51 protein-coding genes, 1 tRNA gene and 1 pseudogene are annotated in these 57270 nt (G+C 59.9%); 25 read left to right on the top strand and 28 right to left on the bottom strand.

Annotated features, from left to right (window positions below):
* Nucleotides 1-410: 410 nt before the first annotated feature.
* The 4 genes from ABSG47_RS10820 (at nucleotide 411) to ABSG47_RS10805 (ending at nucleotide 4067) form a co-directional block, all read left to right on the top strand.
* Entirely contained in the window at nucleotides 411-1202 is a 792-nt protein-coding gene (locus tag ABSG47_RS10820) for a prolipoprotein diacylglyceryl transferase family protein (protein WP_424169695.1), read from the top strand.
* Nucleotides 1195-2265 (top strand): RluA family pseudouridine synthase, encoded by a 1071-nt coding sequence (locus ABSG47_RS10815; protein ID WP_424169694.1) that lies wholly within the window; start codon nucleotides 1195-1197, stop codon nucleotides 2263-2265. The genes ABSG47_RS10820 and ABSG47_RS10815 overlap by 8 nt, the downstream gene beginning before the upstream one ends.
* Nucleotides 2266-2281: 16 nt before the next feature.
* Nucleotides 2282-3307, top strand: a complete 1026-nt coding sequence (locus ABSG47_RS10810) for a VWA domain-containing protein (RefSeq protein ID WP_424169693.1) — start codon at nucleotides 2282-2284, stop codon at nucleotides 3305-3307.
* 211 nt (nucleotides 3308-3518) lie between these two features.
* A complete protein-coding gene (locus ABSG47_RS10805) occupies nucleotides 3519-4067 on the top strand; it encodes a hypothetical protein (protein WP_424169692.1) in 549 nt (182 codons plus the stop codon).
* On the opposite strand, the gene ligA is transcribed toward ABSG47_RS10805, so the two are convergent.
* Complete coding sequence (ligA, locus tag ABSG47_RS10800; protein ID WP_424169691.1) at nucleotides 4068-6116, bottom strand: NAD-dependent DNA ligase LigA; 2049 nt, start codon at nucleotides 6114-6116, stop codon at nucleotides 4068-4070.
* Nucleotides 6117-6168: 52 nt separating this feature from the next.
* On the opposite strand from ligA, the gene ABSG47_RS10795 reads away from it, so the two are divergent.
* The 3 genes from ABSG47_RS10795 to ABSG47_RS10785 all read left to right on the top strand — a co-directional run bounded on the left by ABSG47_RS10795 (nucleotide 6169) and on the right by ABSG47_RS10785 (nucleotide 8452).
* On the top strand, nucleotides 6169-7242 hold the full coding sequence (locus tag ABSG47_RS10795; RefSeq protein WP_424169690.1) for a metal-dependent hydrolase: 1074 nt from the start codon (nucleotides 6169-6171) through the stop codon (nucleotides 7240-7242).
* A 104-nt stretch (nucleotides 7243-7346) separates the two neighbouring features.
* Nucleotides 7347-7883, top strand: coding sequence for a DUF6580 family putative transport protein (locus tag ABSG47_RS10790; protein ID WP_424169689.1), 537 nt, complete (start codon nucleotides 7347-7349; stop codon nucleotides 7881-7883).
* A gap of 44 nt (nucleotides 7884-7927) precedes the next feature.
* A complete protein-coding gene (locus ABSG47_RS10785; RefSeq protein ID WP_424169688.1) occupies nucleotides 7928-8452 on the top strand; it encodes a Uma2 family endonuclease in 525 nt (174 codons plus the stop codon).
* On the opposite strand, the gene ABSG47_RS10780 is transcribed toward ABSG47_RS10785, so the two are convergent.
* The gene (locus tag ABSG47_RS10780) at nucleotides 8433-9065 is read right to left on the bottom strand and encodes a YqaA family protein (protein ID WP_424169687.1); all 633 of its coding nucleotides are present in this window, start codon (nucleotides 9063-9065) and stop codon (nucleotides 8433-8435) included. The genes ABSG47_RS10785 and ABSG47_RS10780 overlap by 20 nt on opposite strands.
* 184 nt (nucleotides 9066-9249) lie before the next feature.
* On the opposite strand from ABSG47_RS10780, the gene ABSG47_RS10775 reads away from it, so the two are divergent.
* Nucleotides 9250-10347 (top strand): energy transducer TonB, encoded by a 1098-nt coding sequence (locus ABSG47_RS10775; RefSeq protein ID WP_424169686.1) that lies wholly within the window; start codon nucleotides 9250-9252, stop codon nucleotides 10345-10347.
* Between the two features lie 117 nt (nucleotides 10348-10464).
* On the opposite strand, the gene ABSG47_RS10770 is transcribed toward ABSG47_RS10775, so the two are convergent.
* The 3 genes from ABSG47_RS10770 to ABSG47_RS10760 form a co-directional block, all read right to left on the bottom strand.
* Entirely contained in the window at nucleotides 10465-10725 is a 261-nt protein-coding gene (locus ABSG47_RS10770) for a hypothetical protein (RefSeq protein ID WP_424169685.1), read from the bottom strand.
* 79 nt (nucleotides 10726-10804) lie between these two features.
* On the bottom strand, nucleotides 10805-12223 hold the full coding sequence (locus tag ABSG47_RS10765) for a chloride channel protein (protein WP_424169683.1): 1419 nt from the start codon (nucleotides 12221-12223) through the stop codon (nucleotides 10805-10807).
* Between the two features lie 36 nt (nucleotides 12224-12259).
* Nucleotides 12260-13357, bottom strand: a complete 1098-nt coding sequence (locus ABSG47_RS10760; protein WP_424169681.1) for an alpha/beta fold hydrolase — start codon at nucleotides 13355-13357, stop codon at nucleotides 12260-12262.
* 50 nt (nucleotides 13358-13407) lie between these two features.
* Between ABSG47_RS10760 and ABSG47_RS10755 the strand changes: the two genes are divergently transcribed.
* Nucleotides 13408-14409 (top strand): hypothetical protein, encoded by a 1002-nt coding sequence (locus tag ABSG47_RS10755; RefSeq protein WP_424169679.1) that lies wholly within the window; start codon nucleotides 13408-13410, stop codon nucleotides 14407-14409.
* 23 nt (nucleotides 14410-14432) lie between these two features.
* On the opposite strand, the gene ABSG47_RS10750 is transcribed toward ABSG47_RS10755, so the two are convergent.
* Nucleotides 14433-14624 carry a hypothetical protein gene (locus ABSG47_RS10750; protein ID WP_424169677.1) on the bottom strand — a complete coding sequence of 64 codons (192 nt, stop codon included), beginning with the start codon at nucleotides 14622-14624 and terminating at the stop codon, nucleotides 14433-14435.
* 44 nt (nucleotides 14625-14668) lie between these two features.
* Between ABSG47_RS10750 and acnA the strand changes: the two genes are divergently transcribed.
* Nucleotides 14669-17479 carry an aconitate hydratase AcnA gene (gene acnA / locus ABSG47_RS10745; protein WP_424169675.1) on the top strand — a complete coding sequence of 937 codons (2811 nt, stop codon included), beginning with the start codon at nucleotides 14669-14671 and terminating at the stop codon, nucleotides 17477-17479.
* 118 nt (nucleotides 17480-17597) lie between these two features.
* The gene (locus ABSG47_RS10740) at nucleotides 17598-18146 is read left to right on the top strand and encodes a hypothetical protein (RefSeq protein ID WP_424169673.1); all 549 of its coding nucleotides are present in this window, start codon (nucleotides 17598-17600) and stop codon (nucleotides 18144-18146) included.
* A 66-nt stretch (nucleotides 18147-18212) separates the two neighbouring features.
* On the opposite strand, the gene ABSG47_RS10735 is transcribed toward ABSG47_RS10740, so the two are convergent.
* The 8 genes and pseudogenes from ABSG47_RS10735 to ABSG47_RS10705 all read right to left on the bottom strand — a co-directional run bounded on the left by ABSG47_RS10735 (nucleotide 18213) and on the right by ABSG47_RS10705 (nucleotide 22324).
* Nucleotides 18213-18431, bottom strand: a complete 219-nt coding sequence (locus ABSG47_RS10735; RefSeq protein ID WP_424169671.1) for a DUF4926 domain-containing protein — start codon at nucleotides 18429-18431, stop codon at nucleotides 18213-18215.
* A gap of 13 nt (nucleotides 18432-18444) precedes the next feature.
* Entirely contained in the window at nucleotides 18445-18777 is a 333-nt protein-coding gene (locus ABSG47_RS10730; RefSeq protein WP_424169669.1) for a DUF5615 family PIN-like protein, read from the bottom strand.
* On the bottom strand, nucleotides 18761-18994 hold the full coding sequence (locus ABSG47_RS10725) for a DUF433 domain-containing protein (protein WP_424169667.1): 234 nt from the start codon (nucleotides 18992-18994) through the stop codon (nucleotides 18761-18763). Before ABSG47_RS10725 ends, ABSG47_RS10730 begins: the two co-directional genes overlap by 17 nt.
* Before the next feature lie 65 nt (nucleotides 18995-19059).
* A complete protein-coding gene (locus ABSG47_RS20955; protein ID WP_481133033.1) occupies nucleotides 19060-19359 on the bottom strand; it encodes a pyruvate kinase alpha/beta domain-containing protein in 300 nt (99 codons plus the stop codon).
* A complete protein-coding gene (gene pyk, locus ABSG47_RS10720; protein ID WP_481133032.1) occupies nucleotides 19347-20498 on the bottom strand; it encodes a pyruvate kinase in 1152 nt (383 codons plus the stop codon). The genes ABSG47_RS20955 and pyk overlap by 13 nt, the downstream gene beginning before the upstream one ends.
* Nucleotides 20499-20636: 138 nt before the next feature.
* Nucleotides 20637-21521: a YihY/virulence factor BrkB family protein gene (locus tag ABSG47_RS10715; RefSeq protein ID WP_424169665.1), complete on the bottom strand. Its 885-nt coding sequence runs from the start codon at nucleotides 21519-21521 to the stop codon at nucleotides 20637-20639.
* 132 nt (nucleotides 21522-21653) lie between these two features.
* Nucleotides 21654-21884 (bottom strand): annotated as a pseudogene (locus ABSG47_RS10710) (type II toxin-antitoxin system VapC family toxin); the annotation flags it as partial.
* 176 nt (nucleotides 21885-22060) lie between these two features.
* Entirely contained in the window at nucleotides 22061-22324 is a 264-nt protein-coding gene (locus ABSG47_RS10705; RefSeq protein ID WP_424169663.1) for a type II toxin-antitoxin system VapB family antitoxin, read from the bottom strand.
* A 183-nt stretch (nucleotides 22325-22507) separates the two neighbouring features.
* On the opposite strand from ABSG47_RS10705, the gene ABSG47_RS10700 reads away from it, so the two are divergent.
* Nucleotides 22508-23269 (top strand): TIGR00266 family protein, encoded by a 762-nt coding sequence (locus ABSG47_RS10700; RefSeq protein WP_424169661.1) that lies wholly within the window; start codon nucleotides 22508-22510, stop codon nucleotides 23267-23269.
* A 48-nt stretch (nucleotides 23270-23317) separates the two neighbouring features.
* Entirely contained in the window at nucleotides 23318-24346 is a 1029-nt protein-coding gene (locus ABSG47_RS10695; protein ID WP_424169659.1) for an AI-2E family transporter, read from the top strand.
* Here the strand turns inward: ABSG47_RS10695 and ABSG47_RS10690 are convergent.
* Nucleotides 24343-25218: a chitobiase/beta-hexosaminidase C-terminal domain-containing protein gene (locus tag ABSG47_RS10690; RefSeq protein WP_424169657.1), complete on the bottom strand. Its 876-nt coding sequence runs from the start codon at nucleotides 25216-25218 to the stop codon at nucleotides 24343-24345. The genes ABSG47_RS10695 and ABSG47_RS10690 overlap by 4 nt on opposite strands.
* 68 nt (nucleotides 25219-25286) lie before the next feature.
* Nucleotides 25287-26996 carry an ImmA/IrrE family metallo-endopeptidase gene (locus ABSG47_RS10685; protein WP_424169655.1) on the bottom strand — a complete coding sequence of 570 codons (1710 nt, stop codon included), beginning with the start codon at nucleotides 26994-26996 and terminating at the stop codon, nucleotides 25287-25289.
* Between the two features lie 123 nt (nucleotides 26997-27119).
* Between ABSG47_RS10685 and ygfZ the strand changes: the two genes are divergently transcribed.
* From ygfZ to ABSG47_RS10660, 5 genes are all read left to right on the top strand, one after another.
* Complete coding sequence (ygfZ, locus tag ABSG47_RS10680; RefSeq protein WP_424169653.1) at nucleotides 27120-28229, top strand: CAF17-like 4Fe-4S cluster assembly/insertion protein YgfZ; 1110 nt, start codon at nucleotides 27120-27122, stop codon at nucleotides 28227-28229.
* A gap of 26 nt (nucleotides 28230-28255) precedes the next feature.
* Entirely contained in the window at nucleotides 28256-28858 is a 603-nt protein-coding gene (locus ABSG47_RS10675; protein WP_424169651.1) for a DUF1844 domain-containing protein, read from the top strand.
* 6 nt (nucleotides 28859-28864) lie between these two features.
* The gene (locus tag ABSG47_RS10670; protein ID WP_424169649.1) at nucleotides 28865-29677 is read left to right on the top strand and encodes an MBL fold metallo-hydrolase; all 813 of its coding nucleotides are present in this window, start codon (nucleotides 28865-28867) and stop codon (nucleotides 29675-29677) included.
* Between the two features lie 8 nt (nucleotides 29678-29685).
* Nucleotides 29686-30624, top strand: a complete 939-nt coding sequence (locus ABSG47_RS10665; protein ID WP_424169647.1) for a bifunctional riboflavin kinase/FAD synthetase — start codon at nucleotides 29686-29688, stop codon at nucleotides 30622-30624.
* A 129-nt stretch (nucleotides 30625-30753) separates the two neighbouring features.
* Complete coding sequence (locus ABSG47_RS10660) at nucleotides 30754-31395, top strand: VOC family protein (RefSeq protein ID WP_424169645.1); 642 nt, start codon at nucleotides 30754-30756, stop codon at nucleotides 31393-31395.
* 105 nt (nucleotides 31396-31500) lie between these two features.
* Here the strand turns inward: ABSG47_RS10660 and ABSG47_RS10655 are convergent, their stop codons facing one another.
* The 7 genes from ABSG47_RS10655 to ABSG47_RS10625 form a co-directional block, all read right to left on the bottom strand.
* Nucleotides 31501-33873 (bottom strand): penicillin-binding protein 1A, encoded by a 2373-nt coding sequence (locus ABSG47_RS10655; protein WP_424169643.1) that lies wholly within the window; start codon nucleotides 33871-33873, stop codon nucleotides 31501-31503.
* A 379-nt stretch (nucleotides 33874-34252) separates the two neighbouring features.
* Nucleotides 34253-34822: an ATPase gene (locus ABSG47_RS10650; protein ID WP_424169641.1), complete on the bottom strand. Its 570-nt coding sequence runs from the start codon at nucleotides 34820-34822 to the stop codon at nucleotides 34253-34255.
* Complete coding sequence (locus tag ABSG47_RS10645) at nucleotides 34822-35214, bottom strand: TA system antitoxin ParD family protein (protein WP_424169639.1); 393 nt, start codon at nucleotides 35212-35214, stop codon at nucleotides 34822-34824. The genes ABSG47_RS10650 and ABSG47_RS10645 overlap by 1 nt, the downstream gene beginning before the upstream one ends.
* A gap of 62 nt (nucleotides 35215-35276) precedes the next feature.
* Complete coding sequence (locus ABSG47_RS10640; RefSeq protein WP_424169637.1) at nucleotides 35277-36461, bottom strand: S41 family peptidase; 1185 nt, start codon at nucleotides 36459-36461, stop codon at nucleotides 35277-35279.
* A gap of 237 nt (nucleotides 36462-36698) precedes the next feature.
* A complete protein-coding gene (locus tag ABSG47_RS10635) occupies nucleotides 36699-37976 on the bottom strand; it encodes an MFS transporter (protein WP_424169635.1) in 1278 nt (425 codons plus the stop codon).
* Between the two features lie 273 nt (nucleotides 37977-38249).
* Complete coding sequence (locus tag ABSG47_RS10630) at nucleotides 38250-42137, bottom strand: Ig-like domain repeat protein (RefSeq protein WP_424169633.1); 3888 nt, start codon at nucleotides 42135-42137, stop codon at nucleotides 38250-38252.
* A 94-nt stretch (nucleotides 42138-42231) separates the two neighbouring features.
* Nucleotides 42232-44790 carry a choice-of-anchor tandem repeat GloVer-containing protein gene (locus ABSG47_RS10625; protein WP_424169631.1) on the bottom strand — a complete coding sequence of 853 codons (2559 nt, stop codon included), beginning with the start codon at nucleotides 44788-44790 and terminating at the stop codon, nucleotides 42232-42234.
* A 113-nt stretch (nucleotides 44791-44903) separates the two neighbouring features.
* On the opposite strand from ABSG47_RS10625, the gene ABSG47_RS10620 reads away from it, so the two are divergent.
* Entirely contained in the window at nucleotides 44904-47246 is a 2343-nt protein-coding gene (locus tag ABSG47_RS10620; protein WP_424169696.1) for a tetratricopeptide repeat protein, read from the top strand.
* Nucleotides 47247-47551: 305 nt separating this feature from the next.
* Here the strand turns inward: ABSG47_RS10620 and ABSG47_RS10615 are convergent.
* Nucleotides 47552-47628: transfer RNA gene (locus ABSG47_RS10615), tRNA-Met, on the bottom strand.
* A gap of 383 nt (nucleotides 47629-48011) precedes the next feature.
* Between ABSG47_RS10615 and kdsB the strand changes: the two genes are divergently transcribed.
* The 4 genes from kdsB to ABSG47_RS10595 all read left to right on the top strand — a co-directional run bounded on the left by kdsB (nucleotide 48012) and on the right by ABSG47_RS10595 (nucleotide 51535).
* Nucleotides 48012-48755 (top strand): 3-deoxy-manno-octulosonate cytidylyltransferase, encoded by a 744-nt coding sequence (kdsB, locus tag ABSG47_RS10610; RefSeq protein ID WP_424169629.1) that lies wholly within the window; start codon nucleotides 48012-48014, stop codon nucleotides 48753-48755.
* 66 nt (nucleotides 48756-48821) lie between these two features.
* Nucleotides 48822-49424 carry a nucleotidyltransferase domain-containing protein gene (locus ABSG47_RS10605; RefSeq protein ID WP_424169627.1) on the top strand — a complete coding sequence of 201 codons (603 nt, stop codon included), beginning with the start codon at nucleotides 48822-48824 and terminating at the stop codon, nucleotides 49422-49424.
* Nucleotides 49402-49791, top strand: a complete 390-nt coding sequence (locus tag ABSG47_RS10600) for a hypothetical protein (protein ID WP_424169625.1) — start codon at nucleotides 49402-49404, stop codon at nucleotides 49789-49791. The genes ABSG47_RS10605 and ABSG47_RS10600 overlap by 23 nt, the downstream gene beginning before the upstream one ends.
* 649 nt (nucleotides 49792-50440) lie before the next feature.
* A complete protein-coding gene (locus ABSG47_RS10595; RefSeq protein ID WP_424169623.1) occupies nucleotides 50441-51535 on the top strand; it encodes a bifunctional transcriptional activator/DNA repair enzyme AdaA in 1095 nt (364 codons plus the stop codon).
* An 11-nt stretch (nucleotides 51536-51546) separates the two neighbouring features.
* Here ABSG47_RS10595 and ABSG47_RS10590 read toward each other — a convergent pair whose 3' ends face one another.
* From ABSG47_RS10590 to ABSG47_RS10575, 4 genes are all read right to left on the bottom strand, one after another.
* Complete coding sequence (locus ABSG47_RS10590) at nucleotides 51547-51756, bottom strand: hypothetical protein (RefSeq protein WP_424169621.1); 210 nt, start codon at nucleotides 51754-51756, stop codon at nucleotides 51547-51549.
* 42 nt (nucleotides 51757-51798) lie between these two features.
* A complete protein-coding gene (locus ABSG47_RS10585) occupies nucleotides 51799-52548 on the bottom strand; it encodes a glucose 1-dehydrogenase (RefSeq protein WP_424169619.1) in 750 nt (249 codons plus the stop codon).
* A gap of 111 nt (nucleotides 52549-52659) precedes the next feature.
* Nucleotides 52660-53025, bottom strand: a complete 366-nt coding sequence (locus tag ABSG47_RS10580) for an ArsR/SmtB family transcription factor (RefSeq protein WP_424169617.1) — start codon at nucleotides 53023-53025, stop codon at nucleotides 52660-52662.
* Between the two features lie 67 nt (nucleotides 53026-53092).
* Nucleotides 53093-54031 carry an ArsR/SmtB family transcription factor gene (locus tag ABSG47_RS10575; protein WP_424169615.1) on the bottom strand — a complete coding sequence of 313 codons (939 nt, stop codon included), beginning with the start codon at nucleotides 54029-54031 and terminating at the stop codon, nucleotides 53093-53095.
* Between the two features lie 111 nt (nucleotides 54032-54142).
* Between ABSG47_RS10575 and ahcY the strand changes: the two genes are divergently transcribed.
* A complete protein-coding gene (gene ahcY / locus ABSG47_RS10570) occupies nucleotides 54143-55585 on the top strand; it encodes an adenosylhomocysteinase (protein WP_424169613.1) in 1443 nt (480 codons plus the stop codon).
* A 94-nt stretch (nucleotides 55586-55679) separates the two neighbouring features.
* Nucleotides 55680-56543 carry a methylenetetrahydrofolate reductase [NAD(P)H] gene (metF, locus tag ABSG47_RS10565; protein WP_424169611.1) on the top strand — a complete coding sequence of 288 codons (864 nt, stop codon included), beginning with the start codon at nucleotides 55680-55682 and terminating at the stop codon, nucleotides 56541-56543.
* Nucleotides 56544-57270 lie beyond the last annotated feature (727 nt).

Here is a 57270-nt window from a genome sequence, read left to right as displayed (position 1 = left end):
CTCCGATGCAGTGGCACTGAAGCAGCGTTCGGAGAGTAACTAAGCGCAAAATTTGCTTCCGCAGCGAGCCTTTCCGCGCACGGGGACGCATTCCCAAAATTGGCCTAGCACAATGCGTCCTTGCGCACAAGACTTGCAATTCCCAGCCAACCCTCCTACTATCCGCATTAGAAACCGGCCTGCGAAGCAGGTGTTCGGTCAACGCTGGATGAACCAACATTCATGAACAGGGGCTCGACTCGACAATCGGTTTTGTGTGCAGTGTCCGCCAGTCCGGAATGCCTAATGAACCGCGGAGAGCTCCACCGTCTAAGGACGGGTTCACCAGCGCATCGTGCACGGCCCAGTGGGTCGGCTTCTACTCATCTCGAGTCGGGTGCAACCGTGTCGAATAACGTATTCTGACATTTGTGTATCCGGTTCTCTTCCACATCGGCGCTGTTTATATTCCCAGCTATGGCGCGATTGCTGCCCTAGGCGTGCTGCTTGCGCTTCTGCTGGCCCAGCGGCTGGCGGTAATTGTGGGCATCGCTCCTCAGCACGTGTGGAATCTTTCGATTCTCGCGCTTTGCACTACGCTCATTGCCGCGCGGCTGCTGCTTATCGCCTTCAACTGGCGCGACCTGCTTGTGCACCCCATGTGGATGCTGGGCCTGGCCATGATTCATAACCCGCTGCTGGCGGGTGCGGGCGCGCTGGCCGGCCTGCTGGCCGCGTGGATCTATGCGCGCATAATGAAGCTGCCTTTGCTCATCACTGCGGATGTGCTGGCTGCGCCTGTCGTGCTGGCGCTTGCCTTTGAGCAGGTGGGCGCGCTGCTGGCCGGCTCCGGTTATGGCATTCCCGCGTCGGTTCCGTGGGCTGTGACGTACACAAGCCCGCTTGCCGCGCGCTGGAGCGGTGCTCCGCTCGGCATCGCGGTGCATCCGGTGCAGGCCTATGCGGCCTTCGGCATGCTCACGCTGGCGATGGGGCTTGCGGCAGTCGTGTTTATGCGGCGCAGAGCGGGAGATGCCGCGGGCATCGGCCTGCTGGGCGGCGGGGTGGTTCTCTTTGTCACGGAGTTCTGGCGTGACAGGGAAGGCCGCGGCGCAATTTTGCATGGGGCGCTGGATGGCCCGCAGATCGCGGCGGTCATACTGGTTCTAGCAGGTGCGCTGTTGCTGTTTGAGCGCCATAGGAAAGAGGCAAGCCATGCCTGAGATACAAACGATCATTGTCCCCGCAGAGGCCGCCGGCCAGCGGCTGGATGCATTTCTCGCCTCGCAACTCGACGGCGTAAGCCGTTCGCGCGTGCAACTGCTGCTCGACCAGGGCGGCGTGCGTGTGGATGAGGATGCACCGAAGGCCTCGCTCAAACTGCGCGGCGGCGAACGTATTGAGATTTCAGGCGAGCCGCGCCCGGTGCCGCTCAAAGCCACTGCGGAGGACATTCCGCTCAGCGTTGTCTATGAGGACAGCAATCTCGCCGTGATCGATAAGCCTGCCGGCATGATGGTGCATGCCGGCTCCGGCGCAAGCGACGACGAGCGCAACAAAGGCACGTTGGTGAATGCGCTGCTGCATCGCTTCCAGAAGCTCTCAGCTACGGGCGGCGATCTGCGTCCCGGCATTGTGCACAGGCTCGATAAGGAGACCAGCGGGCTGATTGTTGTGGCCAAGAACGACCGCACGCATGCAGCTTTGGCTAAGAAATTTTCCGCGCGCGAGATGAAGAAGACCTACATCGCGCTGGTTCAGGGGAATGTGGAGCGCGCGCGTGGCACCATCAACGCGGCGATTGCGCGCGACCCCGCGCGCCGCACGCGCATGACTACGCGTATTGCGGCCGATGCCGAAGACGGCGTCGCGCGCTCGGCTGTTTCGCATTACACGGTGCTGCGTCGTATCGCTACGCGCTTCGGCAAGTTCACGCTGGTTGAGGTTCGCATCGAGACCGGCCGCACGCACCAGATTCGCGTGCACATGGCGTCCATTGGGCATCCTGTGGTGGGCGATACGCTGTACAGCGCATCCGGCCATCTGACCGACCAGGTGGCCTCGAATGTAGTGACTTCGCGCGCGGCGCGGCGAAACAGGCCTGCCGAACGGCTGAAGCTCGAGCGTAACTTTCTGCATGCTGCTGAGCTGGAGTTTGCTCACCCCGTCACAGGTAAGCAAGTCCATCTAAAAGCGCCCCTGCCGCCGGAGCTTACGGATTTTCTGGCCAGCCTGGAAGCGGCCCAGGGATCGGGCCCGGACACGAACGCGGACAGAGTGGGTTGATAGTATTAAGAACGTCATGATCGTAAAGTTTCCTGATTCAGCGCCGGTACGCCACCGGCTGGTCCGTGCCACAGCTTGCGCTGTGCTTGCCGTCTTTGCTTTTATGCCGCTTGCCGCGCAGCAACCCGCTACGCCAACGCCACCGGCGCAACAGCAGCCTCCGGCCCAGCCGCCCGCGCAGAATCAGAACCCAGCCCCTGGCAGCACTGACCAGGTGCTTCATATCGGCGTGAACGAAGTGAGTCTCATCTTCACCGTTACAGACAGGCACGGGCGCTACATTTCCAACCTGCAGCAGAGCGACTTTGCGCTGCTCGATGACCAGAAGGCGCCGGCGCGCGTCACTTCCTTCCGCCAGCAGACCAACCTGCCCATGCGCGTAGGCATTGTGATTGACGCCAGCACTTCCATCCGCACGCGTTTCGAGTTCGAGCAGCAGTCGGCTATCGAGTTTCTCATGTCCACCATCAAGCCGCAGAACGACAAAGCCTTTGTGATGGGCTTTGATGTGACGCCGACTATTATGCAGGACTGGACCAACAACCTGGATGGCCTGGAAACCGGCATTAACCGGCTGCGTCCCGGCGGCGGCACGGCAATGTTCGACGCTGTTTACACCGCCTGCCGCGACAAGCTCCTTTCGCAGCGCGGCGTGGAACCGGTTCGCAAGGCCATGATCCTGATTACCGACGGCGACGACAACCAGAGCCGCGTGCGTGAGGATGAAGCCATCAAGATGTGCCAGCGCGCCGAGACGATTATCTACGCGATCAGCACCAACTGGACGCCCAGCCGCGGCAAGGGCGACAAGGTGCTGGCGGATATGGCTACCGCCACCGGCGGCCAGGTCTTCTTTCCGCCATCGGTAGAGGAAATGTCCGCAAGCTTCAAGGATATTCAGGCCGAGCTGCGCAGCCAGTACCTGCTTACGTATACGCCGGCAGATTTCAAGTTGGACGGATCTTTCCGAACCATCTATCTCTACTGCAATGACCGCCGCTACCAGGTACGCGCGAACAAGGGTTACTTCGCCACGCCGTAGTGTGCCTGCAGGGAATTGCAACGCCCGCCCGGACAAGGTCTACCTTGACAACTCCGCGGCGGGCGTTTTCATTTCGGGAACCCAACGCTGCATTTGCTACCAAATTGGCACCAGAGCTGCTGCTCCTTTGCCGGCACTCGCGTTTCGTTACGCCCGTACGATAAATGAAGAACAACGCGGTTCCGGTCGTGTTGATAAGGAGACGGTTCCGGTGATCCGACTGGCCATTTCATGCGACATCTGCGGGGCAGAGAAGAAGCAGACCAATCACTGGTTTGTGGCTTACGAGCACGCGGGCGAGCTTCGCATCGGCGGCTGGAACTCCCGTTACTGCAAGCGCGCCGGCTCCCGCCATCTCTGCGGCCAGACATGCCTGCACAAACTTGTAGATGAGTTCATGGCACAGGCTATTGCGGAAGACCGCGAGATGGCCGCCGCCGAACAGGCTTCCTTTGAAACGCAGACAGTTCCGCAGGCTATGCCGCAGCAACCGCCCGCTGTTGAGCCTGCCGCGCAGAAACCTCGCGCTGCCGCTCAGAGCTTTGCTCACTCACAAGCCGCCTGTGAGGACGAGTACGGGGACGAATATGGATCTTCGGCGCGGCTGATTCCCACACCCGCTGCTGCGAGCGAGATGCGGCCTGGGCGCACGCCTGAATCTCCCATGCCGCCTGCGGCCGAGACGCCGAAATATGCTTCGCACCAGTGGCGCGCCAGCGCATGGGAGCGCGAACGCAAGCGGGAAACCTTCGGCAGATAATTACTTCTTGAGCATTTCCAACAGCCCGGACTCGTCCAGTACCGGAATCTTCAGCTCATGCGCTTTGTCGAGCTTGGAACCGGCGTCTTCACCGGCTACCACGTAGTTCGTCTTTTTGCTGACCGAGCCGGAAACCTTCCCTCCGGCGGCTTCAATCTGCTGCTTCGCGTCGTCGCGGCTCAATGTGGGAAGCGTGCCGGTTAAGACGAAGGTCAGCCCAAGCAGTTCCGCGGAACGTTGCTTTTTCTCCGCAGTCATATTCACGCCGGCGACCTTGAGGCTTTCGACAAGCTTCACATTCGCAGGCCGCGCAAAAAAGTCGAGAATCGACTCCGAGATGCGCGGCCCAACCTCCTCAACTCGTTCCAGTTCTTCCGCGCTCGCAGCCATCAGCGCGTCGATCGAGCCAAACTCCTCCGCCAACTGCTGCGCCGTACGCTCGCCGACGAAACGGATGCCCAGGCCCATAACGACGCGCGCGAGGCCTGCCTTTTTTGATCGCTCGATCTCAGCGAGCAGTGCGCGCGCGGATTTCTCCGCGAAGCGTTCGAGGCCGACAAGCTGTTCCTCCGTCAACGAGTAGAGATCCGCCACATGATGCACCAGGCCGCGGTCGAGGAGCTGTGCAACAACGGCTTCGCCGAGACCCTCGATGTTCATCACATCGCGCGCGCCGAAGTGCAGCAGCGTCTCGCGCAGCTTTGCCGGGCAGTCGGCATTCACGCAGCGCCAGTCTGCCTCGCCCTCTTCTCGCGCCACGGGGTTATGACACTCAGGACAGTCCGAAGGGAAAGAGAAACGGAGTTTTCCGCGCGGATGTTGCGCGTCTTCGACGACCTCTACGACCTTGGGGATCACATCGCCGCTGCGCTCGATACGCACCCAGTCCCCGATGACCAGGCCCATGCGCTCAATAAAGTCGGCATTGTGCAGCGTGGCGCGGCTCACCGTGACGCCGCCGACGAAGACCCGAGTCAGCATCGCCGTCGGGGTGAGCTTGCCGCTGCGGCCCACTGTGATCATTATGTTTTCAAGCTGTGTGACAGCCTGTTGCGCAGCAAATTTATACGCAATAGCCCAGCGCGGCGCGCGGCCTGTGTAGCCAAGCCGCAGTTGTGTGGCATGCGAGTCCACCTTGATGACCACGCCATCGATCTCATAGCCTAGCGCTGCTCGCTGCTGTTCCGTGGACGCGATAAATCGCAGCATGGCTTCCACATCGCGCATCTTTTCGCGGTGCGGATTCACGCGAAAGCCCAGCGCGGTGAGTGCATCGAGTGTGGCGTTCTGCCCTGCGGCCAGATACTCGCCGTCGATCAGTAGAAAGTATGCAAAGAAGACCAGGCGGCGCGCGGCCACGATATTTGGATCGAGCGTGCGTAGCGTTCCGGCAGCCGCGTTGCGTGGATTGACCGCCGGCGGCAAGCCCTGGGCCTCGCGCTCTTTGTTCAGAAGCTCAAAGCCCTTTTCCGGCATTACTACTTCGCCGCGCACCTCGAAGCGATTCGCTCCATGCAGCGCTTTGAGCGCGGAGGCGGAAATCGTAAGCGGCACGCTGCGAATGGTGCGAATGTTTGTAGTCACATCTTCGCCCACTTGTCCATCGCCGCGCGTCAGGCCGAGCGCAAGACGCGCGCCACCGTCTTCTGCAGCCTCGTAATGCAAAGCCACGCTCAAGCCGTCCAGCTTGAGCTCTGCCGTGTACTCCACGGGAAGGCTTCCGGCCAACTCATGCACGCGCCGATCCCAGTCGCGCAGATCCTCTTCGTTGTAGGCGTTGTCCAGGCTCAGCATGGGCCGCGAGTGCGCCGCCTTCACAAAGCCCTCCGCCGGCTTGCCACCTACGCGCTGCGTCGGCGAGTCCGGCGTGATCAGTTCCGGATGCGCGGCCTCAAGCTTCTTCAGCTCGTTCATGCGCTTGTCGTACTCGGCGTCGCTGATTTCGGGCGCGTCGAGAACGTGGTACAGATGCTCATGATGGCGCAGGTCTGCGCGCAGTTCTTCTATCCGTTTCAGGTCGTCATGATGTGCTCGCTCGTTCGCGCTCATGGGGAGGATTATAAGAGGCCGCACGCACAAGGTAAGATGGTCGCCAGAGAGCATGGAACCCATCACGCACTTCCTCACCGGAGCCTGCATTGGCCGCGCCGGGCTAAACCGCAAAACGGCCTACGCAACGCTGGCCGCTGTGCTGGCCGCCGAGGCCGCGGATCTCGACGTCCTCTGGGGCCTGCGCGGGCCGGTTGAAGGGCTCAAGCATCATCGCGGCATTACGCACACGCTCATCGGCGCGCCGGTGGTTGCCGCGGTCATTGTCGGCGCGGTGGCGTTATTGCATTATGCGCGAAAGCGGCGTCCGGGAGACCAGCCCATTCAGTGGGCGTGGCTCTACGCCACAGCTCTCATTGCCGCGCTCAGCCACATTCTGCTCGATTGGACAAACAACTATGGCGTGCGTCCATTTTTTCCATTCAACCCGCGCTGGTACTCGGGCGACCTTGTTTTCATTGCGGAACCAATCCTGTGGGCGCTCTTTGCGCTGGCGCTCATTCTGCCCCTCATCTTCGGCGCAACGGACAGCGAGATTGGCGCGCGCAGGCAGCGCTTTCGCGGGCGCGGTTGGGCCATCTTTGCGCTCACTGGCATGGTTGCGCTCTGGGGTTGGCGCTGGTTTGAGCAGTCGCAGGCGCGCACGCTGCTCGGTCACACGCAGGTGGCCACTGCGCCGGTGGTTCGCGTCGCGCTTGAGCCTTACCCAATAAACCCGTGGCGCTGGCACGCGATTCTTGAAACGCCGGCTTATTACCGGACCGCTGAAATCAACACCCTTACCGGAGCAATCGAAAGCGACCCGAATGCGGACGTTCTCTACAAGCCTGAAATAACTCCCGCCGTCGAAGCCGCCAAACACACGCCGCTGGGTCAGGTCTATCTCGATTGGTCTTCCTGGCCCGTCGTGCGCGATCTGGGGCAGTCGCCCGTTCCTGGAATAGACCCGCCGAAACTGCCTCCCGATCGCACCTGGACCACAGTCGAATTCAGCGATCTGCGATTCTCCTACGCTTTACTCGCCGGTCAAAGCCGCCGCCCGCCAGCCAGCCTGGGTGGGTGGGTGTACATCGTGGACGGCCGCGAGGAAGCTGCCGAAGGCATGGGATCAAAGGAGCAGAAATAGAGTCATTATGGTTGACCTTGCTGCTTCTGCGCCGCAGAATAGAAGGTAGACCATTCTCCGCCTGCAATGCTGGAAGCGGAGAGTCGGAACGCATGGAGGTACACATGCCCGCTTATCTTCTTCTGCTGATTGCCGTGCTGAGCCGTCTCATCCCACATGCGCCGTGGTTTAACTTCACCGCCGTAGGTGGAAGCCTGCTCTATTTTGGGGCGCGGCGTTCCTGGCGGGAGATGCTGGTGCCCGTGGCAGCGCTGATGGCTACGGACTATGTTCTGACAGTCTTCTTCTATCGCTACACCTTCGAGGCGCCGGCCTATGTCGTCACCTGGCTCTGGTATGCAGCGGCCATGGTGCTGGGCCGTATCCTGCTCCGCGATAAGACCACGCTGGTCCGCCTGGCTTCGGCTATTTTGATTGGTCCCACCTCGTTCTTCCTCGTGAACAATTTTGCGGTCTGGATCGGCGGCGGTTTGTATCCTCACACGCTGGCCGGACTGGGCGACTGCTATGTTGCCGCGCTTGCCTTCCACGGCTACGAGAACGACCTGATCTCCACGGCCATCGTCGCCGGCCTGGCCTTCGGAGTGCCCGCGCTGGTGCATCGCACTTCTACCGTGCAGACGGCTCCGGTTTCGCACTAATTTCTTCGGTTTCGCGCTAAAATCCTCGCAAGGAGGATCGTGTTATGGCTGCTGCTGCCCAGCTTCCCTTTGTGACGCTCGACGAGTATCTCCACTCCTCCTATGAGCCGGATGCGGAATATGTGGATGGCGTGATCGAGGAGAGAACGATGGGCGAATGGAGTCACGCAGATTTGCAGGCGGCAATTCTCGATTACTTCCGCAGCCGCCGCCTCGAATGGAACATCCGGGCTGCGGCAGAGCTTCGCGTGCAGGTGAGGAAGTTCAACTTTCGCGTGCCCGATGTGGCCGTTCTTGATCGCAGCCTTCCCATCGAAGAGGTCATTACGCATCCACCCATCGCAGTCTTCGAGGTTCTCTCACCGGAGGACTCGGTTACGCGCATGATGACCAAGCTTGCCGACTACGAGCAGATGGGCATCCAGACAATTCTCGTGCTGGACCCCGACGGCAAGCACTTCCGCTTCCGTGCCGGAGCGCTTGAGCCGCTTACGGAAACAGCCTTCGATCTCCCAGGAAGCAAGTGCCGCTTCGATCTGGACGAAATCATTAAGCTGCTGGACGAGTAGCCGCCCGCTCGCGCTTCATCCACCACACAATCACGCCCACCACTATCAGCAGCGCAAGAACCGCAGCTACCAGCTTGCCGTGGTGTGCCACTATGTTCACGGCATCCGGCCCGAACTTGATCACCAGCACGGATAGTAGACCCCAGCGCACAATGCGGCCCACGAAGATTGCCAGCATATAGAGCGGCATGCGCATTTCAAAGACGCCGGCTGCAAATGCAAAGACCTTCCACGGCGTGGGCGGCGGCATCATTGAGGGGATTGCCATGGCCCAGAACTCCTGACGCTCAAAGCGATTGCGCATCTGCTCAAATTTCTCGCGGTTAATACGCTTGAGCAGGAAAAGTTCTCCGCCGGCGCGGCCAACCCCATACGGCAGCAACCCGCCGATGGCCGATCCCGCCGCCGCCAGCAACACATAGAGCCACCAGTGGGTTTTGTCATGCGAGACCCACGCTGCAATGGCGAAGTCCATCGGAATCGGAATAGATGAGGAATCCAGAATTGAACTGAGGAGCGCTCCCCAAGGGCCCATCACCTGAAGAGCAGGCCAGATGACGAATTTCCATTTGTTCTGGAGAATGCTCAGCAGGTGGGCAAAAAATTGCTTCAAACTGTTCCCTTTCAGCGCGCAAAACCGTCAATTAGACAAGGTACATTGTACGTGGCGCGTCTTGCCGGGGCGTCCCGTGTGGAGCGTGCTTTCGCTCACGCGGCCTCAATGAGAGAATAGGAAGAAAGGAACCGAGAAAGAGCCGCGCCGCGTACGAGCGAGCGCCGGACTTTCTGCCCCACGAATGCCCACCTCAGTAGTGCCAACCAGCAGCAACGCTCCCGGCCCTAACCCGCCTGGTGAGCCGGAGCCGCCGCCGCCTTCAGATCAGAACGAGCCATCCACGGCTAGTTCCGGTGGGCGCAGCACCTCGCGCTGGCTCGACTACGAGACGCACGAACTGCTGGACGTAATTTCGGAGCTGGAGGACGAGCGCCGCTGGGCGCGCCTCCGCGAAGGCGTTCTGTGGGCTGTTCTCTTTCATATCCTGCTGATCTCGGCGCTTACCTGGATTCCAAGGTACATCCTCAAAGTGCCGCCGGTGATCGACCCGTTCGCTGCCATCAAGGAACGCAAAGACCTGAAATATCTTGATTTACCGCCGGACCTGATGCAGAAGTACCAGCCCAAGGTGGCCATCAAGCCCGTCACGCCCAGGCCGCAGATCGACCGCAAGACGCTGGATACGCTGCAGCGCGAGGAAGCCGCCAAACCCAAGCCTCCGGTTCCGCAGCCTGAGCCGCCGCAGCAGCAGGCAAAAGTCGAGCAGCCTGCTCTGCCGCAGCCCACTCCGCCTCCGCCAACTCCTCAGCCCGCAACGGAGGCTCCGCGACCTTCTTCCGTTCCGGCAAAGGCCTTCCAGCTTGGCTCGCAGAACCCTGCTGACCAGCTGAACCAGGCCATGCGCGGCGCGGCGCAAAAGGGCGGCAGCTACAACGCAGGACAGCTCCCCAATGGCGGCGACGGCATGGCCATGCACCCCGGCGCAAGCGGCGGTGGCGTTCGGGTGCTTTCAAACACGCAGGGTGTGGACTTTAACAACTGGCTCATTCGCTGGCACCGCGAGACGGAGCGCACCTGGGATCCGCTGATTCCCGACGAGGTGAACCCGCCTATCCTCAAGGCTGGCGTCGTGGTGATTCAGTTCAAGGTGCTGCCCAACGGCCAGGTCACAGACATGAGTCTTGTAGGCCGCTCCGGCGATACGGGCCTTGATCGTACGGGCCTTGATCGTGCCGCCTGGGGCGCGATCCGCGGCTCCACCTACCCGCCGCTGCCGCGCGAGTTCCACGGACCATACCTGGAGCTGCAGGCGATGTTTATGTACAACCAGAAGCAGTGAGCGATACTGCGATTTGCAACGACTAGCAACCCCATCTCAAAATCGACTCGGTTAATTCCTTCGGCGGATTCGACTATCCAGCTGCGGCGTTGTACAGGTTTTAGAGCGAGTTTGGCTTCAGTTCCCATTGCTTGAAGAAGACGAAGGAAGGCCAGGCGGCTGCATCAGGTTACGAAGCTCGTCCGGGTCGTAGAAGAACGGATTGGAATCGCGTTCGGAAATTTTTTGTGGATTGACCTCGTCCGCCATCAGCCCGTTTTTCATGATCGCCGCCCTTCGCTGAAGTTCGCCCATGTAATCCATGTCGAGGACAATATTCGCTGGAGTCGCTTCATTCAGCAGCAAATCCCTGGGACCAAGATAGAGATAAGCATCCACTTTTTCGACAATTTAACCTTCGCTTCGACTGTAATATCTACGCTCACTTACATCCGCTGATCCTCATCGAAGCTGATTTCTACACCGTCGCGTCCTCAGTCTGGTTTCCGGGATACACCGGAGGCGCCTCCGGCTGCGCACCACCATGCGGCAGGTGGATGCCGTCCTGTTCCAGTAGCGCCTCGTAAATCTGCAGCGGACGCCAGTGCCGCGCCAGCGCGTAGGCGCTCATATTGGCGATCATCAGCGGAAGCACAAGCCCGTAGCCTCCGGTCATTTCAAAGACAATCAGGATCGAGGTCATGGGCGCGCGAATGATGCCCGCGAAGACCGCTCCCATACCCACCACGGCAAATGCGCCAATCTCATCGGAGGAGTGGTGAAAAACCGCCACATCCAGCCAGCCCACCGAGCCGCCCAGCATGGCGCCCATAAAGAGCGCCGGAGCAAAGATGCCGCCTGAACCTCCGCTGGAGTACGAGCAGACCGTGGCGGCCAGCTTAAGCACGCAGAACGAGGCCATCAGCGCCAGCGGCATGGTGCCGGTCAGCGCCCAGGTCAGCGTTCCATACGGGTCGCCGGCAATACCGTTGTGGTGAAAGAACTGGAAGCCCAGCACGGCAAGCGCACCCGTAGCCAGCCCGCCCATGGCCGGATGCACCCACTTCGGCACGGCTGTCCATTGCTTGAACCTTGCCCGCAGCCAGAGCAGCGACTCCTGAAAAGCCACGGAGACAACGGCTGCCAGCACGCCCACCAGCGCATACCACACCAGGGACGAGGAGTGTACCAGCTCATAGGGCCGCGGGACGTGAAAGATAGGGTTGCCGCCGCGGATTCTGTGCTCCACCACCGCAGCCAGCGCCGCGGCCACAATAATGCCGGAGAGCATCGTCTGGTCAAGATCGCCAATCAGCTCTTCCAGAGTAAAGGTAATGGCCGCAATGGGCGCGTTGAACGCGGCGGCAATACCCGCAGCCATGCCCACGGAGGCCATGCGCCGCTGATAGACCGGACTGAGACGCGCGCCACGGGCCAGCAGGCTGCTCACGCCAGCGCAGATCTGCACGGTAGGGCCTTCCAGGCCGAGCGAAGCGCCGGAGCCAAGCTGCACGGCACAGAGAACGAATTTCCCAACCGTTTCCCGAAGCGAAACCAGCCCGGATCGCAACTCGTACGCAACCTTGACCTGCGGAATTCCGCTGCCCGCCGCTGCCGGAACCCAGTAGGTGAGCCCCAAACCCACCACGAGGCCGCCCAGCCCCGGCGTCAGGATGGTCCAGAATATCCACCAGTGGCCTGGCGCCCAATTGGCGCGCTCGATCATCAGCTTTTCCAGGATTTGGATGGAGCCGTGAAAGGCCACCGCGGCAAGCCCGCACATTCCGCCCGCAACGATCGTGAATACCAGTAACCGTTGCCGCTCGCTTGGCATACGGCGCGTCAGCCACGCTAGAAAGCGCGACCAAAGGCCGGTGAGTCCTTCCAAATCACTCATGGGGGGAAGAAGACCTCGTCCATGTCAGTATAAAAGCTACGGATTTGGCTCCGTCTCACGCATGAACTGGGCCAGATGGTCCTTCCAGACCGCCGCCATGGTGTGCGTTCCATGCCCGCGCGTCTCATCCGTGATGGGTAACAGAATAAAGCGTGCGTGCGGCATACGCTTTACCTGCTTCTGTGCAATGCCCAGCTCTGGCGGATTGATGAAGTCATCCGCTGAGTTGATCCACAAGACCGGGGCAGTGATCGCTTCAAGGCGCGGCGAGGGATCGTAGTTGCGGCTGGCGTTGAAATAGTAGATGAGATTGTTGGCGTCGGGCGTGCCTGTCGCATGATCCAGAAATCGGTCCACGTATTGCTCGGCCAGCTGGCGTGTGGGCGCCTGCTTCTGCATCTGTAACGGGCTGGAGCCCATGATCATGACAATCTCGTTGGCCGTGCGCAGCCCCTGCACCGGCTCGGTTCTGTATTCGCCGCCCATCCATGCAGGGTCGTCCTTGACGGCCCGGATTGCCATATAGCGCATCATGCGGTTGCGCCCGGCAATCTGCACCGGCAGGCAGGCAAATGGGGCGAGAGCGTCGGCAAACGCAGGATAGGTTTCTCCCCAGACAAAGGTCTGCATGCAGCCCATGGAGGTGCCAAGAATCAGGCGCAGGTGATCGATCTTCAGGTCGTCCAGCATCATGCGCTGGCTGCGCACCATGTCGTCGTAGTCGTAGGCAGGGAAGTGCGCGTGCAGGCCGTCGGATGGCTTGGAGCTCTGGCCGTGGCCGATGTCATCCGGCAGAATGAGGAAGTATTTTGTGATGTCGAGGATGCCTCCGGGCACAAAGAGAACATTCGAGAAGGCGGGATTCAGGAGCGAATGCGCGTCGCCTCCGGTGCCGTGCAGCAGAAGGACTGCATTGTCCACGTGGCCCGCGGCGTTGTGGTGCGGTGTGCCAAGCGTCAGGTAATGCAGCTTGAGCACGGGCAGCGTTTCGCCGCTGCCGAACTTGAAGTTGGGCAGAGCCACCCAGGCGCTCTGCGTTGGCCAGGAGGGTGCTCCAGCTCCCGTCTGGGCGGTGCCGGAAATTCCCGCGCCAATGAGAAGGACAAACAAACAACAAGCCGCACGTAAAGACATGGAAAACTCCCTTATGGCAATGTAGATTGAGCCTATAGCAAAAGCCAGAGATGCCGTCTCCCGAAGCCCAAACAGTCGAGTTGAAACAGCCCGCGAGCCGCCCCTGGCTGGCGCTCGCGCTTACTTTTCTGCTGCTGGGAGTGGGATTCAGCCTGCCGTTTCCACTCGTGAAGAGCGTTCCATCCGGTATCTGGAGCGGAGCCATATCGCCGGAGGTGCTGAATCTCTACGCGCTCACCGCCTTCGCTGGTTGGGCGCACTTCCTCTATGCAGGCCGCGGTCAATGGGGTGCGCTGGCGCGGCTGAAATGGCAATGGCAGGCAGGCTATTGGATGCTAGTCGCCGCTGCCCTCGCAATTCTTGTGGTATTGCGCGCTCTCCTCGGTGTTGGCCTCTTCAGCGCGCTGGTCTGGATCTGGTTCATCGCCCACTTCGTCAAGGCAGAGGTAGTTTTCGCCGGGGATTTACTGCCGCGAAGCAGGAATGCCTGGCGCACTGCATGGTCGCCGGTTGTCTCCTTCGCATGGCTCACGGTGGTGCTCTTCGATGCGGGGCACATCCAGCAGCATCGTTCATTGTTGCTGGCATGCACCATAATCCTTGCCTTTCTCGTCTTCGGGTCCGGCGGTTGGCAGCAGCTTTTTCATGGTGGCCAGAAGCTGGCTCTGGTTTCGCTCTTCTTTCTTGGCGAATCGCTGGTGTGGGGGACCTACGGAGCCTACATGACGCCTGCCTTCCGCACAGGCGTCTATGTCTTCCATGTGGCCGGAGCCAGCTTCTTTCACTACATGGGAAGCTACGCCTATGGCCGCGATCGCACTCGCGACCGCCTGCTTGCCATCGGGCCTATTCTGCTTGTAAATCTCTGCGTCATCGCTCTCGGCTGGGCCGTTTCCGCTATCTCGCCGGTTCCCGCAATTCAGTCAGTCCAATCGGCGGTTACGCCCATCCTGGGCATCGGTTGGTTCACGCTCTGGGTAGCGCTGCATCTGGCAGCAAGCGACCTGCTGCCCGTGTGGCGTAAGCGGGCGAAGGCAGCGCATAGTGCCTGATTCCCAACTCTTGTTCCCTCGCGCTAAAATTGTGGGCGAACATGCGCGTCGCTCACGCACATTCCGCCCGTCCGCGGCTCAAGCGCTTCCGCCGCGGTCATCATGATCGGGGATGGACGCAGATTCCCCGCGCTGAGTAATCTATCTCCATAAAAATTCTTCGGATTGTTCCGCATCGCCAGCGTCCCGATGGACCGCGCAGCAAACAATCCCACGTCATCGGCCCGCCTATGTCCAGGCCGAGAAAGGTCATGTAACGATGAATAGCTTTGCCAGCCGGTCCACACTCCAATCCGGCAGCCGTTCCTACACCATCTATCGCCTGCCCGCTCTGGAAGCCAAAGGCTTCGACTTGAGCCGCCTTCCCTTCAGCCTCAAGATCCTGCTTGAAAACCTGCTTCGCCGCGAGGATGGCGTGAACGTCACCGCCTCTGACATCGAGTTCCTTGCCCAGTGGGACGCCAAGGCCGAGCCAAGCCGCGAGATAGCCTACATGCCCGCCCGCGTCCTCATGCAGGACTTCACCGGCGTGCCCGCGGTCGTCGATCTCGGCGCCATGCGCGATGCCGTAAAGGCCCTCGGCGGCGATCCCGAGCGCGTAAATCCGCTCATTCCCGCCGAGCTGGTCATCGACCACTCCGTGCAGGTGGACGAGTTCGGCACGTCGCTCGCGTATGAGGCTAACTCTTTGCTCGAATTCCAGCGCAACCGTGAGCGCTACGCCTTCCTCAAGTGGGGCCAGACGGCCTTCCGCAACTTCTCCGCAGTGCCCCCGGGCATGGGCATCTGCCACCAGGTCAATCTGGAGTACCTGGCCCGCGTCGTCTTCACAGCAGAGATCGTTGGGGAGCAAGTGGCGTACCCCGACACACTCGTCGGCACAGATTCACACACCACCATGATCAACGGCCTTGGCGTTCTCGGCTGGGGTGTCGGTGGAATCGAAGCCGAAGCCGCCATGCTCGGCCAGGCCGTGTCGATGCTCGTCCCGCAGGTCGTTGGATACAAGCTCACAGGCAAGCTGCGCGAAGGCGCAACTGCCACCGACCTCGTTCTCACCGTCACGCAGGCGCTGCGCAAACTCGGCGTAGTCGGCAAATTCGTCGAGTTTTACGGTCCCGGCGTCGCGGAACTGCCGCTGGCCGATCGCGCCACCATCAGCAACATGGCCCCAGAGTACGGCGCAACATGTGGCATCTTCCCGGTGGACGCCGAAACTCTCCGCTACCTGCGTCTCACCGGCCGCAGCGAAGAACAGATCGCGCTCGTCGAGGCGTACTACAAGGAGCAAGGCCTCTTCCATACCTCCGCCACACCGGAGGCCGAATACACGCAGACCCTTGAGCTTGATCTAGCAACCGTCGAGCCAAGCGTTGCCGGACCCAGGCGCCCGCAGGATCGCGTGCTGCTCAAAGACGCCGCAGCCAGCTTCGCGCAACAGCTTCCCTCACTGCTCGCACCCACCGCCAAGCCGCTTGGCACACGCACCGCAGCCGTATGGGAGAGGTCTACAGGCGTGACCGACACCGCCATCGCCGCCGAAGAGAACGAAGGCCCGGCAACATCGTCTGCCATCGCTCCGCTGCACGTCACAACCACGGTCAAAGAGCGATTCCACGTCGATCCCGACAAGTATCTCGACCACGGCTCAGTCGTCATCGCCGCCATTACCAGTTGCACCAACACCTCGAACCCCTCCGTCATGATCGCCGCAGGCATTCTCGCCAAGAAGGCCGTAGAAAAGGGCCTCTGCGTGCCGCCGTGGGTCAAGACCTCGCTCGCGCCCGGCTCACGCGTCGTCACGGATTACTACAAGAAGTCCGGCCTCTTGCCGTATCTCGAAAAGCTGCGCTTCAACGTGGTCGGCTATGGCTGCACCACCTGTATCGGCAACTCCGGGCCACTGCCGACGGACGTTTCAAAGAGCATCGACGATCACGGCCTTGTCGCAGTCAGCGTACTCAGCGGCAACCGCAACTTTGAGGGCCGCGTCAACGTGGACGTGCGCGCCAACTACCTCATGTCGCCGCCGCTGGTCGTCGCTTACGCGCTGGCCGGCCGCATCGGCCACAACTTCGACACCGATTCGCTCGGAGCAGATCAGTCCGGCGCGCCAGTCTACCTCAAAGACATCTGGCCCACGCAGGCTGAAGTTGCAGCCGCCATCGAAAAGGGCATCTCAAGCGAAAGCTTCCGTAGGGAGTATTCAACCGTTTCGGACGGCGATGCGAGCTGGCAAGGTCTCAAGTTTCCCACCGGCGACGTCTACCAATGGGAACCCGACTCAACCTACATCCGCCAGGCGCCATACTTTGACGGCATCACGCTCAAGCCAGCGCCCATCAGCGATATACTCAACGCGCGCGTGCTTGCGGTTCTCGGCGATTCCGTAACAACCGACCACATCTCGCCCGCAGGCTCCATCAAGGCGAACGGTCCGGCAGGGAAGTATCTCACTGAGCACGGCGTGAAAACCGCGGACTTCAACTCGTATGGCTCGCGCCGCGGCAATCACGAAGTCATGGTGCGCGGCACCTTCGCCAACGTGCGCCTGCGCAACAAGCTCGCGCCAGGCACGGAAGGCGGCGTCACACGCCTGCTTCCGGAAGGCGAGCAGATGTCGATCTTTGACGCCAGCGTAAAGTACGCCGAGCGCAAGACGCCGCTGGTGATTCTCGCAGGCAAAGAGTACGGCTCCGGCTCCTCGCGCGACTGGGCCGCAAAGGGTCCCAACCTGCTCGGCGTTCGCGCCGTCATTGCCGAAAGCTTCGAGCGCATCCATCGCTCGAACCTCGTCGGCATGGGTATCCTCCCGCTACAGTTTGCGGAAGGCGAAAACGTCGAATCGCTCGGTCTGACTGGCGAAGAAGTCTACGACTTCGCCGGCCTCACTGACTTGCTCAAGAGCAAGTTTGCCGGTGGGCGCACGCTGACGGTAAAAGCCACATCAGCCGACGGCACCGTGAAGACCCTCACCGCAAAGGTCCGCATCGACACTCCGCAGGAGATCGAGTACTACGAGCACGGCGGCATCCTGCAATACGTGCTGCGGCAGCTTGCAACGAAGTAGTCTATCTCTACTGGTCAGTGACCGGCTGCCTTTTGGCAGCCGGTCTGCTTTTTGCTCTTGAGCATTGGCAAGAAGCCGGATAGTTTTGTTGCATCGACAATTTTGGGGAATATCTGGAGTGAATAGACCATCGGGGCTTTTCACAGTAGTCAGCGCTTTCGCGGCGTTCGGCTTTTATATTCCCTTCTTATATATGAAGAGCTTTGACTTCGAGTCCTTCGGTTATATGCTCCTGCTGCTCCTGCTCACGATTGCTTTCGGTATTGGAATCCTAGTGCGGAGGGTTGTGGTCAAGCGATGGATAAGCTTTGCATCTTTATTCGCAGTGCTGTTCTTCCTGGGCATTTCTGTATGCATGTTCTTATCAACGGAACATCTTCGCCCATGGGCCAGGTGGCTCGTTGCTTCGGGCAAGTACACAAATCTGGTTCTGCGGCAGGAGCCGGATCCTCAAACAGGCCTTCGCTACGTAGAATGGGACGGGTGGGGATGGGCAGGAATGGATACCTCTGTCGATCTCGTTTACGACCCGACCGATACGCTCGCACATGAGATCAAGTACAACCCCCAAGGGCGATTTGCGGAGGTCGCAGATAAGACTCATTTCGTGCAACGACTGGGAAAAGGCTGGTATTCGTTGACCCTGTATACAGACGAGGACCTATAACTTCTTTTCCGGCAAAACATAAACGCCGCCGCACCCGGAGCGGCGTTTATGCTTTGGCAATTTTATTTACGCAACGCGTTGGAGCGGGCTCCGCTGTAGGCGTACAAGATCCTCAGATTTCAAGGAAGTAAGGGCATACGTGTGTCCCTCATCATCGCAGAATTCCACTTCTACGGTGTTCGGAGCGAGCGTCTCAACGACGGTCCCTACCTGGCCGCGCACAAGGCCAAACTCAGGTAAATCCCGCAGCAAAGCCACTTCAGCAAGCAGTTCGAGATTTGGCATATCCCACGCCCTTCTACCTCAAGATCAGCAACCCGCGCTTCGTGTCGCTTTCAAAATCAGAGAATCGAATCGCATTGTTGCGGATCATCTTCACAAGCTCCGCTGTCGAACAGTTTCCTACCAGCAGCAAAATCACCTTAGGCGGAGCGCCGCGGGCGAAGCTCAGATTTGCAAAGTCTTTGTCTTTTGTTAGAAAGGCAAATCCGTGAATCTTCGCATACTCCCAGATGTCGGCATCGGGTGTGCTGCCAAGACCAGTTGTACTCACATGAATTGATTCGGGGAATAGATCGGCGAGATTGTGCGGAAGCCGTGGCGGAAGATTCTCGTCAACGAGCAGCTTCAAGAACCGCTATCCTCTCGGGAATGCTCGCGAAAAACTCATAGACGGCCTGAAAGTCTTCCTTTTCAAGGTACGGAAACTCCTTCAGGATTTCATCTTCCGTCATTCCGGATGCTAGATACGAGGCAAGATCATAAACAGAAAAGCGCAGGCCGCGGATGCAGGGCTTGCCGCCCATCTTTCCGGCTTCGACCGTGATGCGTGGATTAAGGTCAGCCATCGGTGCTCCGCCTTTCCTGCCTGCGCATTTATTGTATGACAAACCTTGTTTTGGAAGCCCAGCGCCTACTTCTTCGCCCCCACCGGCTCCGCCTCTTCATGCACAGTCAGGAAGTTATCCTCATCCATCTCCTGCTCGCCCATCACATGCAGCCGCATAAAGTTCGTCGAGCCCGACCGCGTCCGCGTGCCGGCCACAATCGCAATCACTTCGCTCGGCTTGACGTAGCCTTCGGCCTCCAGCAGCTTCTCGGCGGTGTCTACCATCTGTTCGGCAGAGCGTACCTTGGTACAGCGCACGGGAATAGTTCCCCACAACATGGTCAGGCGGTTGATCGTCACTTCAACCGCGCTCAGCGCAAAGATCGGCGCGCCCGGATGATACTTCGAGAGCTGCCGCGCCGTGGTTCCTGACTCCGTGAAAAGGTGTGCTGCCGCCGGCGATCACCCGTGCTCTGCGCGTCAATGGTCCGCTCGGCCTCGCACACAATGCGCGCCATCATGGAGACCGCCTCCACCGGATACTTGCCCATGGCGCTTTCGCCGGAGAGCATCACCGCGTCAGTGCCGTCATAAACCGCGTTTGCCACGTCAGAGGCTTCCGCGCGCGTCGGGCGCGGGTTTTCAATCATCGACTCCAGCATCTGCGTTGCCGTAATCACCGGCTTGCGATACTCGGCAGCCTTGCGGATCATCAGCTTTTGCAGAGCCGGCACCTGCTCCGGCGGAACTTCCACACCCAGGTCGCCGCGAGCCACCATGATGCCGTCTGCCTCTTCAAGAATGCTGTCCAGATGTTCCAGCGCCTGCGGCTTTTCCAGCTTCGCAATGATCCATGTATCGGAGCCCAGATCCGCCACCCGCTTGCGAACCAGCCGGATGTCATCCGATGTGCGAACGAACGAAACCGCAATCGCGTCCACGCCGCTCTTCAGCGCAAACTCCAGGTCGATCTCATCCTTTTCCGTCAGCGACGGCACCTTGACCGGAATTCCCGGCAGGTTGATGCCCTTGTTTTCACCCAGCATTCCGCCGTTGATAATCTCGCAGACCACGTCCTGACCCTGCACTTCAGCCACGCGCAGCTCAATCAAGCCGTCTGAGAGCAGAATTCGTGAGCCCGCCTCCACGTTTTCCGCCAGCGTTTTGAAGGTGGTGCCCACCAGCTCGGCAGTGCCCATAATCTCACGCGGAGTAATGGTCAGCCGCTCACCGGCCTTGAGCAACACAGGCTTGCGGTCCACCAGCTTGGCAGTGCGAATCTTCGGCCCCTGCAGGTCGCCCAGTATGCACAAGGGCTTCTCTTCCTCGTGGCTCACCTTGCGAATCATCGCAATCAGCGCAAGCTTTTCCTCGTGTGTTCCATGCGAGAAATTCAGGCGAACAACGTCGACCCCGGCGCGCACCAGCTCACGGAAAACGGTTTCAGTGTTGGACGCAGGCCCAAGGGTGGCTACGATCTTTGCGCGGCGATTGGCGGCAGGACTAAAAACGGCAGAAGACATCGAAAAGGCTCCGGTAGAATTGCGGCAAAAGCGAATCGGTTTATAAAACAAAAAGCGGATCGGAGTGGACTGGATGACCGGATTTATTGTACATTGCGGCGCGGGGTGCGTGGTCAGACCAGTTTATCTCCTGCAAATTCAAAAACTTGTGAGCGCCGTGTTTGCTGTCTGTTCGGCCGCGGCAGCTTCTTGCTCCTGCCTGTCGTGGAACAGAACGCCATTGAGCTCCGCGCCAACCAGCGCGCTGAACGAGGTCAGATACAGCCACACCAGCGTGGCAATTCCCGCGGCAAATGAGCCGTAAAATCGCGTGTAGTTCGCAATGCGCGTTACATACCAGCCAAAGGCCAGAGTCACCGGAAACCACACGGCCGTAGAAGCAATGGCACCGGGAAGAACTCGTGACCAGTGCTCTGTTCGGCGCGTGCCAAAGTGGTAGAGCGCCGAGAGCACCGTTACCGTGGTGGTCATCGCGACCCCCCAGCGCACCAGGCGCCAGAAGAAGATCACCAAAAGCCGCAATTCGTGGTCGGCGTTGGCAACCATCCACACTTCAATCTGGTGGCCAAAGACCAGCAGCAGGCTGGCCAGCCACAGCGGAAGCAGCGCAATGGGCACCAGCAGCAGGCCCCGCGCCCTCTTAGCCCAGAAGCCCCAGTTATCGCGCGGCAGCTCATAAGCCCGCCGAAAACCCTCCATGAGAGAAAGCATCACGCCCAGGCCGGCAAACACCGTCAGAATCGTAGCTGAAAAAATAACCTGCGTGGAACGAATGGGCCCCGTAGCGAGCGAGTTCTCCAGCAGTGACAGGGATTCAGGCGGCAGCATCTGGTCAAAGGTTCCGCGCATCACGCCGATGATCGATGGCCCTTCATCCACACTGGCCAGCACCGTGGTAAGCACCAGCACAGCCGGAAAAAAACACAGCATTCCGGAGTAGGCGGTAGCCTTGGCCGTGTTGAACACGTCATGGTCGATCGCCTTTGCCAGAGTCAGCCGTAAATGTGAAAGGACGTTCCGCATTTTGTACTGAAGCAAGAGTAGAGCAATTTAACTTGTTCGTGTGGGTGTCTTTTTGTGGCTATCTATTGCCCACGCCGGACGCAGCTTCCTGTATGGTGTAGACGGTACTCAGGCAGCGCAGGTTGCGGCGCGTTACGTCGTAACGGCCTGAATATCTGTATGGATAAAGTCTTTGCCTTTGAACAAAAGCGGCTCGTCGCCAGTCTTCGCGAGTGCGTAGGAAAAGCAATCGCCAAAATTAAGGCCGGCAGCGTGGCCGCGACCCTTTCCATACCGGCCAAACGCATCCAGAGCCGTTCGAGCCTGTTCTTCAGTGACTGGAACGATGGAGAGATGAAATCGGAGGATCAGTCTCTCGAAGAGTGCATGCTTTGCGGGTGCAGCGCGGCTTCAAAGTACCATGCCTGTTTCCAGAAATCCCGCGGCTGAGATCTTGCGAGACGGAGCGTTTCTGATAGCGCGCACAAATCGCCTCGCCTCTGGTTCGTTCATCAGAATGGCGAGCAGTGCCGAGGAGTCAATGACCATTTGCGGACATGCTACCTTGGCAGGCCATGTTCGTCATATAACTCGTCGACGAGTTCTTTGCTGTTCGGGCCATTCCATGGACCGGTGCTGTGAATCCAGGCGAGCACCTCTTCGACGGTTGGGTCATCCTCTATGGATGCCGCAGGATGCAACTGCTGCTCCCGCTCCAACTCCGCGCGCAATGCCTCGGCCACAACCTCATCGGGCGTCAGTCCGCGCAGGGATGCCAGCGTATGAGCAAGGGCGTCGGTGGTGGCGCTGGTAGCTAGCGGCATAGAATACCTCTCTCCTATGATTCCTCGAATAGAAAAGGATTGCAAGCCTCAAATGCGTTCGATCGCCGGAAGCTTGCAGCGGAACTCCGTGGCGGGAGCGTGCATATTTTGTCGGAGCAAGGCGGGGATCGCGCGTACACTGTTCGCACCCGGGCGTACCCGAAATCGAAGGAGATAAGCGCAATGCAGGCACGGATTCAGGGAACCACCATGCCGGTGCTGGAGATCCAGCTCGACCCGAACGAAAGCGTCTTTTCCGAGAGCGGCGAGCTCTCCTGGATGACGCAAACCATCCAGATGACCACGCATACGCAGATGGGCGGCGGCGGCGGCTTCTTCGGCGCGCTCAAGCGCGTGGCCGCGGGCGGCAGCCTCTTCATGACCGAGTATCGCGCCTACCAGTATCCCGGCGAGGTGGCCTTTGCCACCCACGTTCCCGGCCATATTGTCCCGGTGCAGGTCGGCAACGGGTACGAATACATGGTGCACCGTCACGGCTTTCTCTGCGCCACGCCGCAGGTTACGCTCAACATCGGCTTCCAGCAGTCTCTCGGCGCAGGCATCTTCGGCGGCAGCGGCTTCATCCTGCAACGCGTGGGCGGCGTGGGAACCGCATGGCTGGAACTCTCCGGCGAGCTGATCAAGAAGGAACTGGCTCCGAACGAAACGCTCTTTGTGCATCCCGGCCACGTCGGCGCTTTTATGACCTCTGTCTCCTTCCAGATCACCACCGTGCGCGGCATCAAGAACGTGATCTTCGGCGGTGACGGCATCTTTCTCGCGCAGCTCACCGGCCCCGGCACGATATGGCTGCAGACGCTGCCCCTTTCGCGGCTCGCCCATGCCATTGACCAGTATCTGCCGCACAACTCGCACGACGTTCCGCGGACGGCTGCCGGAGGCGTCATCGGTGGCATTGTCGGTTCCATTTTGAGCGGCGAGTAGCCAGGATGTTTATAGCGGTACACCCTGCACTGCGATAGGATGGGCGGCATGGGTGAGACTGGCGGCACGGGCCGCTCGCCGCAAAGCGGCATACTCTTCGCATTTGGCCTCGCGCTCGCCTGTTATCTGGCGTGGCTGCTGCGGGCAGAGCTGCTTCTGCTCTACGTCAGCGCGCTCTTTGCCATCGTGCTGCGCCCGCTGGTGGAGTTCATCGCGGGCTTCAGCATCCGCGGCTGGCGGCCCTTTCGCACGTCCGCCATTGTTGTCCTGATCTTCGCAGTCATCGCGGGGCTGGTACTTTTCGTGTATCTCGCCTTGCCGCCGGTCCTCCGCGATCTGCGTGCCTTCGCACAGGAAATGCCCTCGCGCCTGCCGGAGATTCAGGCTAAATTGCAGAAGATTCCCTTTGCCGATCAGGTTGACGCAGCCGGCCTTGTCTCCCAGGCGCAGGGCGCGCTGACACAAAGCGCCACCTTCCTGCTGCTTTCCATCAAAAACTGGGCCAACACTCTCTTTACCCTGGCTATGGGCCTTATCCTCACCGTTTACTTCACTCTGGAAGGCGATGTGGCCTATCGCTGGGCGCTTTCCTTCTTACCGCCGCTCAGCCGCATGCGTCTGGATGCCGCCTTACGCCGCGCCCAGATTCGCATGGGCCGCTGGCTGCTCGGCCAGTGTTCGCTGATGCTCATCTTCGGCGTGCTCAGCGTGATCGTGTATCTGCTTCTTGGCGTGCGCTACGCCTACGCGCTCGGCGTGCTCAACGGTCTGCTGAACCTCATCCCGGTCCTGGGAGGAGCTGTTTCAATCGCCCTCGCGCTGCTGGCTGCGGCGGTAGATTCGTGGGGTCGCGTACTCGGCGTGGCCATCTTCTACATCGTCTATCTGCAGATAGAAAATTCCATCCTCACGCCGCGCATCATGCGATCAAGCGTTGGACTGCCGGGGTTGGCAATCCTCGTCGCCCTGTTGATCGGCTCAGCGCTCGCGGGCATCGTCGGCGCGCTCGTCTCTGTGCCCACTGCGGCACTCGTCGCCGTGCTGGTGGATGAGTATCTTGTCTCGAAAGACAATTAGCGCGTACCGGCTCCCGCTGCCGCCGTATCGAGCAGCGGTGTGTCGGTCTGAACAGTTACGCAAAAGGTCATCCCCGGCTTGACCACTGCCTCATCGCCATGCGCCAGCAGAGTGGCCGGGCCAACCACCGGAATCGTCACGCCGTGGGCTGCCAGCGCTTTCACCTCAAACACAGTGTCGCCCGGCAAGCCCGTGCTTCCCGGCTGGTCTGCATGAGTCACCAGCGCATCTACAGTCGTTCCTTTGGCAAGGATCACCTTGTCGCCGGCCGTAATGTCCTGATCGAGCTGCAACGGCAGCTTGTCGCCCGCCTGCACCGCCTTTGAGTCAACCTGTATCGCAGTCACCAGGCGCAGCTTGGTGCCGGCGCGGAGCACGCCGTCTGTGCTGAGCGTTGCAGGGAGTAAAGGACTGCTGCCGGGAACCGTGTACTCCGCGCGCGCGATCGGGCTGTGCGTCATGCTGGGCGCAATCGCCATCGCCTGCAGAACCGTATCCTGGTCGATCTGGATCTGCCCGGTGTACTTCTTCGACTCCGTTGTCGGCGACCAGCCGTCGGTCGTGTAGTAAATCGTTGCGGAGTGCGTGGGACTGGTGATGCGCACCCGCGTGCCTGCCTTGAGCGTGCCGGAATCGGCGGAGAACTTCGGAGCGCGTGTCACGCCATCCGTCGAGGCCTGGTTCTGCCCGGCATTCTGCGCGTTCTGCATCTTCTGCTGGTTGGCCTGCGCGGCCTGCTGATTCGCCTGCTGGGCGGTCTGCATGGTTTGCTGCCCGCCCATTGCGCTGACAGTCTGCGCATGGGCAACGGAGAGAGCTGAGGAAAGAACCAGAGTAGAGAAAACTGGACAGCTCAGCAAAATGGCTTTCATATTTTCTTTCCCCCGCTCCTAAGGACGCTGCTCCGAGAACAAAAGTTGGGATAAACAGAACGAAAGTCCTACTGAGCCATCTGCGCCGCGTTCCTTGCCGCTTGCACGGCTGCCTTCATCGCGCCGCTCTCCGCAAACAAATGCACCAGCCCGCCGGAGAGTGTTGAACCGCCAACAGGCTGGCCCGCCTGCGCGCCATCAGACGCGCCATCCAGCACGCCCGCCGGACGCGCGCCCTGAGCCATGCGCATCTCGCCCGTGCCCTGCATATCCAGAATCATCGCAGTCAGCTTGCGCGCCACGGGCAGCTCAAAGCTCTCGGCCACAAAGACCAGCTTGCCCCGCGTCGTAATCACCACAGGCCCTTCGTTGGTGCTGTAAACCAGCTCTTCGGTGCCCCCAGGCAGATCTGCAGGCGTGGCGGAAACATCCTTCTTCAGCCCGGAGTATTTTCTGCCCAGCGCGTTCGCATACAGTTGCGTAAAGGCCTCCGCCGACTCCTCGTTCTTCCACGCGGAAAGATAAAACAGCGCAATCGATTTCGTGCTCGCCATTTGCTCCGGCGTCTTTGCGCTCTTCAACTGCCCGGCCCAGTAAATGCCGCCATCCCACGCAGGCGTCAGGTTCTTCGCTGCCTCGTCGCCACCAAAAAGCTGCGTAAGAATGTGCAGGTCCAGTTGTCCCACCTGCCCAATGTCGTACGGCGTATACGTCCCGTCCAGCAGCGGATGAATATCCGGCAAGAGCGGCACCGCCGGCACATGCGACTTCTCAAACTCCAGCGGATTGATGATCTCCCAGCTTGAAGAGGGCGGTTTGTCCAGCGCGCCGGCAAACGCCGCCTCGCGGCCGCGGTCCATCCAGATGTCCTGCTCAAAGCTCAACCCTTCGCGATACGGGAACATCAGCGACTCCGACAGGAGCAGCGGCGCGCGCGCCATCACCGGCGAGTTGTCCGGGTCCGCCATCTGCTGCTTCAGAAACTCCACCACCTCCGGGTCCTTCAGCAAGCTCCTGCCGTGCGGCTTCAACTCGTCGTCCACCATCACAGCCGTCGCCTGGCCCTCCGCCACTGCCTCGCGCGCCGTGTCGATCTCATCCTTCGCCAGGTGATCCGTATCCTCGTGCGCGTTCAGTGACACGTCGTTCGGCGTCTGATCGTTCCATTTCTCCAGATTCACGCGCTGGTCCTGCAGCGCATGCGTCAGCTCATGCGCCAGCACCGACTCCTGATCCTCCGGCTTCATCCAGTCCAGCAGATACACCGTCTTGGTCTTCGAGTCGTAATAGGCCTCAATCTGTTCCGTCAACAGCGCCAGCAGAAACGGCTTCATGTCGAAGTCGTGATCCAGCAGCCCGAACTTCTTCAGCACAATCTCGCCGCGCTGCAGCCGCTTTGCGCCATCGTCCTCGTTGAACTTTTCCTTCAGATAACTCTCCACCTCGGCGCGGCTGGTCAGCTTGCGCCCCACGGTCGATTTCACCTGTAGCCCGGTCTCATCCGACGAGAACTTCAGCAACTGATCCACCATGGCAAAGAGCTTCTTCGCCTCTTCCGGCGTTATGCGCGTCTCAGTCTGCCCGGTTTTGGGCTTTTGCGTGCTCTTGCCAGACGGGTTCTGGTCCGAAGAACTCTGACCGGATGGCGCCTGGCTTGAAGGAGTCTGATTCTGCCCCGCCGGCGCCTGCTGGCCCGCGCACAACCCTGCGCTCAACATAAGAACCGCCGCCGCCATCCAGCCGCGGCCCTTGAAACGCGCTCCAAACCCTCTCGTCATCCCGTTCTCCCTGCGTCCTGTTCGCCAACCGCGCATCTGTATCAAAGCTATAATCAACTGTTGCGGTTTCGCAGCGAGGGCCGTGAAAAAAATCCGCTCTTCGCCGCAAAATCCACCCAAAGTATGACGGAAACCACACTTACCGCTACGCTTAACGAAACTCCGCTTACCCGGCAGCTCACATCCGGCAGCGCGTCCGGTCTGCTTGCGCCCTTCCACGGTGTTCTCTCCATTGCCCAATTGGACGCGCCCCAGGCCGAAACCGCTGCAATTGCCTTCGGAGCCGCCGTCCACGACCTCGGCTGGCTGCGCCGCATCGCGGTGCGCGGAGAAGACCGATTTCGCTGGCTCAGCGGCATGGTCACCAACACCGTCAACGATCTGGCCGCCCGCGGCGGAGCATGGAATCTCGTCCTCAACGCACAGGGCCGCATCCAGGGCGACCTGATGATCTGGCGCAATGACGATGAATTAGAGCTCGAAATCGCCGCCGATCAACACAACAAGCTCCTCGCCCATCTCGACCGCTTCATCATCATGGATGACGTCGAGCTTGCGCCCGTCGAAGGCGAAACCGCCATCGGCCTCACCGGACCCAAAGCCGCGGAAATCCTCGCAAAAATCGGCGTTACCTCACTCGCCGAGCCGCTAACCCAGACTCGATTCGAAGCCGGCAGCCTCAACCTCACAATCCGCCGCAACTACGGAGCGCTCGCAGACCACTACACGCTCTGGGTCGCGGAAGACTCCGCCTCGCAGCTCTGGCGCCAACTCATCACCGCTGGAGCGCAACCCACCGGCACCGCCTCGCTTGAAGCCTTTCGCATCGCGGAAGGCATCCCCGTCTACGGCATCGACATCGCCGAGCGCGACCTGCCGCAGGAGGCTGTCTCCCAACAGACGGGCCAGCTCCACGCCCTGCACTTCAGCAAGGGCTGTTATCTTGGCCAGGAGATCGTCGAGCGCATCCGCTCCCGCGGCAACGTCCACCGCCACCTGCGCCAAATCGAGATCGACGGCCCCTTACCCGCTCCCGGCACGGAATTAACGCTGGAGAATACCGCCGCAGGTACAATCACCTCTGCCGCTGAACTGCCATTGCCAATGGGCCCACGCCGCTTCGCTTTAGCCATGATTCGTGCTGAGGCGGAAGCCCGCAACCTGCCCTTGGCCTATACCGCATCACAAGACTCAGGCACAGTCCGCATCCTCACTGCGCCGCCAACCTTATAAATTGTTTGAGAACGGAAATAAAAACCATGAGCGATACCCCCAAGTTTGAAGTCATTGACCGCCGCAAGCGCAAGCTGGAAGAAGAAGCCGGCGAGGCCTCAGCCGCCGCGCCTGCACCAGCCGCCATTGCCGAACCGGAATCCAGGCCCGAAGTGTCCTCCGGCCCGCGCCTCGTCGTGAACGAGCCTGTGCGGGAGCCAATCGAGGCAGATCCGCAGCCCGACGGCGACCCGCTGCCGGAAGCTCCCACCGCCGAGGAGAGCCGTCAGCAACAGTCCGCCTATGAAGCCTCCGCCGAGCGCCTTGAAGACCTCGTTCGCGCGCAAAACCCCGGCGCGGGCCCCCAGCCGCCGATAGCATTTGACAGCCTGGTGCAACAGCTTTATCTCTCCTCCATGATCCAGATGGGTGCAGGCACGCAGGAAGGCCAGCGTCCACGCGTTGACATCCTCGGTGCGCGCCAGACCATCGATCTGCTCGGCATTCTCGCCGAAAAGACGAAGGGCAACCTCACCGCGCAGGAAGACCGCATGCTCCAGACCGTGCTCTTTGAAACCCGCATGGCCTTTCTTGAGCTGACCAACATGATCACCCTGCAGCCGCCGCCTCCGCCGCCGGTTAAGAAGTAAAGGCGGATGCAGGCTCGCCTAACATTCCTGGGCAGCGGCACCTCCATGGGCGTTCCCACGCTCGGGTGCCGCTGTGCGGTTTGCGCCAGCACGGACACGCATGACAAGCGGCTGCGGCCGTCGGTGGTCGTTGACTGGATAGGCGAAGAAGGTCAACCCCGCACCGTCCTCATCGACACCGGCCCAGACTTCCGCCAGCAGGCCCTGCGCCACGGAATCACCCGCGTAGACGCCGTCTTCTACACGCATGACCACGCCGACCACATCCTTGGCATGGACGATCTGCGCCCCTATAGCTTCGCCGCCTTCCGCTCCGGTGGTCCCATCCCTCTCTACGCTGATGCCGGCACCGCAAGCACACTTGAGCGCATCTATCACTACACCCTCGCGCCCGGCGCCACCTACCCCAACCGCGCCCGCGTGGAGCTGCATCCGCTCACGGATCGCATACACATCCATGAGCTGGAAATCATTCGTATCCCCGTCGTGCATGGCCCGCAGCAAATCTCAGGCTTCCGTTTTGGTGACGTGGCCTATCTCACAGACGTCAGCTTCATCCCGGAATCAAGTTTCGAGCTGCTAACCGGTCTCGAACATCTCGTTCTGCCCTCGCTGCGCCACGCGCCTCACCCCAGCCACGCCAATGTGGAGCAGGCCGTTGCCTGGGCAAAACGCATCGGCGCGCGCCACACCTGGCTCACGCATATCGCACACGATCTGGGCCACGAAGAGACCAACAAAATGCTCCCTCCCGGTGTAGCCCTCGCTTACGACGGGCTGCACTTCGCCGTGAACTTCAGCGAAGCGGGCCAGGAATGAGCCAGGGCATGATCCCCATCTACCGCTCCCTCGCGGAAATCCCCGCCACACTCGGCCCCACCGTCGCCTCCATCGGCAACTTCGACGGCATGCACCTCGGCCATCGCCAGCTTCTCGGCGCGGCCGTTGCCGAAGCCCGCCAGCGAGGCTTCCGCGCCGTCGCCGTCACCTTTGAGCCGCATCCCGAGCACTTTCTCCGCCCCGACAAAGCGCCCAAAAGAATCACGCCAAACGACGAACGCCTGCTCCTGCTCGCCGAAACCGGCATCGACGCCATCGTCGTCCTGCCCTTTGACGCTTCATTCGCCCGCCTCACCGCACGCGAGTTCGTCGAGCAGGTTTTAGTCCAAGCTTTGCAGGTACGCGGCCTGCATGAAGGCGGCAGCTTCCGCTTCGGCCATCGCGCCCAGGCCGGAGTGAAGGATCTCGCGGAATTCGGCACAGAATTCGACTTCGGCCTCACCATCCATGATCCGGTTCACGTCCGCGGTCTCGAAGTCTCAAGCTCCGCCATCCGCGCACTCGTAACCGCAGGCGATATGAAGCGCGCCCGCTGGATGCTGGGCAGCCCCTTTGTCATCCGCTCCACGCAGGCGCAGGGCAGGGGAGTCGGCACACGCCTTCTCGTCCCCACCGTCAATCTCGCCGCATACGATGGCCTGCTTCCAGCCTGCGGCGTCTACGTTACACGCCTGAAAATTGGCGACCGCTGCTTTCAGTCCGTCACCAACGCCGGCAATCGCCCCACCTTTGAAGGCGCAGGCTTTAGCATCGAGACCCACATCCTCAACTTCGAGCCAGTCGACCTGACCCAAGAAACTCCGCTCGAACTCGAATTTCTCTTCTACCTGCGCGAAGAGATCCGTTTCCCCTCGGTCGATGCCCTCAAAGCGCAAATCGGCAAAGACGTAGCCCGCGCCAAACGCTACTTCCAGCTCGCAAAGTAGCTGCGCTCAGCACGGATTCCGTTGACAAACCGCCCCATCGCGGAACAATCTGGAATCGTGGCGTAGGACGCATCGGCGCAGGTCGAAAGGGCAAGGCCCTCCTACAGAACATGAACACCATTTGCGCCGATGTCGAATCTCGAAAACCTCAAAAAGCAAGCCAAGCAATATCTGCGATGGCACCGCGACCGCTATTATCCGGTAGCAGCCATGATCCGGGAACACCTGCCCCGGTTTCGCCAGCTTTCCGATCCGGAAATTCTGGCCTCAGCATTCCGGCTTGCTGACGCGCAGGAACTCGTCGCGCGCAAAGAGGGATTTTCAGGATGGCAGGCGCTGAAAACAGGAGCCTCGATCGCCATGACCCAGATACCCACCCACTCTCGGCCGATCCTCACCTCGGTCGCCGCGCACCTCTACGTTCGCGACCTCAAAGCATCCACCGATTTCTTCATAAAACTCGGCTTCGCCATCGATTTCGTCTACGGCGATCCGCCGTTCTATGGCCAGGTAAGCCGCGACAACGCCCATCTCGCGCTGCGTCACATGGATGAGCCTTTCTTTGCGGAAGACCTGCGCGAGCGGGAACAACTGCTATCCGCCTCCATCACGCTGGCAAGCGCAGAAGAGATCAAAACTCTCTTCCTGACCTACCAGGCAGCTGACGTGTCTTTTGCCCAGTCCCTGAGGAACGAACCCTGGCATGCCAAAACTTTCATCGTGAAAGATCCCGACGGCAACCTGATTCTCTTCGCCGGACCAGCCAATTAGCACTGACTTGCCATCCTGCGCGAAAAGCAGTCGAAGAACCTGCGGTTGCTTTTTCCGCTAACTTGCTAACTCGCCACGCGCGCAGCGCGCTAACCTGCTGTCTTTTCAATTCAAAATCGAATCCAGCTTATTCGCCTGCGCCGGGCTCACCACCGGCGGCGGCTTCTTCATCGCAGGTTTCGCAGTCGCATTCGCACCCAAATTCGCACCCGCACCAGCCGCAGCACCCTGCGCCGTCCCACCCTTAGCCACATCCATCATCGCCTTCGGATCATCCGACAAAAACTTCTCATCGTCCTTGCCCACAATCGCCTGCTTCATCACCGTCATCCAGATCGGCAGCGCCGCCTGCGCGCCGGTTTCTTTCTCACCCAGCGACTCGCGGCTGTCAAACCCCACCCACACACCGCAGGTCACTGAAGGCGTAAAGCCCAAAAACCACGCATCGGTATAAGAACTGGTCGTCCCCGTCTTGCCCGCCACCGGATGATTCAGCTTTGATGCCGCCGCGCCCGTGCCATACGCCGTCACCGCCTGCAGCATCTTCACCATCGTCCGCGCCGTCTTCGCGCTAATCACTTCCTGAATCGCCGCAGGCTGCTCCCACAGCGTAATTCCATCCGCATTGGAGACCTTGCGAACCACCCGCGGAGCCACCCTCACGCCATCGTTCGGAAACACCGAGTACGAAGCCACCTGCTCCTCAAGCGTAATCTCCGCCGCACCCAGCGCAATCGGCAGATACGCCGGAATATTCGACGTCACGCCAAAGCGGTGCGTCATATCGATGACTTTATGAATCCCCACCTGCGCCGCCAGCTTCACCGCCGGAACATTCCTTGAGTGCGCCAGCGCCGTCGTCAGCGTAATCGCGCCCATGTAGTCGTTCTCGTAGTTATGCGGAGTCCATCCGCCAAAGCTCACCGGCGTATCCAGAATCAAATCGTCCGGCCGCGACCCATTCTCAATCGCCGTCGTGTAAACATAAGGCTTAAAGCTCGAACCCGTCTGCCGCTCGGCCTGCGTCGCGCGATTGAACTGCGAAAGCGCATAATCGCGCCCGCCCACCATCGCCAGCACGTCGCCGTTCGCGTTATCGACCGCCATTAGCGCGCCCTGCGCGCCAGAATCCTGTTCCAGCGTCCCGCGCAGCGCCTGGGCCTCCGCGCCATCCGTCAGATGCACGTAGATCACATCGCCCGGCTTCACCAGCGCATCCGCATACCGCTGCCCCGTCCACTGCCAGTCCGGTCCTTCCAGCAGAACTTCCTTCGCCCCCATCCGCGCATGAATCTCCAGCGGCAGCACGCGCGTCACCACCACGTGTACATAATCGCCGGCATGCGCCTGCGTCACCCAGTCCGGATGCTTGTACTCCTCAATCGTGGCTCCACTCGCCAGCACATTAGGCTGCTTGTTCTTCCAGCCATGCCGCCGCTCGTACGCAGCCAGCCCATCTTCCACAGCCTTGTTCGCCGTCTCCTGCAGGTCCAGGTCCAGCGTCGTATCCACGCGCAGCCCCGCCTCATGCACCTGCTCGGCGCCAAACTGCTTTTCAAGCTCCCGCCGCACTTCCTCCTGGAACCACGGCGCCACAGCACCCTCCGGCTGCGCAATATTCAGCCCCAGCGGAGCCTGCCGCGCCGCCTCGGCCTGCCCATGCGTAATCTTTCCATCGCCTTCCATCTCGCTCAGCACCAGATTCCGCCGCGTCAGCGCCTTCTCCGGGTTCAAAGTCGGCGAATATCCCACAGGGCTCTTCGGCAACCCCGCCAGCAGCGCCGCCTCGGTCAGCGTCAAATCCTTCGCCTTCTTCGAGAAGTAGTATTCGCTCGCCGCTTCAAACCCGTACTGCCCGCTGCCCAGGTAAATCTGGTTCCCATACAGCGTAAAAATCTGCTCCTTGGTAAACGAGCGCTCAATCTGGATCGCCAGGTACGCTTCTTGAAACTTGCGCCCCACTGTCCGCTCCGAGCTGAGGAACAGGTTCTTCGCCAGCTGCATCGTCAGCGTAGAGGCTCCCTGCGCCCTGCCATGCGAGCGCAGATCATGCCACAGCGCCCCGCCAATGCGAAAGACGTTAATCCCCCCATGCGACTCGAAGTTCTTATCCTCAATCGAGATCACAGCCTGCCGCAGCACCGGCGGAAAATCCGGATAATTCACCACCACGCGGTGCTCCAGCGCAAACGATCCCACCACGCGCTCCTTGCGGTCATACAGCTCCGTTGTGGTGGAAGGCCGGTAGCGCTCAAGATCGTGAATCTGTGGCAGGTCCGACGAATACACCAGCGTCAACCCGGCCAGCGTGCCCGCTACCGCCGACAGCGCCAGCAGCAGAATCAGCGCCGGCCGTCCAGCCAGCTTGCGCCTGTTGTTTCGGAATGGCTTTTCAGGTGGCTCAGGCGGCAGCAGATGGCTGCGCCCCAGCGTGCGTTCACGGGGAGGTTCTGAAAGCGGATTGGGGGATACGGCCAAGCGGGTTAAGCCTCATATACGTCCGGCAAAAAGGCAGTCAATAAGAGACAAAGATTGCTCTAACACTCAGAGCCTAGCACGGGGTTAGATGCGCTGGCCGGGCGAATCGACCCTCGCGAACCAGCGTGTACAAGAATGGGACAGCACGGCTGCACCGCGAGGATTCAGGGATGGGGTAATCGAACCCTTCGTCCGAGGTGAGGAGTCATCGAAATCAGTGAGCCATAAGGCACTCACGCTTCCAATCAACCACCCAGCACGGAAGCAAGCGGCAGTGTCTCAATTTGGATTGCTTTGTAACAGGGCACGACTTGAGTCGTGCCGAAACGGCCATAAAAATGAAATTTAGCCCCTGAGACAGTTTCTTCAAACCGAGACACTACCAAGCAAGCCATTGCGGAACAGGCTCTTGTAGCCGAACACGTTGCCCGTTCTCGTAGACGGCAACAAGCCGGAAGGGGTGACGCAGGTCGTCATTGTCGAATACCCAGACGTGGGGCAGTTCGCGAAATGCGCCTTTGAGGTTTACCAATATCCGCGGGTATCTAGTCGCCAGCTTTTCCGTTGGCACATCGTGGCCGCCCTGTGAGACCCGCATCGCTACCCGCTGCTCGGAGGTCTCCGGGCCGGAGATACCAATGAAACAAAGGATGACCGTATACCCTGCAAGCGCCGCATCCTTCAGGAAGGACAGCTTGTCGCCGGTCGGATCGGAAAAGACCGTCTCGAAAATGAAACTTTCCCGTTGCTCTACAAGCTCCCGCCGGATCGAATCTGCTATCTTTGCTGCCTCGTAGGGACCCATTCGCAATTCTCGGGAGAGCACATCCGCATTTACAAAGCGCAGGCCGGCTGCCTCCAGATGAGCATGATAGAAGGTCGATTTGCCGGCGCCATTAGGTCCGGCAAGAGCCAGAATGAGCGGGCGTCGATCCAGTGGAAGTTCCACTAATTGCCAGCCGGCCTCTTTACCGGTTCGACCGCCTGAAACCGCCGATTGACGAAACGGCCGGTTGTTCGACCGCCATCCGCATCGATACGGATCAACATGCCGGAAATCTCCGGATGCGCCTCGTAGTGGGGAAACGGCTGGCTTTCCAGATAGGCTTCCAGCCGCCTGCGCCCCTTCGTGCTATCTACGGAATCGAGACATTCCGACAGAGGTCGGGCGGATGCGTTGCGGCATAATGCCAGAGCCTGATCGCCCTGAATAAGAGGTTCGATGGAGCGGCCAAGCCGAGCCCAGTATTCCACTTGACCGGCGATAGATCGTTCTACGATCTCGCCCGTGATGCGGGCGTCGAGAACAAGTGCATCCGAGAGCTTGACGGGCTGACTCATGTCCGGATGGTAGCATATTGCTACTCGGCGTCAACGCGAGTCTGTTGCCTGTGCCGCCGTTCCTATCCCTTCGCTTTCAGCAGCTCCAACCCCTTGTCCAGCATCGGGTCGCCCTTGCTGGGACTATCCTCGTCGTCGTTGTCGTCGGCAGCAGCTACCCGCACATTCGGCGTCACCGCCTCATCCTGAATCTTCTTGCCCGCCGGACCCTCGTACTTGGCCACGGTCAGCAGCAGCGCCGCGCCATCCGGCAGCTCAATCGTCTTCTGCATGGAGCCCTCGCCAAACGTCCGCTCGCCCACCACATCGCCGCGCTTCGCGTCCTCAATCGCCGATGCCACCAGCTCCGCCGCGCCATACGTGCCGCGATTCACCAGAACCACCACCGGAGCCTGCGTCAAAAACTTTCCCGCGTCCGCCGCAAAGGTTTGCTTGGGAAACTTCTGACCCTCCAGTTGCGCCAGCGTGCCGCTCTGGATAAAGAAATTCGCCAGCCGGACTCCGTCCTCTTCCTCGCCGCCCGAAACATCCCGCAGGTCCAGCAGAATCTTCTTCGCCTTCGACCCCTTGATCTTCGCGCCCAGCTCATCCACGCGCGCCTTCGAAATCACTCCCGGCTTCAGGTATAGAATCGTCGAGTTCTCATACTGCGTCTCGCTCAATTGCGGAACCTGCGCCAGCGCCCGCGTCACCGTCACCTTGTCCGGATCGGCCTTCCGCGGCTTCACCACCGTCAGCGTCACGCTCGTCCCCGGCTTGCCCTCCAGCATCATCCGCGTCACAGCCAGAGACGCCTCAAAGGTCGAAGTATCTCCAATCGACTCGATCACGTCTCCGCTTTGCAGGTGTTCGTGGTCCGCCGGCGAGCCCGGCGTCACATCCACAATCGCCAGATAGCCGCCGCGCTTGGAGACCGTAACGCCAATCTGCCCCACGCCCGTCGTCGGCCGGTCCTTGTAAATCTTGTATTCGGCCGGCGTCAGGTAGCTCGAATCCGCATCCAGGCTCTCCAGCAGCCCATGCAGCGCGCCCGTCGTCACATCCGTAATGTTCGGCTCCGTCACATAGTCGGACTGGATGCGCTTCAGCACCTGCGCATACACGCTCATCTGCCGGTAAGCGCCATCCTGGTCGCCGCCCGCGTGAACGCCAAAGAAGCCAAACTGCCCAAACAGAAAGCCCAGGCCAAGAGCGCCAAAAACCGCCGTGCCGAGCACAAAAACAAGCCGCTGAAAGAATCGAGACACGCGCACCACCATCGCAGATGTGCCCAGAGCACACCGCCGTTCCTATATAGACGCAATGATAGTCGAAACCGGCGTCATTTTGCTTGTCAGGCCCAGAATTTCGGGTATTGTCAGTCCGCGAGCCGCGAATCTCGTGCCCCATTCATGGCGCAGCTTCACCGCGCCATGAATGGGATAGTACTCCCGCTTGCTCTCCCACAGCCAACCTAATAGCTAATCGCTAACAGATAAAAGCTTCTAAGCCCGTCTCTTCGGCTCAATATCCGGCAAAAAGCCCGTAAGCAGCCCAATCGCCGGCAGATAAGCGCAAAGATGGTAAACGCTAATAATCCCCGTCGTATCAGCCATCTTGCCCAGCACCGCCGCGCCAATCCCACCCATCCCAAAGGCTAATCCGAAGAAAAGCCCTGAAATCATGCCCACGCGCCCCGGCAAAAGCTCCTGCGCATAAACCAGAATCGCCGAAAATGCCGAAGCAATCACAAACCCGATAATGACGGACAACACACCCGTCCAGAACAGCGAAGCATACGGCAGAATCAGCGTAAAAGGCAGCACGCCAAGAATCGAGATCCAGATCACCAGCTTGCGTCCCCAGCGGTCGCCCGCCGAGCCGCCAATCAGCGTCCCCGCAGCCGCAGCTCCGAGAAATGCAAACAGCATAAGTTGTGACATTCGCACAGAAACACCGAACCGCTGAATCAGGTAAAAGGTGTAGTAGCTCGACAAGCTGGCCAGATAGAAGTACTTCGAAAAGACCAGCGCGATAAGGATCGCGAGCGCAAAAGCAACGCGCCCCTTGGAAAGAGAAACCGTGGCATGTTTCTCCACCTGTTTCTTTGCCACGCCCTCACGATTCCGCTCCCTGTACCAGCGCCCCACGCGATACAGCACCGTAATCCCCGCCAGAGCCGGAATCGCAAACCAAGCCATGCCTCTCTGCCCCTGCGGCAGCACAATAAACGCCGCAAGCAGCGGCCCAATCGCCGAGCCCGTATTCCCACCCACCTGAAAGAACGACTGAGCAAACCCGTGCTTGCCGCCGGAAGCCAACCGCGCAATCCGCGAGCTCTCCGGATGAAAGATCGCCGAGCCCATGCCCACCAGGCAGGCGGCCACAATGAGCCAACCAAAGGTCGGCGCTGTAGCCAGCAGCAGCAGGCCGCCCAGCGTAAACGTCATGCCCACAGGCAGCGCAAACGGCATGGGCCGCTTATCCGTGTACTGGCCCACCAGCGGCTGCAGGAGCGAAGCTACCACCTGGTACGTAAAGGTCAGCATGCCCAGGTGAGCAAAATCCAAGTGAAACTGGCTCTTGAGAATCGGGTAGATCGAAGGCAGCAGCGACTGCACCATGTCATTGAGCAGATGGCAGAAGCTGATCGCCGCCAGCACCTTCAGCAGCGTGCCAGAAGGCTGGCCCGGAGTTTGTGAAGATGCCCGATCGCGTCCCTCAACTGCGGATTCGGGAATATCGGCGGAGGGAAGAGTGGCAGATGAGGAAGATGTATTCATGGAATCACGAACTTATAGAAACGGCCAATCTGGCGCGGCTGGCGGAAGACGCTATCTCAGGATGAACCCGCTCATCTGGATCTCCCACTCCGTCGAGATGGGCGCAACGGGTAGAAGCCTTGTCATAATGACTATAAAACATATCCTTGCAGCGCAAGTTTTTGACCCAGCGGTTTGGACCGAATTCAGGACAGATAGGTCTTCAAGCGAAGCGTCCTCGGCGCACACACGTGGAAAAGCCCCGCTTCATCGAAGCGGGGCTCTTCCGTGACCTTACATACTTGAGGCGACCGTAACCTGCAGCATCACGACCGCATTGTGCGTCGTCACCCCATTGGTTGCGGTGATCACGGCCTGGTAGGTCCCAGCCGGAACCCCGGTTGGTGCTGGGGCGATGGTCTGCTGTGAGCCCGAGCATCCCATGATGGCACTCGCAAAGGCAATCGCCGCCACGATGCCGAGTAGCGCAGCCGGTCTGCGTCGCCTCGAAGGGAGGAAGAAGAACAACAGGCAAGCCGCCGCTGTAACTTCACCTCCGCGCAGCCACCAGCCGGCACGCTCCGGCCTCGCCATGCCCATGGAACCGGACAGCGTCGTAGTGAACTTCACGGAGACAGCGACCTGCCCTGTGGGAGAAAGCGCCATAGACGCCGGGACCGTGCATTGGGGAAGCGAGTTGCCCGGTCCTGTCACCGCGCAGCTCAACTTGACGTTGCCGCTGAACTGATTGCCCGCGGATAGCGTCAGGGCCGCCGTTCCCGACGCGCCCGATGCAACCGTCACCGTCGGGTTATTCGCCAGGATTGCAAAGTCGCCCTGGTTGTTATTGAACATCAGCACCGGGCTGCTTGACGAGTTATAGTTCTGATCGCCAAAGTACAGCACATACACTTGGTTCGTCCCTCCGTAAGCGTTGCCCGCGGCAAAGCTGATGCTCGCGGTAGAGGTGCCGCCCGTTCCCGAAACCACCGGAATCTCGTCATTGTTATTGGAAGAGAAGACCTGTCCATCGGTTACAAACAGCACATCGCCAGTCGGCGCCGTACCGGAACCGTGCAGCGTGGCCGTAAGGGTAATCAGCGTTCCCGGCGTAAGATTCGACAGGTTGGCGGGATTGCTGGTCACTGAGATTGTGGGCGTAAGCAAGGTGGACGCGGCCACCGTCAGCGGATTCCCCGTCACGCTTGTGCCGCTCCAGTTGGCGTTGCCGCTATAGGTGACACTCACCGGATAGTTGCCCGCCGGAAGATTCGTAAACGTCGCCGTGGCAATGCTCTCCGAAGTGAACGTCGGCGCCAGTGTAACCGTCTTCGTCAGGCTGCCAAGCGTCACCGTGACCGTCCCCGTTGGCGAAAGGCCGCTGTCGCTTCCCGACACCGCGATCTGCAAAACGAATGTGCCCCCGATGGGAAGAGAGCTGGAATTCGCAATTAGGGAGATAGAAGCTGTGCCCTGGCCCACCATGAACGTAACAGGACTCTGCGGTTTCATGGTCGTGGTTGCGTTGTAACTGGGGTCGCCCGAATAACTGAAGGTGATGCTGTGAGACCCGAGCGCCCACGTCCCCGACGAGTAGACCGTCGCTCCCGTAGCATTCAGCGGAAGCGTCGCGATTGCGCTCCCATTGTCCATCACCGTCACCGTGCCCGTGGCAATCCCGTCCACCGTCCCTGCCGCATTGGCCACCTGCACATCGATTCCAACGATGGTCCCATACGTTACCGGGCTGATCAGCGGAAAGGTAGTGTATGGCGATGTCTGGAAATAGAACGCGCTCGTCAGAAGAGAACTTGCCTCCGGATTTACCGTAACGGTCACGGGCGCGGATTGGCTGCTCGAAAAATTGACGTCGCCGCTGTAGTTGCCCTGCAGCGTGTAGGTGCCGCCGGGAAGAGTGTTCACGCTGGCTTCGCCGGATCCGGTGGGGTCCAGCGGAATTTCGATCTGTCCTTTGTTGGCGGGCAGCGTCGTATCGGCCGTCACTGCCACCGCTCCCGTGGGGATCGTGCTGCCGGAGCTTGCCACCACGGTCGTCGCGAGATTCACCGTCGCGCCGTGCGTGATGGTCGTTGGAGATACGCTGAACGCTACGCTGCTTCCGGTGAATTTAACGCTGGACCAGTCGCTCAACAGTACACTTGCGTCGATCGAGCCCAGTCCCGAAGCGAGGTCGTACCCCACCGTCGCCGGCCAATCTTGCAGCGAGTAGCCGCCGCCGCTCGCATCCTTCTTGCACCCCACGCTGCCCGAGCCGCACGGCACGTTGTTGGAGCCGACCGTCACATCGTGGAAGGCGGCCGGAAACTGCGCGGCCAGGGGGTACAGTGTGGTGTTCGCCTGCCCTTGAGGTCCATACCTTTCGTTCACCAGCGCCATGATGCCGGCGAACGCGGGAGCTGCCGCCGACGTGCCGCCGATGCCCGTGTAGTACAACGTTCCGGAGCTGGGATCGGAATCCACACAGTCCCCTGCCTCGGCGCAGATGGCAAAGAAGCTGTTGTTCAGTCCGTTCGCCGCAAAGAGCGAAAGATCCGGAAGATCGCGAACCCCATCCGCCGGCACGCCTGGGCCGCTCTGCCATGCGGGCTTCGGGACGCCGCCTAAACCGATGCAAAGTCCCTCTGACGTGATCGGGTTCTGTCCTTCGAGAGGCCCATTCACAACGGCACAGGTGCTCTGTCCGCCGCCTCCGCTCGCAATCGACGTTCCCTCCGCGACAAACACGTCCAATCCATAGTTGCTGTCGTTCCACGGCTGTTCGGGAAGCGGCTTCAACAGGGAGCCCAGGCTCGCGCTGTTGGTCGCGCTCCAGTCCTGTGTCATGCTTGCGCCGCCCGTTGCATAATCGCTGTAGTAGAAGTCGGTGCCTCCGACCGCGATATTCCACGGAGTCGAAGCGAGCCCGTTCACCTGCAGCCCCAGGGACGCGGGAAACGGGTTGTTCTCGTTGTCACAGCCCGCCGAGCCGCTGTCGCCCGTCGACACCATCACCGTTTGACCTTGCGCTGCTGCCTGCTCCCACACCGAGCTGATGTAGGCCAGGTATCCAGCGCCGGCCGCGGGCTCGCAGGTTCCAAAGCTCAGGCTCAGAACAGGTGCCGTGTCGTCCTCGACGGCGCGAAGAATCGCCAGGTCCAGCCCGTCGTCGTAGTCCGTATCGGCGGCGATATACAGGTTCACCGTAGCCAGCCGGGCCACCGCGCCGGACATCTCCACGTCCAGGTAGGCTTCGGTCGAATCGGACGTCACTCCGGGGTCGTTCCCGTCGATGATGATGTGCGGAAGGTTCGGCTGGCTCGGATTCGCATCCAGGCCGAACAATGCGCGGTAGTTTTGAACAATGCCGAGGTCGATGTTCGAATCGTTTATGATGCCGAGGGTCTGGCCGGTGCCGTTGAGTCCCTCCCCGTACAACGGAGTCACGTCATATTGAGTTGCGAAGTCGGCAGGTCCCATCGCGTAGGCCGCTCCGGAGCCGCTGCCGATTGTCCACTCCGGCTTCACCGTCCGCGAGGCCGCATCGTACTTGGCGCGCCCCAGGAGATGCGCTTGCGATTTGGGATGAAAATCGTTCAGCCGGGTTACGCCGGCGATCACCGATGCCAGAGCGCTGGGAATCCGCGGATTCGTTGCATTCGCATGATGCGTTTCACCGTTTATCGCGTAGGTATGCAGTGACGTGTGAAACGCCGTGGAAACCTGGCCTGTGGTTCCTGAGAACTCGATCGCTGTCCGGCCCGCGCCAACCTTATCCACTGTGAAGCCCTGTGACTGCAGCCATGTTTGAACCTGCGCCAGGTCGGAATCGGACACGCCGAACTGCTGCCCGAACTGCGCTGGCGTCAGCCACTTGTGGTACGAAGGATTGCCCTTGGTCTGGACATCGGAGAGAAACTGGCGCAGCGCGGTTTCCTGGGCGGCGGAACGCTTGAGGGTCAGAATCAGCCGCCCTGTCGCCGTGTTCGCCGGAACAGCGCCCGTGTCATAGGCCGCCTGTGCCAGCGGATGAACGTTCCCTGTCAGCGTAGACAGCTCTGTATCGTTGACAGGGCTTGTGATCTGGGGAACAGCCTGTGCCTGAGCTGCAAACCCTGCAAGCGCCAGCACTGCGCCCGGCAAAGCAACCCTGAAGGTAGACAATACGTGGAAGGTCGACTTCATCGAATCTCCTGAAAAACTGAAACTTTGGCTGAAACCATCTCCGGGCGCGGGTCGAATAAGTGCGCCCGGAGATGGCTATCGTAGGTCGGGTGCTCTACTGGATCACGAGCGCCAGGCTGATCGTCGCAGTCTGGCTTCCTGCACTGGCGGTTACGGTCACGTTGCTCGCTCCTGTCGGTGTTCCCGGAGTGCTTGTGCCGCCGGAACATGCCGTCAGGACGGTCGCTAGCGGCAGCAGAAGAATAAGCATCAACAGGCCGGCGATCCGCTTTCTTTTGCCTATCAGCCCGGCCAGCACAAAGATACCGGGCAGCATCAGCGCATACGCCGTGTGCGAACGGCTCGGCCGGAACGGCGCCATCGCCGCGGTTGAGCCGCTCGTGCTGATGACCAGCGAAACAGTCGACGCGCTGCTGACCGTGCCGAAGGCGCAATTCGCCCCGGCCGGCAGTCCCGCGCAGTTGAACATAACCGCCGACCCTGCCGGGAAGTTCAAAAGCGTCAAAGTCGTCGAACCGGTCGCGCCAGGTCCTCGAATCGAGATCATGTCTGGATCTGCGGCCAACGCCGCTGTTGCCGATGCGGTGACCGTCAGCGTCGTCGTCGCGACGTTGCCTGCCGTGTAGTTGCTGTCTCCCGAGTAGGTCGCCGAGAACCCGTACGTCCCCGTGCTCGTCGGAGCGTCAGGCGCTGACGCCGCTCCGTTTACCAGGGCAACAGGAGCGCCCATGTCGGTGCCATTGAGCGCGAACTGCACCGTTCCCGTCGGCACCGAAACCCCGCTGACGCCGCTGACGGTGGCCGTCAGAGTTGTGCTGCTGCCGAAGACCAGCGTGGGCGGCATAAGCGTCAGCACGGTTGTCGGCGTCACCAGCGGCGCATGCACAACAGTGATGCTCAAGTTCGCGCTCGCGCTCAAAGGCTTGCTCTCGGAGTCCGTGATGGTCACCGTGAATGTAGAGGTGCCGGGAGTTGTCGGCGTACCGGCGATCGTTCCCGTCGCGGAGTTAAGCGTAAGTCCGTTCGGCAATGTCCCGCTGGAAACGCTCCACGCGAACGGAGCTACGCCGCCCAGTTCGCTCAATGTCTGCGAGTAAGACGACCGCGTAACGCCACCCGCCAGGGCGCCGGTCGTAATCTGCGGCGGAATAGTGCCAACCACAATCTGCGCGGTTGCGGTTTCCATCCCGCCGCAGGTAATCGCGTAGTTGACGATGGCATTCGTTGCCGACGGCGTCACCACTACGCTCCCCGTCGTCGCCAGCGGCCCGCTCCATGTGCCATCCGTGCTGTTCGCCATGCAGACTTTGGCATTCACTGAGAACGCATTGCTGACAGTCCACCCCAGTGTCACCGAGCCGCCGTTCTTGATAGAGTTCCCGCTCGGCGTCAGCGCGATAGCCGGCTGCAGCGTTGTCAGCAGTTGATAGAACACGCCGAGGCCGTTGGCCCCCCCAAAGGCCGTCGCTCCATATAGGTTGCCATCCGTGCCTTCAAACGGCGACGACGCAGGATAGTCTCCATTGCCCGTCGCGGAGTCGAAGTCGAAAACCGTCGCCTTTGTGCCGGAGGTGCTGATCTGCATTACCTGTCCAGAGAAGTAAAGCCCGCCTTCCGATCCCGCAATGTAGAGGTTTCCATCGCCACCCAGAAACGGATGCCCGTGCAGCGGGTTGTTCCCGTCGCCGCTCTGCAGCTCGTACACCGTCTTGAACGTCGAGCTCGCCCCACTGGGCACAATCTGGTAGACAACACCCGTCCCGTTGCCCTCGTTGCCACCCTCGAAGGTGAAGCCGTATAGGTTGCCGTCCGGCCCTTCTACAAGCGTGCTGATGGGCCAGTAGCCATCCTCGGGTCCCTGGGTGCCGTTCGAGAAGTTGTGAATGACCTGGAAGTTTGATCCGTCCGTCGCCATCACAAAGGCTGTGCCATACCCATTGCAGTTCGGAGGTCCGAACGTATATGGCCCATCGCACTCCGCCGTGCCGTATAGGTTGCCGTCGCTGGCCAGCACCACGCCCCCCAGCGGGCCGGTTCCCTGGCTCTGGGTGAACGTGTGCAGCGTCTTGAAGGTATTGGTCAGGTAGTTGAACGACCAGACCCCGCCCAGATTGTTTCCGCTGGGATCGTCGCGATTCGCCGTTCCGTAGAGCGTGCCATTGCCATCGTCGGCCAGGTCGCCGAACCCTGCGACGCCCCCGTTCACGAAGCTGTACACCGTCGTCAGCGTGGCTGTCTTCAAATTGTATTGGTAGATCGTGCCGCCGGTCTGGATTGTCCCATCCGCTCCGTAGTAGTTGGTCACGCCATACAGGTTGCCGTCGCTGGCTTCGACCGGCGTATTGTAAGGACCTGCCCCGTCATTTCCGCCCGTGAAGCTATAGACAATCTGGTACTTCCCGCCTGGGGTTATCTGGTAGAGAGCGCCGCTTCCGTAGGCGCCTCCACCGAAAGCGGTCCCATAGAAATTTCCGTCGCTCGCTTGCATGGGAGCGGCATCGGGCTGTGTGGCATCGGTCGACGTGGCTGCGAACTGATAGAGGATGTTTTCGCTCGCGGGCAGCGGTGCGGCTGCCTGGCTCGATGCCAGGAGCCGGCCTGCAAGTAACACGCACAGCACGAACAGGAGATGAACGGGCTTTTTAGGGTTCATGAGATGCAACTAAACTTGCCGATGCGGAGCCCGTCAAGTAAATTAGTTGCTAACAGTTTGCTAATCATTCACTCTCAATAACTTGACTTGCAAACAGGAAAGGGCGGCGCTCTATTCCCCTGGACCTCGAAGACACTTCCTCCGCTGGCATTACCGCTTATCAGTTCGGCGAGTTCGAGCTGAAGCCCCGGAGCGGTGTCCTGCTGCACAACGGCGAACGCGTCAAAATCCAGGATCAGCCTCTCCAGATGCTGGTAAGTCTCTTGCAGACGCCCAGTGAGCTGGTGTCGCGTGAGGCCCTGTGGAAGCAGCTCTGGCCTGAGAAAAATGCCGAGGACTCCGACCGCAGCCTGCGGGTCGCCGCCACCAAACTGCGCCAGGCTCTCGGCGATAGCTCCACGGCTCCTCGCCTGATCGAGACCGTCCCTCGGCGCGGATACCGGTTCATCGGCACGGTCACGCCTGTCTCCGTCCCAGCTCCCGCCAGCGTGCCGCAAATCCCGTTATACGCTCCGGTGCCGCCAGTCTCTTCCCATCGCAAAGGGTTTCCGCCACTCATCGCAGGGCTTCTCCTCCTGGTTCCTGTTCTGGTCCTTATTTCCGCCGGGCTAATCGTCTATAAGATGCGCCAGGCCGGCAGCGCCATCCCTCCGTCCGTCTCTTCCCTGATCGTCGTAGGCGGTGTCAAGAACTCTACCGGCCAGTCTGACCTCGATGGAGTCCTCGCGCCCGCGCTTCAGACCAAGATGGAAGAGTCTCCCTATCTCAATCTCGGCGCGGAAGAGAGCTTTCGCCGGCTTGCCCGCGACGCGGACGCGACATCCCTGCCCGCTGAGCTCAAGGCCTGCGCCGACATCCATGCCAGCGAAGTCGTCGGCGGCGAGATCCTCTCCACGAAATCGGGATACCAGTTCAAGCTGAGCGCCTGGCGCTGTCCGGACGGTCGCCTGATCGCCTCCCAGTCCCTTGCCGTCCGCGCCGAGCCCGAGATCCTCGCCGCGCTCGATTCCGCCGCGGAACAGATGCGGCTCACCCTCGGCGAACCACGCGCTTCGGTGCAGAAATTTAGTGTTCCGGTCAGTCAGGCGATGACCGGCTCCCTCGGCGCCCTCAAAGCCTTCACCCAGGGCGAACGCAAACACCTGGCCGGCATGGATTCCGCCTCGATTGAGGATTACAAGCTCGCCGTCGCCCTCGACCCCCACTTCGCGCTCGCCTACGCTCGCCTCGGCGCCGTTTATACCGATCTCGAAGAGTACACCGCATCGGAACAGTCCTATCGCAACGCCTTTGAACTCCGCGACCGCACCACCGAACGCCAGCGCTTCTACATCTCCTCGCATTACTTCACCACCACCGGCGAGATTGCCCTGGCCACCAATGCCCTGAAGTTGTGGCGAGAGATGTACCCGCGCGACCCCATCGCCGCCAACAACCTCGGCGACATGTACGACCGTCTAGGCGACTTCGCAAAGGCGCTCGAGCAAATACAGGCAGCCGTCCGGCTCAACCCCAACTGGGACTATGCCTACACCAATCTTGTGCGGGCAGAGCTTCGCACCGGCAACTACGCCGCCGTCGCCCGGCTTTGCAACAGCAGGATCCCCGGAAGAACTGACTCCCTCAGCTTCCGCGTAGCCTGTTTCCAGAATGACTTCGTACACAACGACGCCAACGCCATGCGCGCGGAGCTTGAGAAGGCGAAGGGCGATCCCGCCGAGAGCCAGATCCTGGCCAACGCCGCCTGGATCTCTCTCTATCGCGGACAGATGAAAGAGGCGAACCGGCTCTTCAACCTCGCTGAAGAGAGCGCAAGACGAAATAACCTCAATGAGTTTGCGACCGAGATCAGCCTCGACCAGGCCGGCCTCGAAGCCGATCTCGACCTCCCCGAAGTTGCCAGGCAGCGCGCCCGCGCCTCCCTCCAGGCATTTCCGAACAGCCCCCACGTCCAGGCCGCAGCGGCGCTGGCCCTCGCCCGCTCCGGCGATGAGTCGGAAACCCGCGCCCTCAGCGCCAAAGTTGCCGCCGAGGCTCCGGCCGATACCATTCTTAACGATGCCGTTCTGTCCTCCACTCGCGCCGCCGCGTGGATGCAACTGGGCAACGGCGCTGCCGCGGTCCGTGAACTCGAGCGCGCCCGCCCGTACGATTTCTGCAGCGATATGGAATATGCGCCTGCCTACTATCGAGGCTTGGCCTATCTACAGCAGAAGCGGTGGAGCGAGGCCATTGGCGAGTTCAAGCGAGTCCTTGCCCAACGCGTCAGCCTTCCCACCTCACCCTACTTGCCCCTGTCGGAACTCGCGATGGGGCGCGCATGGCAGCTCAGTGGCAACTCCGCCGAAGCAGCACGCGCGTATGAGATCGTAGCCGAGACCTGGAAGTCCGCCGACCCCGAATTCGGCCCCCTGCGGCGACTCAACGCCTACCGCCGCAACCTCGCCATCCACTAGAACTCGTTGTTTCCACCCGTGCTGCACACACGTCGGCTGATTTTTTGGGAATTACAGATCGAATTCCCCTCTTCGTTTTTCTCTCCGCCAACTTGCTAACTCGCTATCGCGCGAAGCGCGGCTAACCCGCTGAAAAACAAGACCCCATGCTCAAGGCATCTCCAGAAGCGCAGTTTTGCGCCCAAAGACATCCAGGGAGTGATGCATATAAATCCCTGATTGATACGGCCTGCCTGTCTCCACAAACTTCGATTGTTTGACGAGAGGGATTTATGGAATGGATGGGACCAGGGGAAACGCAGTCTTGGTGGCGGAGGACGGGATCGAACCGTCGACCTTGGGGTTATGAATCCCACGCTCTAACCATCTGAGCTACTCCGCCAGGCAGAACGGGCCTCAGAACAGAAGCCCAGGTATCGATTCTACGGGTGCATCGGTTCATGGTCAAACAGGCTGGAATATGAGCGCAACCTTCGCCTGAACTGCTTTGTAACAGGGCGCAACTTGAGTTGTGCCGCACAAGTCCAAGAAACTTTGGGCTTTAGCCCCTGCTCGCAGCCGCTTGCATCACCAATGCGGACGTTTCAGGGGCCTCCCTGCACAATGTTGCACTTCGAGACAACTTACCCAAACGGCCAGGCATCACAGTTTGTATAGCAAGCCCTCCCCCGATAAATTAAAAACATTCCCCTCCGGTTCGAAAGATGAGCCGGAGGGGAATTTAATTTTTAGACCCTCATTTCCACCTTATAAACTCAGACAGTCATGGCATCTCCACTTCGCATCGTTGGGGTCATTCCCGCGCGCCTCGGCTCCACGCGCCTCGCGCGCAAAGTTCTCCGTCCCATCGCTGGCAAACCAATGGTGGAGTGGGTCTGGCGCGCCGCACTCGAAAGCGGCCTCATGGACCCCGTTCTCGTCGCCACGGACTCCGAAGAAGTTGCCGCCGCCTGCCGCGAGCGCGGCATTCCCTTTGAAATGACCTCTCCAGCATGCGCCAGCGGATCGGACCGGGTGAGGGAAGTAGCCTCCCGTATTGACGCTGGCATCTACGTCAACATCCAGGGCGACGAACCCACCCTGACACCCGATTTCTTCGCCCCATTGATCGATCTCTTCAACCGGCCTGAAGTCCAGGTCGGCACCTTCGCCGTCCGCTGCCCAGCGGAAGACATCGCCAACTCCAACGCGGTCAAAGTCGTCACCGCCAGCAACGGCCGCGCACTCTATTTCTCGCGCGCCACCATCCCCTTTGACCGCGACGCCTACGGATTCGCCGGCTACCGCAAGCACCTCGGCATCTACGCCTATCGCAAGACCGCGCTGGAGCAATTCGCCGCCCTCCCACCCGGATGGCTTGAAACGGTAGAGCGCCTCGAACAACTTCGCCTCCTCGAAAACGGCATCGACATCTACGTAGCCCCCGCCCCAGCCGACACCATCGGCGTAGACACTGAAGAAGACCTCACCCGCGCCGAAGCCGTGCTCAAAGCGCGCATGCTGGAATAGAGACGCGGGTCCCACCTCAAACTTCTATAGCCAATCGTTCTCATATTGAGTACAATTGTTCTCGTTATGAGAACGAACTCGAAATCGCTGGGCGATTTACTGTTTGGGCAGACACGAGGCCGTGTCCTGGCGTTGCTTTATGGCATGCCCGATCAGACTTTCTTTGTTCGTCAGATAGCAAGGGAAATCGGAACAAGCGTCGGCAGCGTGCAGCGAGAACTGGAAACCTTGTCGAAAGTAGGATTGCTCAATCGGACAACGATAGGGCGACAGGTCTTCTATCAGGCAAATATCCACCACCCGGCATTTGCAGAACTTCGTTCGCTGATCGCTAAGACATCGGGTATCTTTCATCAGCTTCATTCCGCTCTTGCCCTCCTTGCTCCGCAAATCACGTTTGCATTCGTCTACGGGTCGATTGCGCGAGGAGACGAGGATGCGGGAAGCGATGTCGATTTGATGATTGTGGGGAATGTAACTCTGGATGACGTGCTCACTCCATTGGCTCCTGTAGAAAATGCCATTGCACGGCCCATTAACCCAACGGTCTACTCCCTGAAAGAATTCAAAGCCAGGGTGAAAGACGGAAATCACTTCTTGACCTCGGTATTGCGCGGCGAGAAGATGCTTTTGATCGGAGATGAAGATGAGCTTGGAAAAATGGGTTGAATACGGTTGGCTCAAGGCCGAAGAATCCAGTCCAGCCGAGATTAGAGACTTGGTGGGAATCGTCACTCGCGCTCTCAAAGACTCGAAGGTGGAAGCCATCTCCGAAGACCTCCGGTTTCAGGCAGCATTCAGCGCGGCACTCACGTCTGCGAATGTTGCTTTGCGGGCAAGCGGCTACCGGACCAGGGTACAAACAGGGCACCATCAAAAGATTATCGAGTCCCTGGAACTTACTCTCAAAAGCGATCCAAAACTGGTTCAGAAGCTGAAAGTCTTCTCGAAGAAACGAAATGCAACAACCTACGACACGGCTGGCAATATCTCAGAACAGGAGCTTGAGCAGGCCATCAAAGTTGCGGAGGAGTAACTCTGATTAAGTGGCACGAACGGTAGGTCACGGCTTCAGCCGTGACATAAATGCAGCAAAATCAATGCGGCTTTAGCCGCTGAGGTATGCTTCACGGACTTAATCAGACCTTCCTTAGGCGGTGCTGTTCTTACTGACGTTGGAAGCCGAAGGCTGTTTTGCCTTTCCGCTAACTCGCTAACCCGCTACGCGTAGCGCCAACCCGCTGCTTTTGTCCTGGCTGGTATCACAACTCTCCTTGTTACTAAAGTCCAATACCCTTTCGTACCCTCAGCCCCTCCAGAAACTTTGCATGCAATTAACCCCTTTTGTGCTTTACTCAAAATAAGCAGAAACAAAGGCCCGGCCCATCAGCCCCGGGCCTGTCTGTTTCAGCTTTTTCGGCAGACCCCGAATTTTTTTTCGGGGGTGTCTCCGTCAAAGTAACCATTTCTATTGTCAAATAAGTATACACAATAAATCGTCATTAAAGTCAATAAAATAAACAAGATACATCAAAATATACCCATCCCTTCAAAACGCCCTTCACAGGGAAAACAAAAAGCGAAAGTCCATCCGCAGCCCATCACGCCACTCGTAAACTGCTACCGTCGGAATTGCGCGCAAGAATCGGAGTGTACTTCTCCACTATCCGAGCCATGATGCTTCCATGACCGCAACCGCACAACTCGCACCGCAGCTCCAGATCAATCCAGACTCAGCCTGGGAAAAGCTGATCAGCCGCGACAAGACCGCCGGTTTCCTCTACGCCGTCCTCACCACCGGTGTCTTCTGTCGCATCGGCTGCGGCAGCCGTCCGCCACGCCGTGAAAACGTGCGCTTCTTCGGCACCGCCGCCGAAGCCAGCTCTGCCGGGTTCCGCCCCTGCCAGCGCTGCACTCCAACGGAGCGCGATCCTTTGGACAGGGTCCGCGAACACATCGAGCGCAACCTCGACCGCGCCGTCCCGCTCGCCGAGCTGGCCCGCATCTCCGGCCTCAGCCCATTCACCGTGCAGCGGAATTTCAAACGCGAATTCAGCGTTAGCCCGCTCGCCTACCAGCGCGCTCTTCGCGCAGCCCGCTTCCGTGCCGCGCTCAAGGAAGGAAACTCCGTGACAGACGCCGTCTACAACGCCGGGTTCAGCTCGCCCAGCCGTGCCCATGAGGCCGCGCAGCTCGGCATGACACCCGCCCGCTTCGCACAAGGCGGCAAAGGCGAGCGCATCGGCTTCGCCACAGCCTCTACGCCATTCGGATGGATGATTGTCGGAGCCACGGACCGCGGCCTCTGCTGGCTCGCCCTCGACGGCACAAAAGCGGCAGCGGAAACCACCCTCCGCGAGGAGTTTCCCCTCGCGGATCTGCGCCGCGACGCATCCCTTTCAACGCTGATTGATGCGGCACTCGCCAGCGTCCATGAAGGCTCCGACCTGAGCCACAGCCTTCGCAGCGCCGAAGCGCCAAATTCGCAGGAAGCGAATTTGACGAGCATAGATTTGAGAGGAACCGTCTTCCAGCTTCGCGTCTGGAACGCTCTCCGCCAGATTCCGCGTGGCCAAACCCGCACTTACTCGCAACTGGCCCGCGAGCTCGGCATGCCCAACTCCACACGCGCCGTGGCCCGCGCCTGCGCACTCAATCGAGTCTCAGTGCTGGTGCCATGCCACCGCGTCGTGGGCGTCAGCGGTTCACTTACTGGGTATCGTTGGGGCGTCGAGCGTAAGCGGAAGCTGCTCGACGCTGAGAAAGAAAGAAGAAGCTAAGAAAGAAAAAGTTAAGCGCAGTTTCCCGTGCGCGTCACAGGCTGCCACGCATCCAGTCCGCTGCTGTTATTCGAGGGGTTATAGCTCCACACCACGGCTTTACGCTCCGCATCCGCGCAGGAATTGCGCTTTGAAAATGGAATGCGGAGCTTGTCGCCGGCTCTTGCGGCGAACAGCGCTACCGCTGCCGCCGCAATTTCGGGAAGGAATGCAAATGTCATTGTCATTCTCCTTCGGTTATGACGTTCCTGTGATTGCGCAGGTTACAGAGTGAATCCGCCTGCGGCGTAAATTGACTGTCCATTGATCCATGCTGAGTCTTCTGATGCCAGGAACGCTGTCGCCGTCGCAATATCCTTAGGCTGGCCTATGCGGCCAAGCGGAGTCCGTTTCACGGCTTCCTTTTCGAAGTCGCTGCCGATGAAGCCCGCTGCATGTGTGCCTTCGGTTTCAATGATGCCGGGGTTTATGGAGTTCACGCGAATCTTCTTCGAGCCAAGCTCCTTGGCCAGCGCCGCCGTAATCGTATCCACCGCGCCTTTGGTCGCGCTGTAAACAGAGGCTCCGGGAACGCCGTCCACCACCACCGAGCTGACGTTCACAATGCTGCCGCCGGCCGGATTGAATTGCTTCACCGCCGCCTGTGTCGTCAGCAACAGGCCAAGAACATTCACGTTGAACTGCTTGTGGAAGTGCTCCGGCGTAATCGCCTCAAGCGGGCCAAACTCATAAACGCCCGCATTGTTCACCAGCACGTCGATCGGTCCCAGTTCCTTGACGACCGTATCCACCAGCGGCCCAATTGTTGCAGGCTCTGCCACGTTGGCATGCACCGCAATCGCCTTGCCGCCATTGGCCTTGATCTCGCTCACCACTTTTTCTGCGCCGGCTTTATCGCTCGCGTAGTTGACAGCCACAACGGCTCCACGGCTTGCAAGCTCTTTCGCAATGCCTGCTCCGATGCCCTTCGATGCGCCGGTTACCAGCGCCACTTTACCTGTAAGAGTTGCCATTTTCTTGTCTCCTTCTGTCAGGAACGCCGGGCCGTCATCGGTTCGACATTTCGACAACTATCGAATTGATTAAGGATGGCGGTAAAAGGATTCAAGCTCAGTTGTGGAAATTTATTTTTTGTTTTTGCGCGCGGCGTTGGGGCCGGCATTCGGACACGCGGCGCTGAGCGCCTGCAGAGTCTCAGCCATAGCCTCCAGCACGCCCGGCTGCACGCTGAGCAAATGGTATTTCCCCTCGCGCCGTACATGGATCAGCCCCGCAGCTTCCAGCTCTTTCAAATGATGTGAAAGCGTAGCCGCGGCAATCGGCAAATCCGCCAGCGTCTGTGAACAGGTGACCGCGCAGCTTGAGCGCGCAATGCGTTCCAGCACCTCAAAGCGCCGCGGATCGGCAAGCGCCTTGAGTATTGCAGTGCGCTGTGCCCCCGTGAGACCAGACGATTTTGTTGCCGCACCGGATTGTGTCGCCAGAGCCATAAAATGCGCTTCAGTTATTTAGATGTATGGTATCCCACCCGTGGTTCAAGCAGGCTCTATGCGCGTTTCAATCGCCCCTAACGCCAATACCCAGCAGCGTCTGAAACTGCGGCGCCTCCGGATGCTTATCGACTACAGTCACTTCCACATCCACAAAGCCAGCCTTAAGCAGCATCTCTTCCAGTTCCGCCTCGCCAAAGCCCAGCCACTCGTCCGCATACAGCTCACGCGCCTCTTCAAACCGATGTTTCACCAGGTCCAGCACAGCCACACGCCCGTCAGGAGCAATAACTCGCGCCGCTTCCTTCAGCGCCAGCGCCGGATGCAGCGCATGATGCAGAGACTGCGAGAAAAACGCCAGGTCCACCGATCCTGACTCCATCGGCAGCTCTTCCATATCGCCCAGCCGGAACTCGATATTTTCAATCCCCGCGCGGGTAGCCTGCTCGCGGCCCACCTCCAGCATCTTCTCGCTGGAATCGATTGCGATCACCCGTGATGCGCGTCCAGAGAGTAAAAGAGCGAAGCTCCCGTCGCCCGCGCCGAGATCGGCAATCGTCATCGACGGCATCAGCCGCAGCAGCGCCTCAGCTACGCTCTTCCAGCTTTTTCCGGGAACGTAGTCCCGTCCCAGCCGCCCGGCAACGCTGTCAAAGAAGCTCCGCATCCGATCCTGCCGCTTCTTAACCACCCGCCGCATCGCAGCCTGATCCGTAGCGGTTTCTTTTGCTTCACGAGCAGCCTCGGTAAGAATCTCCGCCAGCAAGCCATTTCCGTTCGCAGTGGTTAGCCGGTAAAAACTGCTCTTGCCCGTTCGCCGATCCTCCACCAGCCCCGCCTGCTTCAGTTGCGCCAGATGCGTCGAAATCGTGCTTTGGCCCATAGTCAGAATCTCCTGCAGCTCCGCCACAGATAACTCTTCTGCTTTCAGCAGCAGCAGAATTCGCAACCGGTTAGGGTCCGCTGCGGCGCGCAGGATTTTTACGATTGACGGTGTTGACGCCATAGAAATTTACGAAAGCCGCCCTTGACGAATCGAATCAAGTCCTGATACATATCAACATATCACGATACGTCGATAGAAGCATTCGATCAGACGTGAGAGAGAGGGTTCTTTATGGCGACAACGCTGGAAATTACTGCGACCGATTACAAAGTGGCTGACCTGAGCCTGGCCGACTGGGGCCGCAAAGAGATTGACATCGCCGAGCACGAGATGCCGGGCCTCATGGCGATTCGCAACAAGTACGCGGCGGAGAAGCCGCTCGCCGGCGTCCGCATCACCGGCTCGCTCCACATGACCATTCAGACCGCCGTGCTCATTGAGACGCTCGTGAGCCTTGGCGCGGAAGTTCGCTGGGCAAGCTGCAACATCTTCTCCACGCAGGATCACGCCGCCGCAGCCATTGCTGTATCCGGCGTTCCGGTCTACGCCTGGAAGGGCGAGACGCTTGAAGACTACTGGGAATGCACCTGGCAGGCGCTCAACCATAAGGGCAAAGACGGAAAGAGCGGCCTTGGCCCGGAACTCGTTGTCGATGACGGCGGCGATGTGACGCTACTCATCCACAAGGGCTACGAGCTGGAAGACGGCGACGGCTGGGTCAACACGGCTTCCAGTAACCACGAAGAGCAGGTCATCAAGGATCTGCTGAAGCGGGTTCATGCTGAAAATCCAAAACACTGGCATAACGTCGTCAAGGCGTGGCGCGGCGTTTCTGAAGAGACCACAACCGGCGTGCATCGCCTCTATCAAATGCTGGAAAAGGGCAAACTGCTCATTCCCGCCATCAACGTCAATGACTCCGTCACCAAGTCCAAGTTCGACAACCTCTACGGCTGCCGCGAGTCTCTGGCCGACGGCATCAAACGCGCGACAGACGTCATGGTCGCCGGCAAGGTTGCTGTCATCGCCGGCTACGGCGACGTAGGCAAGGGCTGCGCGCACTCGCTGCGCGGCATGGGCGCCCGCGTCATCGTCACCGAGATCGACCCCATCAACGCGCTGCAGGCCGCCATGGAAGGCTTTGAAGTCACCACGCTTGAGGACACCCTCGGCCGCGGCGACATCTACGTCACCACCACCGGCAACGTGGACATCATCACCTACGAGCACATGCAGAAGATGAAGGATCAGGCCATCGTCTGCAACATCGGCCACTTTGACAACGAGATCCAGATGGACCGCCTCAACGGCGACAAGGCCGTGAAGAAGCTCAACATCAAGCCGCAGGTGGATAAGTACACCTTCCCCGACGGTCATGAGATATTCGTCCTCGCGGAAGGCCGCCTCGTCAACCTCGGCTGCGCCACCGGCCATCCCAGCTTCGTCATGTCGAACAGCTTTGCCAACCAGACGCTGGCGCAGCTCGACCTGTGGAAGAACAAGGATGTCTACAAGGTCGGCGTCTACGTACTGCCCAAGAAGCTCGACGAGGAAGTGGCCCGCCTGCACCTTGAGAAGATCGGCGTCAAGCTGACGAAACTCAGCAAGGCGCAGGCCGACTACATCGGCGTGCCGGTTGAAGGCCCTTACAAGCCGGATCACTATCGCTACTAAGAAACAGCTCTCAGTAGTCAGCTTTCAGCTATCAGTTTCGGGCGTAAGTTCGAACGGAGGCTGAAAGCTGAAAGCTGAAGGCTGAGGGTTATTCATGACCACGCCATGCCCCATCTCGTTTGAGCTTTTCCCACCGCGCACTCCTGAGGCAGCGGCCAAGCTGCCCGATGTCGCTTGCCAACTGGCGGATGCCAAACCGCTCTACTTCTCCGTCACGCACGGAGCAGGCGGCTCGGACCAGGACGGCACTTACGAGACTTTGCTGACCGTGGTGCGTTCCTGCGGCATTGAGGCCGCGCCGCACCTCACCTGCATAGGCTCTACTAAAGCGAAGATCGGCGTACTCCTTGATCGCTACCGCGAAGCCGGCGTCAAGCGCATCGTGGCCCTGCGCGGCGATTTGCCAGCCACCGCTTACAGCTCCGCCGCTCCCGGCGAGTTCCACTACGCCAACGAGCTTGTCGCCTTCATCCGCGAGCAGCACGGGGATCACTTCAAGATTGAAGTGGCCGCTTATCCGGAGATGCACCCGCAGGCCCCGAACGCCGACGCCGATTTCGACAACTTTCGCCGCAAAGTAGACGCTGGCGCTGACGGAGCCATCACGCAGCTTTTCTACAACGCTGACTCTTATATTGATTTCGTGGAACGCTGCCAGAAGGCCGGCATCACTATTCCCATTACTCCCGGAATCATGCCGATCACTGGCTTTGCCAACATCGTTCGCTTTACCGCTGGCTGCGGCGCCGATCTGCCCCGCTGGATCAAACTGCGCCTCGAAGCCCTGCAGGACGATAAGCCGGCCCTGCTTGACTTCGGCCTCGCCGTCGTTAGCCGCCTGTGCGAAACGCTGCTCAAAAACGGTGCGCCCGGCCTGCACTTCTACACCATCAATCAGGCAGACCCGTCCCTCCGCCTCTGCGCCAATCTCTCGATTGCAACCGAAGCGCGGGCGTAGCAAGCCCTGCCCTGAGTTCTCGAAGGTAACCGCCTGTCCGCCGTTTTTCGGCGCACGGATCCCCCTAAGCCCTCAAAGCCCTCTCTGGATACAGGTAAATGATTGTTGAGAGCAAAAGTAATGTATTACTTTGGGGGTACGCAAGAGAAAAATCGCTTTTCTCAAATTTTTTTAAGAACAATCTCTTTCGTTATGTTTTGCCTTTAGCTTCAGTGCTGCTGAGCAGGCTTAGAGCATTTCTCCTCTTGCTGTAGAGCGACCCCTGGCGCAAAAGCAAATACGCGGCGAGGGTGGAGCACCCGAACTTTATACCTTCGGGAGAGATGCTCGAATGTTGCGGCCTGGGGTTGCAGCAGTCGAGGATTTTCTGGAACGACTTTCGCTTTTTGTTTTCCCGGTCAGGCTGTTTTTCGAGAGGTGAAGAATTATGCCGCTATCTGATTGTTTTTGTGTAATTTACCGCTGATTTACGGTGTTTACTAATTGATTATCATGAGCGGTTACTTTTGAGGGGACACCCTCGAAAAAAAAATTTCTGGGCTGCCTTGAATGAGCTACGGCCCGAATTCTTTTTGGGATTCGGGCCGTGGCTCTTTCTTCTGCTAATTCTGAGTAAAGCATAAATGGGGTTAATTGCATGCAAAGTTTCTGGAGGAGGTGGGGTTACGAAAGGGTGGTGGACTTTGGTAATGACGAAGGACTAGGGACGAGGGAAAAGAGCAGTTCT

It is taken from the genome of Occallatibacter sp. (assembly GCF_049510455.1).
Lineage (GTDB): Bacteria > Acidobacteriota > Terriglobia > Terriglobales > Acidobacteriaceae > Telmatobacter.
Note: the sequence above shows the minus strand (reverse complement) of the source record. Positions and strands in the feature narration are given on the sequence as shown.

Bases quoted from the DNA above. Each gene is read 5' to 3' on its own strand.
- ABSG47_RS10660 (WP_424169645.1), top strand. From the start codon at position 30,754: ATGTCGAATCTCGAAAACCTCAAAAAGCAAGCCAAGCAATATCTGCGA.
- ABSG47_RS10665 (WP_424169647.1), top strand. From the start codon at position 29,686: ATGATCCCCATCTACCGCTCCCTCGCGGAAATCCCCGCCACACTCGGC.
- ABSG47_RS10725 (WP_424169667.1), bottom strand. From the start codon at position 18,994: ATGGCTGACCTTAATCCACGCATCACGGTCGAAGCCGGAAAGATGGGC.
- acnA (WP_424169675.1), top strand. From the start codon at position 14,669: ATGAATAGCTTTGCCAGCCGGTCCACACTCCAATCCGGCAGCCGTTCC.
- ABSG47_RS10795 (WP_424169690.1), top strand. From the start codon at position 6,169: ATGGAACCCATCACGCACTTCCTCACCGGAGCCTGCATTGGCCGCGCC.
- ABSG47_RS10685 (WP_424169655.1), bottom strand. From the start codon at position 26,996: ATGACGAGAGGGTTTGGAGCGCGTTTCAAGGGCCGCGGCTGGATGGCG.
- ABSG47_RS10605 (WP_424169627.1), top strand. From the start codon at position 48,822: ATGAGAACGAACTCGAAATCGCTGGGCGATTTACTGTTTGGGCAGACA.
- ABSG47_RS10580 (WP_424169617.1), bottom strand. From the start codon at position 53,025: ATGGCTCTGGCGACACAATCCGGTGCGGCAACAAAATCGTCTGGTCTC.
- ABSG47_RS10635 (WP_424169635.1), bottom strand. From the start codon at position 37,976: ATGAATACATCTTCCTCATCTGCCACTCTTCCCTCCGCCGATATTCCC.
- ABSG47_RS10575 (WP_424169615.1), bottom strand. From the start codon at position 54,031: ATGGCGTCAACACCGTCAATCGTAAAAATCCTGCGCGCCGCAGCGGAC.
- ABSG47_RS10735 (WP_424169671.1), bottom strand. From the start codon at position 18,431: ATGCCAAATCTCGAACTGCTTGCTGAAGTGGCTTTGCTGCGGGATTTA.
- ABSG47_RS10585 (WP_424169619.1), bottom strand. From the start codon at position 52,548: ATGGCAACTCTTACAGGTAAAGTGGCGCTGGTAACCGGCGCATCGAAG.
- ABSG47_RS10705 (WP_424169663.1), bottom strand. From the start codon at position 22,324: ATGCCGCTAGCTACCAGCGCCACCACCGACGCCCTTGCTCATACGCTG.
- ABSG47_RS10755 (WP_424169679.1), top strand. From the start codon at position 13,408: ATGCCGTCTCCCGAAGCCCAAACAGTCGAGTTGAAACAGCCCGCGAGC.
- ABSG47_RS10645 (WP_424169639.1), bottom strand. From the start codon at position 35,214: ATGAGTCAGCCCGTCAAGCTCTCGGATGCACTTGTTCTCGACGCCCGC.
- ygfZ (WP_424169653.1), top strand. From the start codon at position 27,120: ATGACGGAAACCACACTTACCGCTACGCTTAACGAAACTCCGCTTACC.
- ABSG47_RS10600 (WP_424169625.1), top strand. From the start codon at position 49,402: ATGAGCTTGGAAAAATGGGTTGAATACGGTTGGCTCAAGGCCGAAGAA.
- ahcY (WP_424169613.1), top strand. From the start codon at position 54,143: ATGGCGACAACGCTGGAAATTACTGCGACCGATTACAAAGTGGCTGAC.
- ABSG47_RS10790 (WP_424169689.1), top strand. From the start codon at position 7,347: ATGCCCGCTTATCTTCTTCTGCTGATTGCCGTGCTGAGCCGTCTCATC.
- ABSG47_RS10815 (WP_424169694.1), top strand. From the start codon at position 1,195: ATGCCTGAGATACAAACGATCATTGTCCCCGCAGAGGCCGCCGGCCAG.
- ABSG47_RS10765 (WP_424169683.1), bottom strand. From the start codon at position 12,223: ATGAGTGATTTGGAAGGACTCACCGGCCTTTGGTCGCGCTTTCTAGCG.
- ABSG47_RS10625 (WP_424169631.1), bottom strand. From the start codon at position 44,790: ATGAACCCTAAAAAGCCCGTTCATCTCCTGTTCGTGCTGTGCGTGTTA.
- ABSG47_RS10700 (WP_424169661.1), top strand. From the start codon at position 22,508: ATGCAGGCACGGATTCAGGGAACCACCATGCCGGTGCTGGAGATCCAG.
- pyk (WP_481133032.1), bottom strand. From the start codon at position 20,498: ATGTCTTCTGCCGTTTTTAGTCCTGCCGCCAATCGCCGCGCAAAGATC.
- ABSG47_RS10595 (WP_424169623.1), top strand. From the start codon at position 50,441: ATGACCGCAACCGCACAACTCGCACCGCAGCTCCAGATCAATCCAGAC.
- ABSG47_RS10630 (WP_424169633.1), bottom strand. From the start codon at position 42,137: ATGAAGTCGACCTTCCACGTATTGTCTACCTTCAGGGTTGCTTTGCCG.
- ABSG47_RS10715 (WP_424169665.1), bottom strand. From the start codon at position 21,521: ATGCGGAACGTCCTTTCACATTTACGGCTGACTCTGGCAAAGGCGATC.
- ligA (WP_424169691.1), bottom strand. From the start codon at position 6,116: ATGAGCGCGAACGAGCGAGCACATCATGACGACCTGAAACGGATAGAA.
- ABSG47_RS10785 (WP_424169688.1), top strand. From the start codon at position 7,928: ATGGCTGCTGCTGCCCAGCTTCCCTTTGTGACGCTCGACGAGTATCTC.
- ABSG47_RS10760 (WP_424169681.1), bottom strand. From the start codon at position 13,357: ATGTCTTTACGTGCGGCTTGTTGTTTGTTTGTCCTTCTCATTGGCGCG.
- ABSG47_RS10690 (WP_424169657.1), bottom strand. From the start codon at position 25,218: ATGAAAGCCATTTTGCTGAGCTGTCCAGTTTTCTCTACTCTGGTTCTT.
- ABSG47_RS10590 (WP_424169621.1), bottom strand. From the start codon at position 51,756: ATGACATTTGCATTCCTTCCCGAAATTGCGGCGGCAGCGGTAGCGCTG.
- ABSG47_RS10675 (WP_424169651.1), top strand. From the start codon at position 28,256: ATGAGCGATACCCCCAAGTTTGAAGTCATTGACCGCCGCAAGCGCAAG.
- ABSG47_RS10695 (WP_424169659.1), top strand. From the start codon at position 23,318: ATGGGTGAGACTGGCGGCACGGGCCGCTCGCCGCAAAGCGGCATACTC.
- ABSG47_RS10670 (WP_424169649.1), top strand. From the start codon at position 28,865: ATGCAGGCTCGCCTAACATTCCTGGGCAGCGGCACCTCCATGGGCGTT.
- ABSG47_RS10775 (WP_424169686.1), top strand. From the start codon at position 9,250: ATGCCCACCTCAGTAGTGCCAACCAGCAGCAACGCTCCCGGCCCTAAC.
- ABSG47_RS10810 (WP_424169693.1), top strand. From the start codon at position 2,282: ATGATCGTAAAGTTTCCTGATTCAGCGCCGGTACGCCACCGGCTGGTC.
- metF (WP_424169611.1), top strand. From the start codon at position 55,680: ATGACCACGCCATGCCCCATCTCGTTTGAGCTTTTCCCACCGCGCACT.
- kdsB (WP_424169629.1), top strand. From the start codon at position 48,012: ATGGCATCTCCACTTCGCATCGTTGGGGTCATTCCCGCGCGCCTCGGC.